Source organism: Arthrobacter sp. lap29 (assembly GCF_032458965.1).
In the GTDB taxonomy this organism is placed as follows: domain Bacteria; phylum Actinomycetota; class Actinomycetes; order Actinomycetales; family Micrococcaceae; genus Specibacter; species Specibacter psychrochitiniphilus.
Genome location: NZ_JAUCEK010000010.1, coordinates 1 through 56,990 on the forward strand (window position 1 = coordinate 1; position 56,990 = coordinate 56,990).

Here is a 56,990-nt window from a genome sequence, read left to right on the forward strand (position 1 = left end):
CAAGCCGGTCTTTGACCGGGCGCACAAGCTCCTGACCTGCATCATTGTGAAGTTCAGCCCTGCGCCGTCCCGTATGACCCATCCGGCTAAGTGACCGGTAACGGGGCTTTATACGACACACTATTTCTCATATCTAAATACTGATTGGCTACGCGCGCGTCTCAACCGACACCAAGACCTAGCTGCCCTTGGTGCCGAGTTGGAACGCGCCCATGTTGATCGTGGCTTTACCGGCAGAAACAAGAATCGCGCCGGACTACGCGAAGCCGTCGCCGCGTGCCGGGCTGGAGAGACGTTCGTCGTTACCAAACTCGACCGCCTGGCCCGTTTCTTCCGGGACGCCCACGAAATAGCCGACGACCTCGCCAGCCGTGAAATCAAACTCAACATCGGTGGCTCCATCCATGACCCTACCGACCCAACGAGCAAGCTGCTGTTCCACGTGTTGGCAATGATTTCAGAGTTTGAAGCCAGCCTCATCAGTATGCGCACCCGCGAAGGAATGAAGGTTGCCAAGGCCAACGGCCGGCCCCGGGGAAACCAGCCAAAAACTCACCCTGAAACAAGAAGCCCAGCTCCTGGAACTGCGCGATGCGGGGCACAATGACCGAAATGGTCGAACTATTCTCCATCAGCCAATCCACCATCTACCGGGCCGTTGAACGCGGACAACGTAGGGCTGCCGAACCATTAGGATCCTGATAGTTGTGCAGTCGACTTCAGACGGGGTCCACTCAACACGAAGCCAGACTAAACATCGACACACCCTTACCGTGACCCTTCCGTACCGATCCTCCTCGAACCCCATATCTTTCGCGCAATAGTGGGTAACACTTTTGCGATATGAGAAGTAACGTTATCTAGTTGTTTCATGTCTATCAGTAACAGGTCCGAGGAAATCGCTTGCATGTTAAAGCAGCAGGCCGCTTTGATGCGTGCAGGAGATAAACTTCCCTCAGTCAGGGAGCTGTCAAAAACCTACGGCGCAAGCCCGGTAACCATCACACAGGCGATCACCGCGCTCTCCGCACTAGGTGTGGTGCGTGCTGAACCAGGCCGTGGAACCTTCGTGAACGGAAATAACACAGCGGGTGAATCCGACTACGCCTGGCAGTCCACGGCGCTGGGCCGTTCACGGGTTGATGCTGGCCGCGCCGGGAGGCTCAACGCCCAGGGAAGCGCCGATCATGTCCAGCTGTCATGGGGTTATTTGGCACCCGAACTTCAGCCCTTTGATGAATTGCGCACCTTGGGGGCCCGCTGCGCCAAGAGCCACCGGGCCTGGACCATGGCGCCTCCCATGGGCTTGCCGGACTTGCGCCGTGTGTTTGCCGCGGAACTCGGTGCCGATGTGGCAGACATGCTCATCATGCCCGGGGGCCAGCAATCGCTCGTGTTTGCCATGCGAACCCTGGCCGATCCGGGCACCACACTGATCACCGAAAGTCCCAGCTACCCCGGTGCCACCATCGCAGCCCAGGCAGCCGGGCTACACCTAGCCGCGGTACCCTCCGACGCCAACGGCATTCGCACCGATCATCTGGCCGAGACACTGGAACGCACCCGCGCCAAGCTCATCTATCTGCAGCCCTGCTACGCCAATCCCACAGGAGCGGTGCTGAGCCCGGAGCGGAGGGTTGAGGTGCTGGCTCTGGCCAAACAGTACGGTGCCTTCATCATTGAGGACGATTGGGCCAGGAACCTTGCTCTGGAGGGCACCGCCCCGCCACCTCTGTTCACCCAGGATCCTGACGGGCACGTGGTCTCCATCGCCACCCTCAGCAAGCCCGCCGCGCCAGGGCTCCGCGTGGGTGCCATTGCGGCACGGGGCCCTGCCGGTGAACGCCTTCGCACGGCACGGATTGCCGATGACATGTGTGTGCCACCGCTGGCACAGGAAATCGCCTTGGGATTGTTGAGCTCAGGGGCCTGGCCTCGGCACCTGAAACGGCTGCGTGCAGGACTACTCGAACGCCGGGACGCCATAGTGGCCGAGGTCCATGCCTCCATGCCCGGGGCTAGAATCACCAACATTCCCACCGGCGGCATCCATCTGTGGGTACGTCTGCCGGAGGGCAGTGATTCGCTGGTTCTCACGGCAGCAGCCCACGCAGCTGGCGTGATGATTGGTGACGGGCGCCAGTTCTACGTGGATGAGCCCACGGCACCCCACATTCGTCTCTCGTTCAGTGCTGCCTCGATCGCCCAGATTGGCGTGGGTGTGCGGCGCGTGGCATCCCTCTTGTGATCTAGTCATCGGGATACTGATACAGCCCTAAGCTGATAGCCGCAAACCTCCCCATTGAGGCGTTGCTGGGGCATAGTTGGCACAGTGAGCTGTTTCAGAACACAGTGAACACCGATGACAAGGGGAACACCATGAAGTTTCACACCCTGGGCAGCAGCGGCACCGTAGTCTCCAACTACGCGCTGGGCACCATGACCTTCGGAGCCGAGGCCGATGAGGCCACCTCCCACTCCATCCTGGACACTTATGTTGGTGCAGGAGGCAACTTCATCGACACCGCCGATGTTTACACGGCCGGGGCCTCGGAGAGCATCATAGGCCGTTGGTTGGCCCAACGCCCCGAGGCGAGGGACGCCGTCGTACTTGCCAGCAAGGGGAGGTTCCCCACAGGCACTGCCCCGAACGACGTCGGAACCTCCCGCCGGCATTTGACGCGCGCCTTGGATGCCTCCTTGCGCAGGCTCGGTGTGGAACAGATTGACCTGTATCAATTGCACGCCTGGGACCCCATCACGCCCCTGGAGGAGACGCTGCGCTTTCTCAACGATGCTGTCAGTAGCGGGAAGATCGGCCACTACGGGTTCTCGAACTTTCTGGGCTGGCAGCTGACCAAGGCGGTTCATGTGGCTGCTGCGCACGGGTGGAACCCGCCGCTGACATTGCAGCCGCAGTACAGTCTGTTGAGCCGGGAGATTGAGCTGGAGATTGTCCCGGCTGCTCTGGATGCTGGTGTTGGGCTGTTGCCGTGGTCGCCGTTGGCCGGTGGATGGCTAAGTGGAAAGTACCAACGGGATGTGGCTCCGGCCGGTGCTACCCGGTTGGGCGAAAACCCGCAGCGTGGCATGGAAGCGTGGGCGGAACGCAATGCGAACCCGCATACGTGGGAGGTGGTGGGTGCCGTAGCGCAGGTGGCCGCTGCCCACGGTGTCAGCTCATCACAGGTAGCACTGGCCTGGCTCGCGGACCGTCCCGCCGTCACCTCGGTGATCTTGGGTGCGCGGACCCTTACGCAGTTGTCCCAGAATCTGGGTGCGGCGAATCTGGTGCTAAGTGACGAGGACAAGAAAAACCTCACGCTGGCCAGCGAGCTCCAAGTAGGCGTTTACCCGTATGGACCCAAGGCTCAGGAGCAGCGGAGCAGGAAAATTACTGGAGGCCGGTGAGGGTAGACGGTGCTTTGCGGCAGGGTGACAGAAGCGCCAGTTTGTCCATCTGGACGTGCGTGACGAGGCCAGCTGGGATGAGGCCATGACGCAGGTGGTGACAGCATTGGGAGGGCTGGACATACTGGTCAACAATGCAGGCATGGAGGTGACAAGCCTGCTGATTGATTTTGATCCGGAGGACCTGCGCAGAATGCTTGAGGTCAACTGCATCTACCCGGGGCTGATTGGCAACCCCATAGGTATGAAGCTAGCCACCGACATCGTAGAGATTGGACTGTTCCCTCATATGGAAACAGCCGTGGGCTCCGTAGTGAGGCTGACACCGCTGGGACACTTGGGCCAACAAACGGATATGGCCAACGCGGTGGTCTTCCTCGCCGCCTGGACCCGCTACCGTGACACCGCGGAAGAGGCTGCCGTGAGCATGGCACTCGAAGAGCCGAGCTTCAAGATAGTGCGCTCGCGGACATCGCCGGGTGGGGATCGCAGGCATACGGTAACGGTAATTCATGCTCGGTGGTTCCACTACGGGCCAACCCACTGTGAGGGGAACGCGACTAGTCCCGTCAGCCCAACGGTCTGCTGGACTCTTGGGTGAAGCGGCCTGATTGCCGCAGGGCTCGGACTGCAGCCGTGAACTGTTGGCTGTCACCGTTGAGCGCGAAGTGGTCAGGGGTAATGTAGCTAACATGAACAGCAGTTTCGGGCGCATCGCCCTCATCGCCATCGGTCTGCTCGCTGTGATCATCGGTGGAGTATTTGCCGGGCAGGGAATGAACCTGATCCCGGGAAGTTTTATGACCGGTAACCGAATGTGGTTCTCCATCGGGCTGATCGTCGCGGGAGTCGGCATCATCCTTGTGGTGCTCGGCCTACGCCGGCCCAAGGCCGGACGCCCGAACAAATGAGGCCCGTGTCTTGGGCAAACTAGGGGTACAAGGCCGTGTCCAAGCCAAGCCGTGGTGCACGCCTATGAAAAGGGGCTGGTCCAGCCGGCCCGGGGGAGAGAGAATTAGCTATGCGCTACACACTTCTATTGCACTATCCGGAACAAGACCCGGAGGATCTCGATGAGGCGGCCATGGCCGAAGCTCAGCAAGCCATGTCACGGTACGCGGCCGCGCTCCATCAGGCCGGAATCTTGCGGGAAGCCCAAATCCTTCAGCCCTCTGCCAATACCACCACACTGACCCTGGTCAGTGGAATTGCACATGCACAAGACGGTCCGTTGGCTGGGACAACGATGGCTCTGGGCGGACTCGTCGTCATTGAGGTGCCCACCTTGGATGCGGCCCTTGACTGGGCCCGGCGTTCGCCGTCGCTGGCATGGGGCGATGTGGAAGTCCGCCCAGGCGCAGTCCACGTGGCCAGCGGCGCCTGGGTACCCAGCAGCTGACTGCCCCGAAGACCCATGGATGAAGACCCGTGGATCTGAACAAACTTGCTCGGCCTCAGAACGCTCAATCAGCGTGGTTCTGGCAGTCCCAGCAGTGCGTTTTCTACCAGCTCGGACAGTGCCGGATGGATCCAGTATTGCCCGCGGGCCACCTCCTTGGCGGTTTGGCCAAAGTGCATTGCCTGAATTAGTGGCTGAATCACGGTGGCCGCCTCCGGCCCAATCACATGCGCGCCTAGCAGCAGGCCCGTGGAGGGATCAGCCAGCACCTTCAGGAAATGGCCGCTGTCCTCGCGTGCCCAGCCCGCCGCAATGTCCGCATAAGCCTGCACCTTCACCACATAGGGGATGCCAGCCTTCTGCGCGTGCGCCTCGGTGAGTCCCACCGAGGCGATCTGCGGATCTGTGAACACGGCTGCGGGCACAAAACGGTGGTCTGAACTAATCGGCGTGTCAGGATTCGCCAAGTTGTGTTTGACCACCTTGGCCTCATGGTTCGCCACATGCTTAAGCTGGAACTTGGAGGAAATATCACCCAGCGCATAAATACCGTCAACCCCGGTTTGCTGATACTCATCCACCACCACCCGGCCTTGATCATCGAGAACCACCCCGGTTTTCTCCACGTCCAGGTGCGCCCCGTTCGGCTTGCGTCCGGTGGCGATCAGCAGCACATCCGCCGCCACCTTGCCTGGCCCTTCTGGCCCCGTTACCTCAAGCACCACGCCGTCAGCCGATTGCTTAACACCTGTCACCGTGGTCTCCAGAAGAACCGTGTAGCGTGCCGCGGCCTCCTTCGTGAACTGGGCGGAGACCTCATCATCTTGGGACTTCAACAGGCGTTTCCCACGAGCCAGCTGGGTAACGTGAACGCCAAAGGAGGAAAAGACGTGCGCAAATTCCGCAGCAATATAGCCTCCGCCCAGAATCACGATGCTCGCTGGCAACTCCTCCAAACGCATGATGGTGTCCGAGGTATGAACCGTGTTACTCATGGCCAACTCCGCGCCGGTGGGCAGGCCCGCAAGCTGTGGAACCACGGCATGGGAACCTGCGGCCAAAACAAAGCGCTCGCCGGTCACCGCAGCGGTGCCGCCGTGGTGCATGTCAATGTGTAGGGCCTTGTGCCCCGTGAACCGGCCACGTCCGGCAAAAACAGTAATATTGGGGCATTCCGGGCCCTCGCGGTATGCGCGCCCGCCGTCCTCAATGGCATCGATGCGGCCAAAGATCCGGTCCCGGATGCCGGGCCAATCCACGGCATTGAGTTGTGCGTCAACGCCGAGCGCACGTCCGTGCCGTGCGGCGTCGGCCAGTTCAGCGGGGTGGACGAACATTTTCGTGGGGATGCAGCCCACATTCAGGCAGGTTCCGCCGAACAAGCCGTCCTCGACAATGGCAATGTTCAAGTGTTCGAATTCCGGACCGGGAATAGAATTGCCGGATCCGGTACCAATAATTACAAGGTCAAAGTGGGGCATTGTCCAAGGCTACAGTTCCGGTGTGAAAAGTGCGTGCCAGCCAACGGTTTGTCTCGAAGGTTCCCGCGCGGGCTGCCTCACAAAAGAGAAGATTGGCTCCACAGTGGGTCAGTGGCCGGGCTTGGGAGTGTGTGCGGGAGCCCGTCACTGGATGCGTGAAATGTGAGCTGCGCAACTTGATGCGATCAGAAATTGACTCTAAGCTCATAAAAAGTGAACGGAAGTTCACTTTGATTCACGCAGGCACACTCACACACTCAACACACGTTCACTAGGACGGCGATGAATCCACCAGAACTCACCTAGCGAACGCGTCCGGGCGCGCCCATCCGTGATCGACGGTCTGTTCTACCGCTTTGCCACCACCACAGCTGCCACGGTTGCTAGAGCCGCCCCTTCACTATCTCTTCCGAAACCCCTAAGAGGCACCATGAGCAACAACACCGAACCAGCCGGAACCACCCGCACCGGTACAGACAGCGCCCAACTCTCGGACGTCCTGAACCTCGATGCGCTGCTCAGTGAGGAGGAACTGAACTTACGGCGCACAGTGCGCCGTTTTGTCGATGAACGCATCCGGCCCAACATTGCCACGTGGTACGAGGACGCCGTGTTCCCTACGGAAATTGTGCAGGAAATGGGGGCTCTGGGCCTGTTGGGCATGCATTTGCAGGGGTATGGATGTCCTGGCCGCTCCGCCGTCGAATATGGCATTGCCGCCATGGAGTTGGAGGCCGGCGATTCTGGGTTGCGAACCTTTGTCAGCGTGCAGGGATCTCTGGCCATGAGCGCCATCCATAAGTGGGGTTCCGAAGAGCAAAAGAAGCACTATCTGCCCGGCATGGCCAAAGGTGAGATCATCGGCTGCTTTGGTTTGACCGAGCCCACTGCCGGATCCGATCCCTCCTCCATGGCAACCTTTGCCCGGCGGGACGGCGATGAGTGGATTTTGAACGGCGCCAAACGCTGGATCGGGTTGGCCTCGATAGCCCAGATCGCGGTAATCTGGGCCCAGACGGACGACGGCGTACGCGGCTTCTTGGTGCCCACTGACACCCCGGGTTTCACAGCGACTCCCATACAAGGCAAACTCTCCATGAGGGCCTCGATTCAATGTGAACTTAGCTTCGAGGACCTCAGGCTGCCCGGCGAGGCCCCACTCCCGGGTGCCAAGGGCCTGCGCGCACCCTTCGCCTGCCTCAACGAGGCCCGCTACGGGATTATTTGGGGCACCATGGGTGCCGCCCGGGACAGTTATGAAGCGGCGCTGGCCTATTCACTGCAACGCCAGCAGTTCAACAAGCCACTGGCCGCCTACCAAATCACGCAGCAAAAGCTCGTTGACATGCTCCTGGAAATCCAAAAGGGCACACTGCTGGCCATCCACACGGGACGTATGAAGGACGCCGGAACTTTGGAACCTGTGCAGATCTCGGTCGGCAAATTGAACAATTGCCGCGAGGCCATCAAGATCTGCCGCGATGCCCGGGCCATTCTGGGCGGCAACGGAATCACCCTGGACTACTCGCCGCTGCGCCACGCTAACAACCTTGAATCTGTGCGCACCTATGAGGGCACCGACGAGGTTCACACCTTGATTCTGGGGAACCATATCACCGGCATACCCGCCTTCCGCTAGCGGCACGAAAAACTTCGAAATCATCTCCACCCAAGTGACTCATGCCGTGGGCATCGTTAGAATCAACCGGCCCGGGGGAGTTGAGCCGATGAGCCGAGCCTCCGAAGTCATGGGGATCGGCCCCGTCTTTTCATCCGCCAGGTCCTGTGCCTTCATGATGGGAACAGATAGAGGGGCCGGAACAGGAGAATGTGCAGCGCGGAATGGCAACATTGTAGGGGCGCCGGGCAAAGTATGGCCGAAGCGCACGCCTACACGTCGCAGCTCCTAATCGAGACCGGGCGCCATGGTGTGCATGAATTTCTCGATGTGCACCTGCAGTGCGGCCATGCGTTCTGCCTTCGCCGCCTCCACATCGAAGCCAAGGTAGGCCGGCGGCGCCGGGCGGCGGACGTTGGTGGAGCACTCAAAGTTGGCGCACATCAGGGTAGCAAGGGTGTTTCCGTTTCGTCCAGCGGCGCCGGGACGCTTGGCAGTGAAGTACACAACGTCGTTGGGAAGGGTTACGTCTTCGCACCAGGCGCATTGGGCGCGCGAACGAATCCTGCCCTCGACGTGGCGGAAGAGGATGCCCCGCGGGGTGCCGTCAACCCACGCGATCACATAGCCAAGAGCGGGGTATTTGCGGTCGCGCCAACCGATGAAATCTTGTCCGTCCCACTTGAGAGATTCAAAGTTTTCTGGGAGGTTGAGGTTGTTGCGCTCTCGTTGGGAAGCGTTCATGAATGAAGCGCGAATCTGGGTTTCTGTCAGGGCAAGCATGGGTGTTGGGCCTATTCTGTCCGGCTGGTGCACTGCCTACAGCAGTGGCTGGCACAAGAGTTGAGGAGATCCCGCAGGGGCGCACATAGAAGTACAGGCGGGGAACTGTGCGCACAGCGCAGCAGTTGAATACGGGGAAGGGAAGGCTATCTGCCGCCGGCGCAAGAACAGCCGGCGACCTCCAAACGACCCACGGGGCCAAAACTCACTGATGAAAACAACACAAGAACGATCCTATACCCGCGCCGAGAATGTGGGCCCCATTCAGTGTGCCGTATCAGCTGTCCGGGTGGGCAACGGGTGAGCGTTGCGCCGGTGGGCTTTCCTGTTCCAACCACGTCTTGATGATGGTCCAGCCAACAGCGGTGAGTGGAACTGCCAGCAAGGCTCCCACCAGCCCGGCCAGGGTGGAACCCGCCGCCAAGGCCAGAAGGATGACCAGACCATGAATGCTCAACACCTTGCCCATCAACAGTGGCTGGAGCAGATGGTGTTCAAGCTGGTTGACGCCGACGATGATCGCAAGAACAACCAGTGCCGCGATGGGGCCGTTGAAGATTAAGGCAACGAGAACTGCCAAGGAGCCGGCGACTGTGGCGCCGATGATGGGGATAAAGCCCCCAATGAAGACAAACACGCCCAGCGGCACGGCCAGGGGAATCTGCATGATGGCCACGGCAATGCCCACAATAAGACCGTCAATAAGGGCAATCAGAGAGGTTCCCCGCAGATACCCTCCCAGCACCACGGTACTGCGTTCGGCAGCCGTATGAGCTTTTCTGCGCTGGCGCGGAGGGAGGAAACCGAAGAGGAAATCACGGATCTTCTGCCCGTCCTTGAGGAAGAAGAACAAAATGACGGCCATCAGGACCGCACCAACACCTATTTCTCCGGCAACACGCAGTCCCGTCAGCGCTTCTGTTCCGAAGGCGCTGCTGGTGATGAACTTCTGCACGGATTCCCGGATGGAGTTTATCTGTGCGTCGGAAATGGGGTAGGGACCGTTGTTCAAGAAGCTGTGGAGCTGATCGATGCCATCATCTGCCCTCGAGACCAAGTCTTGGGCCTGTGATCGGATCAGGAAGACAACGCCGGTGACCACCCCGCCGAAGACGGCCAGGATCCCAACGAATGCGGAAAGAACTGCCAGCGCCCTAGGCCAGTGGCGCTTGGTCAGCCAATGCACCAGCGGGCTGATCGCCGAGGCAAGAATCAGGGCGATGAGGACCGGAATGATAACCACCGGAACCCTCGTGGCTGCCCAGAGGACAACCGAGGCGAAGGCCAGAATGAGTAATGCCTGCGCCGAGCGGATCGCGGTCCGCCCGAATCCATCCCGCCAGATCCCCACCCGGTCCTGCGGCAGTGAGCCTCGGGTTGGCGGGGTGGGTGTAGTAGGCATGAGTCACTCTCGTGGTCGTCGGTGTTCGTTGAAGTTGGAATCAGCGCGAAAGCGGTGATCGGGCTGTGTCTACCCGTCAACTTTTTTCACATCGCTCTGCTGATACTCTCCGGGACTCACGCTGGCCCGAAAACAACCGAGCGTTAACGAATATACCCCCGAAACTAAACGAGCGTTGGCTAATTTTGCCCCGAAACTAACCGACCGTCAGTTTTCCTTTCTCCGTCGTCCGCAGATCAGCAGCACTATACCCAACAGCGCCACCGCTGCCAGCACCGCCGGGCCGAACCGCTTGGCCAGCACTGGAAATACCGCCTGGCCCAAGTCCAGTTCCGGCGCCGAGGCCCTGGTTGGTGGCGGGGCGAGTGTTTTGCTTTCGGCAGGCTCGGCCAGTGCTTCAGCTTCCACCACCGGAACGGGCTCTACCGCATCTTCGGGCGGGCCTTCTGCCTTGCTGATGACGCACTGCACAAATTGCTCCAGCAGCTTGTCCGAGATGTCCTGGATGACGCCACGGCCAAATTGTGCCGGTTTGCCTGTGACATTCATGGTGGTGGAGACATCCACCGTGGTCCCGTCCCCGTCCGCTCTCAGCACAGCCGTCACGGTGGCGCCGGCGGTACCATTACCGCGTTTGTCCTTCCCCGTGGCCGCGATGATAACAGTGTGTGTGGCCTCGTCGCGCGATAAATACTCTCCCGTCCCGGCGTACAGCATGGCGATGGGCCCCAGTTTAATCTTGACCGTGCCGGTGAACGTGTCCCCGTCCACCCCGGTCAGTGTGGCCCCGGGAAAGCATGGGGCAATCTCCTCCAGCTGGTTGAAGGAGCGCCACGTGGCTTCCAGTGACGACGGCACAGCGAAGTGATGGTTGAGTTCCATGCCCTTACCCCCTTGTCCCTTGAAGCCCGACGGCGGCCAGCACTGCGCGCCGTGCCACCACGGTTGCGAGGTGGCGTCGGTAGGCGGCATCCCCGTTGAGGTCGCTAGCCGGATCAGTTCCTTCTGCGGCGTGTGCACAGGCTGCGGCAATTGCCTCCGCATCCACGGCGCACCCTGCAAGCGCGGCCTCGGTGGCAGAAGCCCGCAGGGGAGTGCTGGCCATGTTGGTCAACCCCAGGCGGGCCTCGGCGATCACGCCGCCCTCCACTCGGACCAGTGCAGCGACGGCCACAATGGACCATTGCTGGGCCACGCGTGTGAACTTTTCGTAGTAGGATCCCCAACCATCGAACTTTGGCACGGTGATGCTGGTGAGGATCTCGCCTTCCTCCACGGCCGTGGTGAAGTAGCCCTGGAAGAAGCCAGCCGCCTCTACGGAGCGGGGGCCAGCGGGGCCGGTGATATTGAAAACAGCATCCATGGCTAACGCGGGTGCTGGCATGTCACCGGCCGGATCGGCGTGTACCAAGGCGCCGCCGAAGGTGCCGCGATGCCTCACCTGCGGATCCGCCACCGTGGCCGCCGCTTGGGAAAGTAGCGGCACGTGGGCGGCAATCAGGGGGTCGGTGGCCATCACATGGTGCGGGGTCATAGCACCAATCGTCAGGGAACTACCGTTATCCGTAATGCCAGACAGGCCCGGGATACGCCCCAAGTCAACCACCAGGGAAGGGTCTGCCAAGCGCAGCTTCATGACGGGAATCAAGCTTTGGCCCCCGGCGAGCAGCTTGACATCGTCCCCGGAAGCGTCGGCTCCTGCGAGCAGGGCCAGGGCCTCCTCAACGGTGGTGGGCGCGGCGTAATCAAATGCGCTGGGGATCATTGCACACCTCCGGTGGACTTGGCTTCCTGCAGGGCATGCCATACACGCGAGGGTGTGCACGGCATTTTGATGTCGGTGACGCCGAGGTGGCGGATGGCGTCCAGCACCCCGTTGACAATGGCGGGGGTGGAGGCAATGGTGCCGGCCTCGCCCACGCCCTTGGCGCCGAGTTGGTTACTCGTGGCCGGGGTCTCTGTCCTGGCCGTGATGTAGTGCGGCAGATCGGGGGCACCGGGGACCAGGTAGTCCACAAAGGAACCCGAAACCAGGGTACCGGCGTCGTCGTAGACGGCCTCCTCATACAGTGCCTGGGAGATGCCTTGTGCCAGGCCGCCGTGCACCTGCCCCTCCACGATCATAGGGTTCACCACCACACCGATGTCATCCACGCACACATATTTGAGTACCTTGACCTGTCCGGTTTCAGTGTCCACCTCCATGGCCGCCAAGTGGGTGCCATGGGGGTAGGAGAAGTTGACAGGATCAAAGGTGGCTTCGGAGTCCAGATTGGGTTCCACACCGTCCGGCATGTTGTGGGCGGAGAACACCGCGAAGGCGATCTCGCTAAAGGACGTTGAGGTATCCGTGCCGCGGACGGTGAAGGCGCCATTGGTGAAGTCGAGGTCTTCCTCATTGGCCTCCATCAGGTGTGCGGCAATGACCTTGGCTTTTTCAATGACCTTGTCCGCCGCCGCCAGCACGGCCATGCCGCCCACCGTCAGGGAGCGGGAACCGTACGTGTCCAGTCCGCGCTGGGAGACCTGGGTGTCACCGTGGAGCACCTCGACGTTTTCAAAGGGCACGCCCAAGCGGTCGGCAACCAGCTGGCTCCAGGCGGTTTCATGTCCCTGCCCGTGGGCCGAGGAACCCGTCACAACCTCCACGTTCCCGGTAGGCAGCACCCGTACCTGGGCATGTTCCCAGCCGCCGGCTGCATAGTTCAAGGCACCCAGGACTCGGGAAGGGGCCAGACCGCACATCTCCGTGAACGTGGAGACACCGATGCCTAGTTGGATGGTTGCGCCGGCGTCGCGGCGGCGCTTTTGCTCGGCGCGCAGCCCGTCATAGTCGAACAGAGCCACTGCTTTGGCTGTGGCAGCCTCATAGTTGCCGGTGTCGTACTCCAGCCCGGCCACCGTGGCGAACGGGAATTCGGTGTGCTTGATCCAGTTCTTTTCACGCAGCACCAGCGGGTCCATGTTCAACTCGGTGGCGAGCTCGTCCATCATCCGCTCAATCGCGAAGGTGGCCTCGGGCCGGCCAGCTCCGCGGTAGGCGTCGGTCCACGGCTTGTTGGTGAAGATGTTGTTGCACTCAAAACGGTAGGCCGGGAACTTGTAGATGGAGTTGTACATAAAAGCGCCCAGGATGGGGATACCGGAGGTGATCAAGCCCAGATAGGCGCCCATGTCCGCCAGCAGGTTCACGGAAAGACCGGTGACAATGCCCTCCTTCGTGGCGCCGATCTTCATCCTCTGTACCTGCGCCCGCCCGTGGTGGCCCACCTGCAGGGATTCACTGCGGGTCTCGGTGAACTTGCACGGTTTGCCCATGCGCCGGGCCGCCAACAAGGTGATGATCTCTTCCGGGGTGACCTGCAGCTTCCCACCAAAACCGCCGCCCACATCCGGTGCGATGACTCTGAGCTTGCTTTCCGGGATGCCCAGTGTCAACGCCAGCATCACACGGAGGATATGCGGGATCTGGGTGGCTGAGTACATGGTGATCTGCTCACCCGTGGGGTCAACCACGGTGGAGCGAGGTTCCATGAAGGCCGGAATAAGACGCTGCTGGTACAGGGTCCGCTCCACCACCACATCAGAGGCTGCCAAAGCATCCTCAATAGATGTGCCCGTGCCAGCTTCCGCCGAATCAAAAACCCAGGTGGCCGACTTATTGGATTCCAGTGAAGTGTGCGCCAGAACCGCATCCGTGAATGCTTCCTCCAAGTCCATGACCACAGGCAGCTCGTCATAGTCGACATCAACAAGTTCAGCTGCGTCCCGTGCGGCGGCCGAGCTGCGGGCGATCACTACTGCCACAATCTCCCCGGCAAACGCGACTTCCTCAATGGCGACGGCAGGGTGTGCCGGCGCCTTTTGATCAGGGGTCACGGGCCAGGCGTTGGGTAATGAACCCTGCTCAGCAGCCAGATCGTCGCCGGTCAGGACCGCGAAAACGCCGGGGGCGGCCTTTGCTTCGGTGAGCTCAATGTTGGTGATTCTGGCGTGCGCGTAGGGGCTGCGGACCATGGCCAGGTGCAACATTCCCGGCAGCACCATGTTGTCTGTGTACCGGGAGCGGCCGGTGATCAGGCGGGCGTCCTCCTTGCGCAGGCGCGACTTGCCAATTTCGGGGCTGGGCCCGCTGGAGTGAGCGCTTTCTGTTGTGGTACTCATGACACACCTGCCGTTTCGCTATCATCGTCGGTGAGTTCCTTAGCCACCTCGTGGGTCAGGGATTCGGACACGCAGACTCCTGAATCCCCGTACTCCACACCGTCAGCCACAGATTTCACGGCAGCCACGATGTTCTGGTAGCCGGTGCACCGGCACAGATTCCCCTCCAGACCCTCCCGGATCTCGGTCTCGGTGGGATGCGGGTTTTCCTTGAGCAGTGACGCCGATTGCATGATCATCCCCGGAGTGCAGAAGCCACATTGCAGGGCGTGGCACTGGTGGAATGCCTCCTGCAGTGGTGCCAGCTTGCCGTTCTGCGACATCCCCTCAATGGTGGTGACCTTGTGTCCGTCGGCCTGGACGGCAAACATGGTGCACGATTTCACGCTGACCCCGTCAAGATGGACGGTGCAGGCCCCACAGTTGGTGGTGTCGCAGCCAATCAACGTGCCGGTTTTGCCCAGCCGCTCACGGAGATACTGTACGAGCAAGAGCCGGGGTTCGACGTTATCGGTGTAACTAACGCCGTCAACTTCAACGCTGATGGATGTGGAACTCGCCATTGAGATCTCCTAATCGCTGTGGAGACCCAGCCCAATAGCCAGCCTCCAGCCCATGATGGCTCTTACGTTACATGACGGCATCGCAGAACGTTAGGGCGAAAAATCGGCTCCCTTGTGCTATTCTTCCGCGGGTTCAAGCTGAAGGTTCGGGTTCTCGGCGCCCTCATGGTCGGCATCGGCGAGGGGCACGTGATGAATGCGCACGTCCATGTGGCTCAGCCGTCCGCCCTTCCCGCCCCAGCGCAGCGAAATGATCTCTGCCGCAATGGACACGGCGGTTTCCTCCGGTGTGCGCGAGCCCAGATCCAGTCCGATAGGGCTTGAGAGCTTGTCAAGCTCGGCTGCGCTGAGCCCCGCCTCACGCAGCCGGTCCATCCGGTCATCGTGGGTTTTGCGTGAGCCCATGGCCCCCACATAGGCAACCTCGTGGCGCAGCGCCACCTCCAACAGGGGAACGTCGAACTTGGGGTCGTGGGTGAGCACGCAAATTACTGTCCGCGGGTCAATCAGTCCTGCATCAATTTGGCCTTGCAGGTACCGATGCGGCCACTCCACCACCACCTCATCCGCCACGGGGAAGCGGGCCTTCGTGGCGAAGACGGCACGGGCATCACACACGGTGACTCGGTAGCCTAAGAAGCTACCCTGTTTGGCCACGGCCGCGGCAAAATCAATGGCACCGAACACCAGCATGCGCGGCTGCGGGGCAAAACTGGCCACAAAAACCCGCATGCCGTCCCCGCGCCGTTCCCCGTCAGGACCGTACATCAGGGTTGTGTTGCGCCCGGCGGCCAGCAGGCCCATAACGTCATCGCTGACGGCGTGGTTGGCGCGGTCACTGCCCAGGCTCCCTTCAAATCCGTCAGGTCGTACCACCAGGTGCCGCCCCAGCCAGGCCGGGTTTGGGTGTTCTATCACGCTCACCACGGCAACGGGAACATCGGCGTCCACATCAGCGCCCACGCCGGGCAGTTCCGGGAAGGTCTTCAGTGAAACGGCCTCCACGAACACATCAATGATGCCCCCACAGGTCAGCCCCACCTCGAAGGCGTCATTGTCGGTGATACCGTACCGCTGCAGTTTGGGGGTGCCACTCTCAATCACCCCCGTGGCCAACTCGTAGAGAGCGCCCTCCACGCAGCCGCCCGAGACCGAACCCACCGCCCGGCCATCGGCGTCGACCATCATGGACGCCCCCGCGGGACGGGGCGCCGAGCGGAAAGTGCGCACCACAGTCCCCAGCCCCACGGTGTGCCCGGCCTCAACGGCGTCGATCAAATCCTTCAACACTTCACGCATTGCCCATCACAACCAACAACTCCTCGAAGCTTTTCAGCGAATGGCCCCCAATAAAATAATCAACGTGCTCCAGGATGGCCTTAACTCCCTGCTGCACGGGTTCATAACCGGTTTTGCCCCGGTGCGGGTTGGCCCAGATAATGCACCGGGCCACATGGTGCAGACGTTCCACTTGGTGAGCCAGCAGTGTGGGGTCCCCGCGCTCCCACCCATCACTTGCCACAATTACGACGGCGGACCGGGCCACCGCGCGTTGGCCCCACCTATCGTTGAACGCACGCAAAGCCTCTCCCAGCCGGGTGCCTCCGGACCAGTCGGGGACGGTGCGCCCGGCCATCGCCAGCGCGTCGTCGGGATCGGGGATCCGTAGGGCAGCGGTCACCCGTGTCAGCCGGGTGCCTAGGGTAAATACCTCCACTTGGCGCGGACCGGCCTGGAGGACGAGGTGTGCCAGTCGCAACAGGCTGTCCGCGTAGGGGGCCATGGAACCGGAAACATCCACCAACCACACCACGTTGCGTGGTTTGGGCGGTGCCTTGGACCGGCGCAGCGGACCCGGTTCTCCAGCGCGGCGCAGCTGGTCCCGCAGGGTCCGCACCCTATCGATGCGCCCATGCCGGTCCGGGTGAAGGCGCCGGGAGCGCCGCGCTGGCAACGTCACGGCCAGTTCGGTGAACATCCGCTGCAGCAGGGCACGTTCGGCCGGATCAAGCGTTGGAATATCCCGGTGCCGCAGCAGTTCCCGCCGGCTGGCCACTGCCCGCAATGCCTCCTCGGCGGTTTCTTCGCCGCCGCTTACGCCCTCGTCCGTCAGAGAGGGCGCCCTCACGGTGGTGGGAGCGCCCGCTTGGTGGGTGGCGGGTGCATGGCCCGGGGCAAACCAGGCCTCAAAAGTGCGCTGGTAGCGCTCCAGATCCTCCGGTGCGGCGCACAGTGTGGCCCGGCCAGCCCAAAAAACCTCCGCCCGGTTCTCTAACGAGAGTCTGGACACGGCCTCGAGAAAGCTGCGTGAGCGGTCAGCGGTGACTTTCACCCCGGCAGCGCGCAGGGCCGCGGCGAAGGCCAGCAGGATTTCCTCGGCCGAATGCGCGGTGGCGTTGAGCCCCGCACCGCTTTGCTGCCGCTTTGACCGCGGTTCCGCCTGCGCCATGGTTCAACCCAGCATCCGGGCCAGGGCGGCGGAGACCCGTTCGGTGTCCTCACGGTACTTGCACAAGGCGCCGATACTGGCTGCGGCGGAGGCCAGGTCCAGTTCGGGGCTGCCTAGAAGGTGAAGGGCACGCGCCCAATCGAGTGTTTCGGCCACGCCCGGAGGCTTCATGATGTTCTCGGTGACCCGAATTTGCTGCACGGCACGGACCACTTGTTCGGCCAGCGGTGGCGGAACCTGTGGGAGTCTGGTGCGCACAATCTCCACCTCGCGGGCCAGCCCCGGGTGATCGATCCAGTGGTACAGGCAGCGGCGTTTGAGCGCATCATGGAGGTCCCGGGTCCGGTTGGAGGTCAGCACCACGATGGGCGGTGTTGCGGCCTTGACCGTGCCAAATTCGGGAATGGAAACCTGGTAGGTGGAGAGGACTTCGAGAAGGAACGCCTCAAATTCGTCGTCGGCACGGTCAATTTCATCGATCAGCAGCACGGCCGGGCTTTGCTGCAGCGCTTTCAATACTGGCCGGGCCAGTAGGAAGCGTTCATCGTAGAGCGAGTTTTCCAGTTCCGCTGTGCGCAGGCTGTTGGCGCCGGGGGCCTTGTCACTTCCTGCCTCCACGCTGCGCAGGTGCAGGATCTGGGCGGTAAAATCCCAGTCATAGAGCGCCTGGGAGGCGTCGATGCCTTCATAGCATTGGAGCCGGATCAGTGGGAGTTTTAGTGCCTGGGCGAGGGCCTCCGCTAGCGCGGTTTTGCCAGTGCCGGGTTCGCCCTCCAGCAGCAGGGGCCGTTCCATGGCCAAGGCCAGGTAGCCGATGGTGGCCAGGCCCTCATCGGCCAGGTACCCGGTTTCGGCTAAGAGTGCGGCCAGCGCGGCGGCCGAGGTGATGGACGTGGAAGTCATGGCACCAGCATAGAACCCCAAGTCAACGCTCCCGCAGAAACGGTGGGTTTTTGGCCAACGCTCCCGCAGGCCCGAGCACTCCAGCAGACCAGCGGGAGGCCGCCCGTAAAAGGAAGGCGACCTCCCGGCGTCGGGCTTCCCGGAGCCGAGCCTCATGGACCGGGCTCAGGAACGAACCTCAAGAACTAGATTTGAAGTGCGGAACCTTAGGGCCTCGCTAGTTCGCCCAGAACGGGTAGTCGGTGTACCCGGCCGCGCCCTCGGTGTAGAAGGTGCGCGCATCGGGCTCGTTCAGCGGCAGACCCTCGGACCAGCGGCGGATCAGGTCAGGATTGGCCAGCGCCGGGCGCCCTACCACCACGGCGTCCGCAATAGAAGCCATGGCCTGGGCGTCGTCCAAGGTGGTGATGGTGGAAAAGCCGGTGTTCAGCAGGACAGGCCCGCCAAACCGGGTGCGCAATGTCTGGACCAGGTGTCCAGAGGGTTCCTTGTGCAAAATGCTCAGTCCGGCCAGGCCCAGGGGCGCAATACCGTCCACCAGGGCCGTGTACGTTGCCAGGGTTTCTGCCGCGTCGGTTTCCAAGGCGTCCTGAATATTGTGCTCGGGGGAGATACGCAACCAGGTATTCTCGGCACCAATGGCCTCGGCGACCGCAGTCACTGCCTCGATGACAAAGCGGGCACGGTTCTCTGCGCTGCCGCCATAACCGTCGCTTCGTTGATTGGACGCGGGGGACAGGAACTCGTGTAGCAGGTACCCATTGGCGCCGTGAAGTTCGGCGCCGTCAAAGCCTGCGGTCATGGCGTTGCGGGAGGCCTGCACAAACTCCTCGATCACGCCGGCGAGTTCATCGCCTGCTAAACCGTGGGGTACCGGGAAGGGTGACTTGCCATTCTTGGTCCGGGCCACGCCGTCGATCGCAATGGCGCTGGGGGCAACCACCTGATGCCCGCCGTTGATGTCCGGATGGGTGACGCGCCCGGAGTGCATGACCTGGGCGATGATCCGCCCGCCGTCGGCATGCACGGCATCAGTTACCCGCTGCCAGCCCTCAATGTGCGCCTCGGTGACCAGCCCGGGCTGGCGCGCAAACGCCTGTCCGGCGAAGCTGGGGTAGACGCCCTCGCTGGTCAGCAGCCCCATGGTCGCTCGTTGACGGTAATACTCAACCACAATGTCCCCGGGCACGCCGTCCTCGCCGGAGCGGGAGCGCGTGAGCGGGGCCATGACCACTCGGTTGGGGAGTTCAAGGTTGCCGAGGGTGACGGGTGAAAACAGGTTCAAGGACATCTCCAAAAATTTCGTTGACAAGCTGCCCCTGCCACAACACAGGCACCGCACCGGCTATTCCCGGACGGCTGTGCAGTTGCGGCGTCAGGGTGTGGGCCGCTCCAACAGATGAAGTTGTTCGGGAGTATCCAGATCGGCGCCGTCACTGAGATCTGAGCAGTCCACGAGGTCTGTGGCGTCGGCATGAATACGCAGATAGTGCCGGGCCCCGGCATCGCCGCTTGCCGAGCGTGCGGCCAGCCCGGCGTGCCGGGGAGAGAAAAGGACAGGGTTGCCGCGGCGCAGTGCGCTGGGTTCGTCACTACTGCCGGGGCGAGCCCCGTACTCGGAGCGGTATCCAGCTGCAGTGATCCGTCCAGGGAGGTGGGCCGCAATGAGCCGGGCCACGAGCCGGGCAGTCATGCCGGGCTGATCCACAAGCGCCACCAGCACCTGCTCAGGAGCCCGTTCTTCCGCAGGATCTACCTCTTGGCCGGCCGCCGGTCCGGGAACACCATGTTCAGGCTCGATGCCGGCACTGGTGTCCGGCGCGACGTCAAGATCCAGCGCGAAGCCAGGGTCCAACGCGCAGCGGACGCCCACGGCAAAGGAGGTGCCCATGCCTTCGGCCCAGCGAGGATTCACCACTACTGTGCACCCCGATGGTAGCGATGTTTGCCGGACTGTATCCGCACCGGCCCCAATGACCACGATCACCTGTGAGCAGCCACCGCGCAACAATTCGCCAGCGGCATGCGCCACCAAGGTGGTGCCGCAAAAGGGCAGCAGCGCCTTCGGGCCCAGCCCTAGGCGGGTTCCGGCGCCTGCCGCTAGCAGCACCGCCGTGGTGCCTCCTCTGGGAGAAATCTCAGCCATGGGCCAACTCTAGCTGTGCTCAATCCGAGGGCGGGCGCTTGCGCAATTGTTTCGTTGTAGAGCGCTGCTGCTTTGCTGCCTGGTGCCGCCGCTTTGAGCCACGGCTGGGCTTGGTGGGCCGGCGTGACGCGGGCGGAGGAGCCAGCGCCGCGGCAACAAGTACACCCAGCTTTTCCAGCGCAACTTCCCGGTTCCGAAGCTGCGAACGTTGCTCGTGCGCGGTTACGGTGACCACCCCGCTCACCAGCCGGCGTTCCAGCCGGGCCAGCAGAACCATTCGCTGTTCCTGGGAGATCGCCAATGATTCATCAATATTCCACAGCAGCTCCACCCGGGAGTCGGAGGTATTCACATGCTGGCCACCGGGTCCCGAGGAGCGTGAAAAACGCCAGCCAAGCTCCACCGCGGGAATGGTGAGCGTGGGCGAAACCATCAAGTCCATGGATCAAGTCTTACACGGGCCGCTTTGCGCAGAACGCCCGCCTGATGGCTCCTTACTTCCGGTGGCACTAGAGACATTGGGGGAGTGGGTGCATGATGGAAGCAGGCGAACAATGATTTGTGCCTTGAACATTCGCCACCTAGCCGCCGTCGAACCGAGGAGCTGAGCTAAATGAGCATGTGGGGACTAGCCATTGTCATCGGATGCATCGTCATCATCACTGTCATCATGGGATTGATCGCCACCCATGGTGCGTACAAAAATTCCCATCACTAGCGGCGGCACCTCAAGCACACCTTGATCATGGCGTACCGTCTTCTTGTTGCCAACAATGAGCCCTACTTGCGTGTGAGTCATCTTCTCTAGGTGGCTGTCATGTCATCACAGGAACATCCGGCAGTCATGGCACCAAAGGCGAAGTGGGCTATTTGGTGTCTTTGCGCGGAACATCACCGTATTTTGTAGGGCCTGGCGGTAAAGTCCAGCAAGTGGAAATTGCCTCCCGCCCATGGATACCGAACTAGTGGTGGAATTCAAGAAGTGCGGCGGCATTGCTGGCATCCATCAGGAACTCATGCTCAGCGAGCACACTGGCACGCTCACCGCCGAGGACGCCGCCACGCTAAAGCACTGGCTCAGTAAAGTCGATTTCTTTGGGCTCACGGAGGACAAATCCGGTCCAATGTACTATGACGGGTTTAGCTATTCCATGACGGCCGCTTACGGCTGCCGGCATCGCGTCATCCATGCCGACGAAGGTATAGACAACGCAACCTTGGCCAAACTCGTGCAGCTGATCAACTGGCTGGAATCTAGACCTCCTGACCCGCGCCCACAAATGGTTATTGACTGAAAGGGCCAAAGCGGGAGCCTCATCTGGCCGGCGCTAGCGTAGCCGCCTAGGCTGTCCTGCATCTCCTAAAAGTAAATGCTGAGCAACAGCAATGCTTATGAATGACGGTAATCCTGTGGCGATGGCCCATAAATTCGGCCGATCACAGTGACGTAGAGCACTCATTCTTCGATTATGGCGGTTCACCGTCATAATGGATTGTTGTCGGCTTTATCGAGAACAGCAGGGAATTTCCAGCATACTGCCGACCTTGGGCTCATATTCACTCATTTGGCGTGGCCTCGACTCGTTGGGGGCCACGAAGCAGGAAGTTGCAGATGCATCAGAAGTACTGTTCCTCAGCCTCTACGAGGACCCGATTTTTTAGCCACTTGTCCGGTGCTGGGGTGACGAGCAACTCATGAGTAAACTCTCGCTCGATCCGAGGCTCGAAACACAAGGGCAGAGTGGTCCCCGGCTGGGTAAGCAGACACGTTATGTGCCAGATGACAACGAGCTCAAGCGTGGGCTCAGCAGCCGCCATCTGCAGATGATCGCCATTGGCGGCGCCATTGGCACCGGGCTCTTCGTCGCTTCCGGTGGGACCATCGCGCAGGCTGGCCCTGGTGGAGCGTTGCTTGCCTATGCCCTAGTGGGTTTGATGGTGTTTTTGCTCATGCAGTCATTGGGGGAAATGTCCGCCAAGATTCCCGTAGCTGGCTCGTTTCAAACCTATGCCACCCGTTTTGTCTCGCCTTCGTTTGGCTTCGCCATCGGGTGGAACTATTGGTTCAACTGGGCCATTACGGTGGCTGCGGAACTGGTTGCCGCCGGGATTATCATGGATTTTTGGTTTCCTGAAGTACCCGGCTGGGTCTGGGCTGGTGGATTTCTTCTGCTATTGACTGGCATCAACGCGCTCTCAGCCAAAGCCTTCGGTGAGAGCGAATTCTGGCTCTCCCTGATCAAGGTAGTTGCCGTCATCTTATTCCTCGTGGCCGGTGTGCTCATGATTATTGGTGTTCTGGGAGATAGTGCACCAGGACTGAGCAATTGGCAAAACCGGGAAGACGTCTTCCACGGTGGATGGGTTTCCATTCTGTCCGTCTTCATGATTGCTGGGTTCTCCTTCCAAGGCACAGAACTTGTGGGCGTGGCCGCCGGTGAAGCGAAAAACCCACGGCGTGAAGTTCCGCGCGCCATACGTTCAGTCTTCTGGCGCATCATGATTTTCTACATTGGAGCCATCTTCGTGATTGGCTGCCTGATTCCGCTGACTGACCCGAGTCTGCTCTCCTCAGGGGAGGCTGATATTGGGGCCTCACCCTTCACTCTGGTCTTTGAACGTGCCGGTATTGCCTTTGCTGCGGCCTTGATGAACGCCGTCATTTTGACGGCAATTCTCTCGGCAGGAAACTCCGGACTCTACGCCTCAACACGGATGCTTTATGCCATGGCCAAGGATGGCAAGGCTCCCAAAATCTTTGGGACGACCAATTCACGCGGAGTGCCCATCGCCGCCTTGCTGGCCACGGCCGCCGTCGGGCTGTTTGGCTTCCTAAGTGCCCTTGTGGGTCAGGGAGCTGCTTACGCATGGCTGATTAACGTCTCCGGCCTGTGCGGATTCATCGTGTGGGCGGGAATTGCCCTCTCGCATTATCGCTTCAGGCGAGCCTTCCTCGCACAAGGAAACGCGGTTGCGGACCTGCCGTATCGGGCAGCCTTCTTCCCCATTGGCCCGCTCCTGGCTTTCGCCGTGCTGATCTTGGTCATTGCCGGGCAGAACTACGAGGCTGTCCTAGCCGGCCGCGGCATGGAGGTCCTCTCCTCCTATATTGGCATTCCGATGTTCCTTGGCTTGTGGCTGATTCACCGATTCGTCAGCAAATCCCAGTTGGTTCCCCTCATGGAGGTGGACCTGAGCGGCCCTGAGGACATCGAGGACAGTGTGGACCTGGAAGGCGGCGCTGAGTACTCGGGGTCGGCCGTCCGGCGCTGACCGGGCTCTATAAAAATTCACGAGCCAGCACTTACCCTGAAGCCGCGACATACGCCCGTTTGAGGTGCCGAAGGTGAGCGACCCTCGAGCCAAGAGGATCTAGTCCACTTGGCCTAGACAATTGGAACGGACCATCCGTGCCCTTGGGAGCGGCACTGGAAATCCTTCGCTAGTGCCTGCTGTGGGCGCCGACGTCCCCGGCCAAGGTGCCCGCCTGGTGCTCAACAACAGCTGCGTGACGGAGGGACTCGCGCCAGCATCTCATTCAGGACCGGGCCTGTCCTGCCGCTACAGTGTAATCCGCTGTGCACCAACCACTTGGACCACAAAAATATGAAATTCCTGCAACCAATTCCGCAGAAAATCGGTGGTTTTCTCGGTGGCGACATTACCGTCGTCGTCGATCATGCCCTGGGTGAACCGTACGTATGCCTCCGGCTGCGCCATCTCCGGGGAATTCACAAAGGAGAGAATGCTGCGCAAATGCTGTTGCGCCACAGCCGTGCCAACCTGGCCTGTCGATGCTCCGATGACCGCAGAAGGCTTCTTTGCAAAAGAGTTGGTGCCCCAGGGGCGGGAACCCCAATCGATGGCGTTCTTCAGTGCGCCCGGGATACTGCGGTTATATTCCGGGGTGATGAAAATTAGGGCGTCTACGGCGGCCACGGCGTTCTTGAATGCACGCCCCTCCGGTGGGTAGTCGGAGTCGTAATCGCGGCTGTACAGTGGCAACTTACCGATCGGGATCTCGATCAGGCTCAGTTCTGACGGAGCCAACTTCAACAGCGCCCTTGCAAGTTTTCGGTTGATGGAATCGGAGGCCAGGCTGCCCACGAAAACGCCCACTTTGTAGCTCATCGGAACAACCTTTCGGCAGACGATACGGAGAGCGATCGCTCACCCGTTCAATCTATCCCCGTGGCTGGCACTTGCCCACCCTTTTTTCGTCGGTGCTGTGACCTTCGAAGGCAGCTGAAGCGTCACAGTTGAGGCATCCGCTGCCGTGGGGGAGAATCGGGGGTTTGCCGCTCATCCCCAGCGAATCGCCGGTGGATGCGCCGCCCGGTCATGCGGTGGGCAACCGCTACAGCGGGCAGAGAATTGGAGCTACGAGTAGTTTCCATGCCGTTGGTAGCGCGGTCCGTTCCCTGCAATTGTTGTTGGGGTGCGTTGGGACTTCTCATGGAGAAAATGGCCGGGTTGCGGTGCAGGAATAAGTGCGGACGTGCAACGATGGAGACATGAAGCCAGCCACACTCAATGCTTGGGCACTTGCGGCACTGCTTGCCGCTAGTTCAATGAATCACCTTAGATCTCCGGAGTTTTACTACCCGGTGGTTCCCCCATCCCTGTGCAGTGACAAGGGCGGGAAACTGGGACTCATGACCCGCCACCAATGGGTGATCGTCTCCTCCGCGCCCGAGGCGCTGGCTGCCATTGGCTTGTTGATCCCAGCCACACGAAAATTTGCGGCCACCACCACGGCGATCATGTTCATGGGCTTTACCGCCGGTCACGTTTCAGCGCTCCGGCGAGCGTATGGTCCGGGTGGGACGGCCTCGGCCAAACGCATACACAGCGTGCGGCTGCCTTTGCAGGTACCACTTGTCGCGTGGGCATGGAGTGCTCGCCGCAGCTAGTGGCACTGACCATTACGTGCCATGCAAGAACCCAAAAGTCTCAAGTACCGCCTGTAGGAGCGATCCTGTTTTGAGGTAGCTTCTGCTTCAGAATTGCCCATGAACGTGGCAACCACCACGATCCTTAGCGAAACTCAGGCCACGACATGAATGCCACCGGTCCGGCTCAGGGCATGCGATCCGAGATGTGCCTCATCGCAAGCCCGAAGACAGTCTGGACCGAGGGATGCGAAATTCAACGATCAGCTTAGGCAGAGCCACTTTCATGATGGTTTCAGTTATTGGCACCACAAAAGTCGAAACGAGCAGCCGCACCCAAACACAAAGGGGCCGGTGTTTCAGACGGAAGGCTGTCTGAAACACCGGCCCCTTTGTGGGGATGTAACTTAGTGCTGGCTGGAGCGCCTGCGTGATCCGGCCATGATGACCAGACCTGCGAGCAGCGCCAAGACTGCACCACCCATCAGCAGTGTTGAGCTGGCGCCAGTGCTGGCCAGTTCATCTGCGCTGGTTCCCGTGGGCGACGCCGTGGGCGACGTCGTCACGCGGGTGGGAACGGTACCGGTATCGCCCGTGGCCGGGCTGGTGAGCGTGGCATCCGTGGTGGCCGGAGCAGTGGTTGCCTCATCGGTTGGATCCGTGGTGGCTTCCTCGGTTGCCTCATTAGTGGGTGCCGTGGTTGCCGGCGCTGTGGTGGCTTCCTGGGTTGCCTCATCGGTAGGATCCGTGGTGGCGGGTGCCGTGGTTGCCGGAGCCGATGTTGCTGGGGCTGACGTTTCCGGCACTGCTTCTTCTGCGAGGGCTAGAGCTGCGAACCCTACGGCTTCACCGTCTGCATTCTGAACGGTCACTACGTAGCTGCCGCCTTCAAGGCCTGTGGGAACCTTCAGGGGTGCTTCACCGGCCTCGTTGGAGCGGACCCACTGGCCCTTTGGAGCCGTGGGTTCAGTGGCGGAAGTGTTCTGGATAGCGGTACGCAACCAAGCATTGACGGGCAAGTTCTTCAAGGTGAGGTACTCGCCGCCGTCGAACTCGGTGGAGGGCACGCCTAAATCAACGGGGGATACCTCTGGCAGTGCTGCCGGATCCACCACAGCTGGTGCGGTTTCAGGGGCTGCAGGTGCGGTGCTCCAGTTGATACCAGGGGTCTTGAAGTGATTCAACCCTTCCAAGGCCATGCGGCCACCGAGGGTTGCCGCACGCTTGGTGAAGTCGGTGTAGTTGCGGTTGGCTTGCGGGGACCAGCCAACCTCGGCCGTGGCCAGGGTACGCGGGTATTGGTAGCTTTCAGTCTGGTTCATGCCGCGGATCCATTCGCCCCACTGGACGGTTTCCACACCTAGGATGCGGTCATCGCCAATTCCGGGCAGGTATTTTGCTGGGTCCCAGTCATAGTGGGTCTGCAAGGTGCAAGGTCCACCACAGGCCCAGGTTCCGCCAAACTGCTCGGAGTTATCCTGCTTCTGCGGGATGTACGTTTTGGGAGCGGGGGAGAGGATGACCTTGGCATTATTCTTGATGATCTTGTCTGATTCGCCCTGGCCACCGCCAACCCATAGCTGAATCACGGAGTTTGGCGGCAAGTTAGCGGAACCGTATTCGTTCCAGCCAATAACACGCTTGTTCACGTCGACGACCTGCTTGGTGAACGCGTCGATCATCTTGTTGTAGTCGGCAGGAGATGTCACATGGGACTCGTCTCCGCCGATGTGGATGTACGGGCCAGGAGTCAGGGCAGCAAGCTGTTTCAGGACTTCCTTGGTGAATTCGTAGGTAGCGTCGTTATCCGAATCGAAGGAACTGACCCCTACATCACCTGTGCCCTGTGAGTTAGGTGTGGAGTTGCCGGGCGCCGGTTTGGGGGCGGACTTGGCTGAGTTCAGTTGCGGGATGGCGTGCAGGGCCGCGGTGGTGTGACCTGGCATGTCAATTTCCGGGATAACCATCATGCCGTTATCCCCGGCGTACTTCACAATCTCCTTGTAGTCGGCCTTAGTGTAGAAGCCTGTGTGCCCTGGTTCGCTCTGACTCGGGTTGGTGGTCATGGCGGTTTTGCCGGAAATATCCGTCAGGTCCGTGTACTTGATCCCTGAAGGATTCACCGCCGGCTGATCCATGGCAATGCGCCAGCCCTGATCATCGGTGAGGTGGAGGTGAAGGGCGTTCATTTTGAATTGTGCTGCGTTATCTATGTGCTCCTTCATTTCATCCACGGTGTAGAAGGAACGGGCCACATCAATACCCACACCGCGGTGTTCGTAGCGGGGGTAGTCACTAATAACTACGGCCTCCACAGTCCAAGGGGTGTTGACGGCAGTGCCGGATTCAATCCACTGCGGGAAGAGCTGGCGCAGGGTCTGAACACCATTCAACGCACCGGCTGAAGTGTTCGCAGCGATCTTTACCCCGTTGCTGTCAGCCTGGAGCGTGTAGCTTTCAGGTTTAGCGTCGGAGAGGTCCGCGCCCACCGTGAACTGAACATCACTTGCCGTGGCAGAACCACTGACCACGGGCAAGGCGAAACCGGTGCTCTTGCGGGCCTTCTGGGCGAAGTAAGTGGCAGCGTCCACAGCATCCCCTGAAGCCACAATGCGGCTAGAAGGTAGCAGCCGGAACGTGCCATCAGCGGTAGTAGCCGATTCTGCGGGCAACGGTACCAGTGCTAGGTTCTTCGGCAGCACGGGCTGTGCTTTGTCATAGATCTCAAATTCGGAGATCGAGTAGCCGTACGTGGACCAACGGCTCACGCCTTGCATGCGCAGGAACTTGGCGTTGGCCACACCTAATTTGATCTCATCGGTACGGCCGGGACCCACAGCGGAGGTGATGGTTTCTATATCGGTCCAGGCCACGCCGTCGAGGGAAGTCTGGAGGATGAACTTCTTCGCGGCTGCGTTGGGCCAGACAATCTTGACGTGATCTATGGGGCCGGCCTCGGCGAGTTCTACTTGCAACCAGGAAGCGTCTACATAGTTTGAGGACCACCGGGTGCCAGTATTGCCGTCGATGGCCATGGCCGCCGTGTTGCCCAGCAGGGCCGATTCAACACTTGATGCCGTGGCCGTGCCCGTCAAGGCAAGGTTGGACGGGTACTCCACCGGGACGCTGGGAGGCACCACAATCGGAGCCGCTTGGGCCGGGGGAGCGGTAAAAGCTGTGGGTAGGACCGCAGCAAACAAACCGAGGGCGGCAGCGCAGGCGAGCCCGGCCGTCGTCGTTCTTTTCAATGCTTTCAATCGATATACTCGCTTTACTTCTCTTGGACCGCAAGAGGCATCCGTTAGTGGGTGAGACTACACAGTGATGAATCGTTCGACGGCGGTGGCCGGGCGCACACGTTCATGGGCCGGGATATCGCCTGCAAAAGCTAGCCACTGGGCAAATTTGTCGCCGCGCTCAACGAGTTGGCGGTACATTGCCCGGCGCATGGTGCTAACCCGATCTTTGTAGATCGGGACGTTGATGACATTGGTGAGCTCGTCAGGGTCGGCGATCATGTCGTAAAACTCGTCGATGCCTTCAGGGTTAGCAATATATTTCACTTCCTTGTTGCGGATCATGCGCTGGGCGTAGGGGAAGTGGTGGCCGTGGAATTCGCACAGGATATTCTCGCGCCAGCCCTCCACATCTTCTCCGTGAGCCAGTGGCAGCAGGCTCCGTCCACGGACACCGGAGGTGTCCGCCCCGGCAATCTCATGGAAGGTGGCAGTGAAGTCCAGCAAACTGATGAAGCGGTCTTCCCGGCGTTCGGCTTCTCCGGGAAGTGCCAGAATTGCCGGTATGCGGTAAATGTCCTCATACATGGCAGGGCCCTTGTCATTGAGCCTGTGAGCACCTGTGAATTCACCGTGGTCAGCGGTGAACATGACGGCCGTGTTGTCCGTCAAGCCCAGCTCGTCAAGGACGTCCAGGATCCGCCCAATTTCATGGTCGATCATGGCAACGTAGCCCCAGTACACAGCGGTGAGCTTCTTCCACTCATCCACGGTGAAGCAGTCCGTGGACCAGTATTCGGCGTAGGCCTGCTGTACCATCGGCTTGCCGTGGAACGTTTCGGCAAAGGAACCGGGCAGCTCAATGGTGGAGGGGTCAACCATGTCATACCACTGTTGCGGAATCAGGTAGGGCAGGTGCGGTCCAAAGATATGGCAGGACAAGAAGAACGGTGTGCCGTCCTGAGCACCTGACTCTTCCTGCAAAGCCCCTGCAGCAAATTCACGCAGCTTAGCGATGGTCTCATCCGCCAGGAACGCCTCAAAGGTGGCTTCCGTGGGCTGATCCGTCACGCCGGCAATCAAGTGACCTTGGCTGCCGTCCGCCCGGGTGGTGTAGACAGGGTTGGAGATGTGGAAGTCCGGATATCCGTTGGCTTTAAGCCAGCCTTCGTATCCCGGATCGTCAAAGACGTTCAGAGCACCCGGCAGGTGAATTCCTTCAAAACCGTAGTAATCGGGTCCACGATCCTTGCCAACATGCCATTTGCCCACGTGACCGAGCCGGTACCCCTGCTCAGTCAACGCCGCAGAGAAAGTAGGCAGCCCGTCAGGGAGCTCCTCCCTGTGGCCTGAATTCCACTCGTAGTTGGCCAACAACCCGTGTTCGAACGGTTGCAGGCCTGTGAGCAGGCTGGCACGCGCAGGAGTGCAAATGGCTGTAGGCGTGTAGGCCCGGTCAAAAGTTGTTCCACGCGCAGCCAGCCTGTCCAGGTTGGGAGTGTGCTGTGAGGTGTTGCCGTAGCATCCCAGGGTGTCGATGCGTTGCTGATCCGTCATGAGGAACAGCATGTTTTGGCGCTTAGTGGTGTTCACAGAAGTCACTGAGGCTTAGACCGCTGAGGTGCTGACGAACAGTTCAGAGTTGTAGAAGGACTTGGGATCGGAGATTTCGGTGATCTTCTCATCCTTCTTGAACTGCTGCTGGAGACCATCCAACCAGGTGTAGATGGTGCCGTCCGAGGACAACTTGTCCAGTTCCTGGGAGGTGAACAGCTTAGCCACACTGGCCTGAGCTGCCATGTCTTCCTCCTTAAGCTTGAGGAACTTAGCTGTCAGGGCAATGGTGTTTTCCTGGTTGCCGTGACGGTAATCATTGGCACTCTTGATAACGGAGATGAACCCGGTGGCAAGGTCCTTATCCTTTGCTGCGCGGCCCGGAGCGGCTACGAACGTGGAGGGGAACGTGAGCGTGTCGATGAAGTCCTCGTTAGAGAACAGCTCAACCATGTCCGGCTGACCCTTCTTGGCACTGTCAATGAGCGGGTACCACAAGGCGGCACCGTCAACCTGGCCGGCAGCGAATGCTGCAACAATGGCCGGCGGTTCCATGGCCGTGACCTTGAAGTCTTCGCGGCTCAGGCCTTCCTTGGCCAAGGCCAGGCTGAACAGCTGGTCACCGGAAGTACCGGTAGGCACTGCAACCTTCTTGCCCTTGAGCTCAGCCAGAGTCTTGATGCCGGGCTGTGCAATGATGCGGTCCGCGTTGGAGACAGAGTTAACGGACCAGATTTCAGCCTTTCCTGATGCGGGCAGCCACAGTGCGCCGGAGCCAATGTAGACCACGTCCACGTTGTTGGTGCCCAGTGCCTGGATGGCCAGCGGGCCGTTGGTGAACGGCAAGTACTTGGGCTTCAGGCCAGCCTTGGCCCAGTAACCTTCCTGATCGGCAACTGCCATCAGTGCTGCACCGTTGTAGTCGGCAATGTAGCCAACCTTGATCTCCACGGGCTCCTTGGCTGCATTCGAAGAACTGGCATCATCGGCCTTAGCGCCGCAGGCTGCTAGTAGGGAGATTGCTGCGGCACCCAGAGAGAGTTGCAGGACATTGCGGCGTGTGACGTGGTTGTTCATGGTTTCTCCTGAAGAGTTTTGCCCAAGTCTGGGCAGGGGGTATGAGGGGATCTAGGCGGGAAGCGAGTTTTTATTGGTGGGCTTCTGCCACACCGGGCTGGTGGTAGACAGCTTCCCAAACCTGGGTGCGTAGGCGAGCGAACTCGTCTGAGAGGCGCATTTCCTCGGTCCGCGGGTAGGGAAGGTCAATCTTGATTTCCTTGAAGATGCGACCCGGCCGGGCAGCCATGACGATCACTCGCGATGCTAGGAAAACTGATTCGTCAACATCATGCGTAACGAACATGACTGTGCGGCGTTCTTGGGTCCAGGTCTTGAGTAGCTGTTCTTGCATGTGCACACGGGTCAAGGCGTCCAACGCACCGAAGGGCTCATCCATCAAGAGGATCTCTGGGTTCACGGCATAGGCGCGTGCAATGGCGCACCGCTGTTTCATACCACCGGAGAGCTCCTTCGGCAGTGCTTCAGCGAAGCGGGTCAAACCCACGAGTTCAAGGTAGTGATCCACTATGACGCGGCGTTCCTTGGCGGGAACCTTCTTGAGCTCCAGCCCGAACTCAACGTTTTTGCGTACGGTTAGCCACGGGAAAAGCGCGTATTGCTGGAAGATGACACCGGTTCGGGTGCTCGGTCCGTCAACTTCTCTGTCATCAACCATGACCCGGCCACTGGTGGGGTCAAGGAGTCCTGCTGCGGCATTGAGCATGGTGGATTTTCCGCAACCGGACGGGCCCACTACGGTGACAAATTCGCCGTCGGCGATGTCTAGGCTCACGCCGTCAAGAGCGGTGAAGGTGTTGCCGGTGAGTGTGAATTCCTGGCGTAGATCCTCGAAGCGGATCATGGCTTTTGATGTGGTGGTTGTCATGGTTATTCCTTAGCGACGTTCTTGCCAGCGGGTCAGGTGGGCCTCGATCATCAAGAGCAAGCGGTCCATGAGTAGACCGAGAATGCCGATGACAATTACGTTCACGAGAATTGTGGGCATGTCGTAAAACTGCTGGGCCTGCTGCATGCGCATACCCAAACCGTTGGGGGCGGCGATCAGTTCAGCGGCCACAACGGTGGCCCAGCCTGCTCCGAGGCCAATACGCATACCTACCAGGATGAACGGTGAGGATGCGGGAACTACCACTCGGCGGAAGATGATCATTGAGTCAGCGCCCAGAACCCGGGCGGCATTGATGAGTGTCTTATCTACGCTGACCACGCCTTGGTAGGTGGAGATCACGCAGGAGAGGAATGCGGCCAAGAAGATGACGAAGATCTTCGGTGTTTCACCGATACCCATGGTGACCATAACAAGTGGAAGTAGGGCCAGTGGAGGAATGGTTCTAAAGAACTGTACCCAGGGTTCAATGATGGCTCGGCCTACCTGGTACCAACCCATCAAGAAGCCAACAGGAACGGCAAGCAGACTGCCAAGGAGGAAGCCGCTGAGAACGCGGGCAAGGGATGCTCCGGTATCTTCAGCGAGAGTACCGTCAGCGAATACCTCTCCGGCCCGGATCAGCACTTCCACGGGGCCAGGCAGGCCAACAACTCCTGCAGCTGACAGAGCAGTCCATGCTCCGAGCCCGGCTGCTACAGAGCCAAAGTTGATAGCCAGCAATGCCTTGCGGCCAAGTTTGCGCCCGCTTGTTGCAGGGCTCTTCCTGGATGCTGGTTTGGGTTTTTGCTGCGAGTTTTCAGGTGCTGGACTGCCGCTAGCGAGGGGTGGTGTTTCAACCGCGATGTAGGTATCTTTTGCTGCCATGGATCAAACCTATGGCATGGATCACATGATGTCAACACTCCTTACATAACTATCAGTTATGCGGTGGTGTGCGGCTGAACGGGTTCGAAACTTAGCTTTTGGTATTCAGTGAAACGGCGCTACTAAGCGCCCTGCGCATCGCTAATTGAGGATGGCCTGGGTCCAGTGCAAAAGGGCCATTTGAGCTGCACCGTCGCTTCCTGCGCTGGGCGCAAAAGGTGCTGTGCTGATCTCTGTGCTCTGCGGTCCAAGGTCAAGGTTTTGCTCACTGAAGGCGCGCCGTGCGGGCTCAAGAAGGAGTTCACCAAATTGCGAAAGCTCACCTGCAATGACAACGCGGCTGGGATCGAGCAAAACACACGCGCTCATCAGGGCGCGAGCCAGAAGCTCACCAGCCCACGAGGCCACATTGATGGCGATTCCATTGCCTTGTGCAGCGGCCAATGCCATAGCTTCGATGGTTGAAAAGGCTTGCCCCCGGTGTGCGGCCTCCAGTAGAACGTTTGCTTCGTTAATATAGCTCTCCAGGCAGCCATGACGGCCACACCAACAGGGAGGTCCAGCGAAGTCAACGCTGATATGGCCTAGCTCTCCGGCGATGCCGTTGCCTCCACGCATCAGCGATCCATTGGAGATGACGGCGGAGCTAAGGCCCGCTGAGAGGACCACATAGAGCAGGTCCTGACTGTTATTGCGGTAAGCCATGGCCGCCAGCCTAATATTGTTGTCCCACAGGAGGGGGGCGGGGAGTAGCTCTCGCAGAGGGGCCAGCGAAGCGCCTTGCGGGTCGCTTTGCAATTCAAGATCGTCAGAAAGTGACGCGGGATTTGGGTGGCGGCTAGCAATGCCAACGGCTGTGCCAATATTGGTTTCGGCGTTGATGCGGCCTGCGCTAATGAGTTCTTGCAACATATCCGCAGCCGCTAAGACTTTGCCTTCGAGCGGCAGGAGCGAGGAAATGTCCTTACGGACGCGTGCGGTGGTGGACCCGTCAAACCCCATGACCGAGATACTGATGCGCCGCCGGCCCAGCTCGATGCCAACGGCAGCGCCCGCATTAGGGTTCAGAGTGAGGGCTTTGGTGGGCCGCCCGCTGCGGCCAGGCCCATGGAACTCCTGATCACTTTCGGTGATGACTCCTCTGGCGCGCAACTCGCCCACAATGGCCGAAAGCGTTGTTCGGGAGAGCTTTGTGTCAGTCTCAAGTTCGCGCCGTGTGCGGTTGCCGTGTGTGGCAAGCGATTCCAGGACGCGCAACTCATGGCGGCGCCGGACTGCCTGCAGGGCGCTGTCGTCAGGTGTAAGCACGTCCCCTCTTTCCCATTCATCTCAACGGGGCAAGATGCAATCCGTGCCCCTTAATCATCATTATGCACCAGGGCGAGCTATTTATGTAAAGTCTATTGTCTTTAATCCTCAGGTAATCCTTGGGTCATCCCTGAGGCAGCTGCTGTTGTAATTTCTAAGCGTGCCGCAGTGATGAAATCAGGGATCAGGTGGACACTCTTAACGCCCCGGCTCGATTCCACCCCGCTAGAGACATCCACTCCAGAGGGCTGCATGGCCTTGGCAGCCGCAGCAACATTGTGTGGATTGAGACCGCCAGCCAATAGCCAGAATCCATGTGGCTTTCCTGCAGACAACACGGCTGCATCAAAAGTGACCCCGGCACCCGGTTCAACTGCGTCCAGCAGGAGACGTTCACCATCCCACGCGATCTTTTCATCAGGGCTAAGGCTGTTGTACAACGGTGCTGAGAAGGCCCGTAGGGATTGGAATCCGGCGTTGTGGATCCGGGCCATGTCTTGGAGCGTCTCTTCGCCATGTAACTGGATGGTGCCTACTTGGGCCCGAGCCGCAATTTTTATAACCTGGTCAATGGGCTGGTTCCGGAACACGCCAACAATCTCAATACCCGCCGGTACTTCGCGGCCCAGCTCTGCCACCAATTCTGCGCTCACGGTCCGTGGACTGCCCGGGGCAAAGACAAAACCAAGGGCGTCGGCACCGGCAGCTACGGCCGCAGCAATGGTTTCAGCCGTTTGCAGACCACAAATTTTGACATACATCCGTGCACGCTTCCTTCTTCGTTGATGCTGACTTCGTTGATGGTGCCCGGACCTATCCATAGCGACGCTGGCTCAGCTGCCATGTTAACAGTGTTAAGTTCCACCGAGTATCTTGACGGTGCATATTCTCGGTGTGCTGAAGTTGCGGGTGTGGCCGAAGCGTAGCCTGTGCCTTCACGCTTAGGAGGATGCTTAGGAGAATACGGTGGCGGCGATACTCCAAAGAACATAGGCGCTGATGGGGATCAGGAGCAGCCATTCCCGAACGGAACCGGCGTTACCTAAAAGCGGGATCGCAATATTGCCGTTGGGCCGCCAAATGTTCTTCACTAACGGCACCTTGCGCAGGAATCGCGGCGGCTTGATCCGCAGCGGCCAAATAAGATTGCACCCTCCTGTGGTCAGCATGTCGCCCAGGATGTGGATGATGACGCCCAAGCCCATAGCCAGCGGAAACCAATAGGCGTGTTGCGGCGCAAAGAGGGTAGCGAAGATTCCGACGGCGATCCCCACCACCCAGGGAAACTTGCGCATGGTGTCGGGAATGAACTTCAGGGCCTTCGCGGCAAAGGAGGCTAGGAGAACAGCCAGCAGACCGGCCCCCGGATAGATGATGCCGTGGCCCGGCAGCTCCATGGTCCACATGCCAGCCAGTGCAGCAATGGCAACGAAGACGGCCAGTCCCAAGAGGGAGTGTGTGCCGTGCCGGTGGCCACCGGAGAACTTTCCCACCTGGATACACAAGATGTTAGACAGCGGTGGAAGGGAGTGGGCTATGGTTGCGTGCCGGTGGTCAGCATCCGGCACTAGGGCCGCACCGGCGGTCACCAGGGCCCCGGCAATGACAGAGGCTGGAGTCAAATCCATCATGCCCATGCCAATGGTGACTGTCTCCGGTAATGCCGGAGCTACCTGCCTTAGGTGCCCTAGTCCTACCTCGAACGAGGTGGTCAGGGCCAGCCAGGCGGCAGCTCCACTGGCGGCGTGGTGGGCTCCCATCATGAGGGCACGTCCTTGCATTTTCGGGTCTTCGTTCTGAACCCGCATTACGTGGACAAAACCTGCTGCACCAAGGGTATGTGTAGGGGCTGACATTCACACTCAGTGCGCCCGCAGAAAACATGCGGTGCCGCTCACATGCGTTTCTCAAGGCTTTATCCCAGTCTCATCGCAGTAGTATTCCCCCATGAGAAGCGCACTGTTTGAATCGATCACCCTGCGCGGTGTATCCGTCCGCAACCGGCTCTGGGTTACCCCCATGTGCCAGTACTCGGCGGAACAACAGGACGGGATGGCTGGGGATTGGCATCTGGTGCATCTGGGATCCTTCGCAAAAGGCGGTGCCGGTGCCGTGTTTACCGAGGCCACGGCCGTGCTTCCTGAAGGACGCATCTCTCCGCAAGACTTGGGCCTGTGGAATGACGCCCAACGTGATGCCTTCGCCAGGATCGTGGCCTTCATCCGCAGCCAGGGCGCGGTGGCGGGCATCCAGCTGGCACATGCCGGCCGCAAAGCGTCCACCTTCCGCACGTGGGATGAGCGTCAAGGGACCGTCCACGAAGACGACGGCGGATGGGTCACCGTAGCGCCCAGTGCCCTCTCCTTTCCCGGCTATGACACACCAACCGCCCTTAGCGCGGAAGGTATTGCCCAGATAGTCGCAGCCTTTGGTGCCGCTGCCGCACGGGCTGTTGAGGCCGGGTTTGAACTGATCGAAATTCATGCCGCCCACGGCTACCTTCTGCACCAGTTCCTCTCACCCTTGACCAACATGCGCAGCGATGACTATGGTGGCTCGCTGCGTAACCGAGCCCGTGCCTTACTGGAAACCATCGACGCCGTCCGGGCCGCCGTCGGCCCCTCCATACCCGTGATGGTGCGCTTCTCGGCGACTGACTGGGTGGACGGTGGTTGGAGCCTTCAGGACACCTCGAGAGTTGCGCGCTGGGCTGCCGAGCACGGTGCGGACCTAGCGGACATTTCCTCCGGCGGAAACGTTCCCGCACGCATCCCTGTGGGCCCCGGCTACCAGGTACCCTTGGCCACGGCTATCCGAACAGCAGCGCAAATACCGGTGGCCGCCGTGGGGCTCATTACAAGTGCCCAGCAAGCAGAGCAGATTGTGGCCACAGAGCTGGCCGATGTGGTCATGGTGGGGCGTGAATTGTTGCGTGATCCCAACTTTCCGCTGCGGGCGGCTGCCGCGCTGGGCGTGGAGGTTCACTATCAGCTGGCACCGTATCACCGCGCACCCATCAAATGAGGGCCGCGCACTCATCAAGAGAGGGGCGCGAACACCTCACACAGCGTCATTCCCTGAATCCGCCCGGTGCTCCCCAGCCCGGCACCGTCCAAGAGGCCCGGCCTCTACCAGCCATGACTTGCCCCGGTGTTGGGGCCCGCTCGCACTTCCGCGTTCAGGCTAGGTTCGGAACCCATGGGCCGGCGCAGAGTGGAATAATGGAAAGCGGTGGCCGCAGAGCGGCAGCCTGACAAATTTAGGGGAGAGAATGTCCACGCTGAAGCAGCAACTCAAGAATGACGTGATCACGCACATGAAAGCCGGCAACAAGATTGCCCTGACTACTGTCCGGAACGTTTTGGGTGAGATTGAAACGCGTGAAAAGGGTGGCAAGACCCCCATCGAGTTTGATGACGCTCAGGTCATCACCTTGTTGCAGAAGGAAGCAGCCAAACGTCACGATACGGCCAAGATTTATACTGAGGCCGGGGAATCTGACCGGGCCGCAGCCGAGCTGGCTGAAGCCGGCGTCATCGAGGCTTATCTGCCCCAGGTTCTCAGCGCTGGCGAAGCACAGGAAATCGTGGACCGGATCATCAGCGGTCTTGAAGCTGAACAGGGCGAGCTGTCCATGCGTCAAATGGGTGTGGCTATGAAGCCCATTACGGCCGAAATCGCGGGCCGCTTTGACGGCAAGGCCATCTCGGATATGGTGCGCACGCGCCTCCAGTAGTTCGCGCCAGCAGTAGTGCGAGCCAGCAGGATTTGCCCACAGCGCCCGCAACAAACGAAACAAAAGCAACAAACACCACACTCGCCACGCCCTCTCAGCCCATGGAACGGAACTCCTTGATTCAGCTCACACAAGACACCGACGGATATGTACGGATGAGCAGGCACTTTCCTGCGCAGACCATGATTTCCATCAGCTTCACCGACGGCACCACAGGGGAATACTCGGGCCGGCGAATGAATGAAATCTATGATCAGGCGCTTGCCGATTTCCGCTTGGCTAACAACATGGATGTCAAGGGTTTCAACCGCAATGCCAAGAACATCCACCGGCGCAACGCAGTAGAGCACGTGCCCGTGGCGGCCGGTATGAAATAGCAATACGGGGGCATGTTACTCCACTAAGTGGAGAAATCTTCTGGTGTCCGTAGGATTGGAGGAACCAGGCGGGACGTCAGTGTCTTAGCAGCGCCCGCCGCGAGATTTGAAAGGTGTCATGTCCTCAGTATTGACGCTCATTCCATTGTTCATTGGGCTCGGCGTTCTGGTGGTGCTCGCTATTATTGCAGCCATCATTTCGCGGATGGCCCTGCATATTGCCAGCCCGGACCAGGCCCTGGTTATTTCTTCCAAGGATAATAAGGCCCAGCCGGATCCGAACAGCCAGCGTGTGGTTTTTGGCCGGATCTTCATCAACCCCTTCACCCAGCGCGCCTACCCGTTGTCCTTGGCCTCCCGGCAGGTTTCGTTGAAGATCGAGGCTATTTCCAAGAACGGCATCAAGCTGCATCTGACGGGTGTGGCCCAGGTGAAGGTCGGTGGCGACGCAGATTCCGTGCGCAAAGCTGCCCAGCGGTTCCTGAATCAGCAGGATGCCATTGACCACTACACCCAAGAGACCCTCTCGGGTTCGCTGCGTTCCATTGTGGGCACCTTGACGGTGGAATCCATCATCAAGGACCGTGCCACCTTCGCCAAGAGCGTGAAGGAAGAGGCGGAGCATTCCATGCACAACCAGGGCCTGGAGATTGATACCTTCCAGATCCAGTCGGTAGATGACGAGACCGGCTACCTGCGCAATCTGGGCCGCCCCGAGGCGGCCCTGGCCGAGAAGAATGCCAAGATCGCAGAGGCCCAGTTCCTCCAAGAAGCCGAGCAGGCCAAGGCCATTGCTGATGAACAAGTGGCCCTGGCACAGCAGCAGCTGATCATCAAGCGTGCCGAACTCAAGGAAGTTGCAGATGCCCGCCAGGCACGAGCCGACGCCGCCGGTCCGCTAGCTGCAGCCGAGCAGCAGGAGCAGGTTATCATTCGGGACCAGCAGGTTGCCCTGCGCCGTGCCGAGTTGCGCGAGAGGGAGCTGGACACTGAGGTGCGCAAGCCCGCAGATGCCGAGAAGTACCGTCTGATCCAACAAGCTGATGCCAAGTTGGAGGAACGGCGCCGCGCCTCTGAAGCCGCTGAAATTGAGGCCACGGTTGAACTTGCCAAGCGTAAACTGACCGCTGAGGGTGACAGGGTGGCTGCCGAGGCTGACGCTGCAGCCAACACGGCGCGAGGCAACGCTGACGCAGCAGTCATCGAGGCTCGCGGACGCGCAGATGCCGCCGTCATCAAATCTAGGGGACAGGCTGAGGCCGAGTCCACCGAGGCCAAGGGTGTGGCAGAGGCCGCCGGCATCGCCGCGCAGGCTGAAGCTTACGAGAAGTTCAACGAGGCAGCCATCCTCAGCAAGGTTCTGGAAGTGCTCCCTGCCATGGCCCGCGAGGTGGCCGCTCCCATGGCTGCCATCAAGGACATGACAGTTATTTCCAACGACGGTGCGAGCCAGCTGAGCAAGAATGTCTCCAGCGGTGTCCAAGAAACCACCCAGCTGATCAAGGACTCCACGGGTCTGGACATCATTGGGCTCATTCAGGGCATGGTTGGCAAGAACGCTCAGAACGGCAAGAGTCATGAGGGCGGCGGCATTGCCACGGACCTGAACTCGGAACGGAACTAGCCGCCGCGCACGTTCCACTGCGCCGCGGTCTACAGCCCTGCAGGATCGGTGTTTGCACCGCACAGTATGACGGCAACACGTTCGTCACTGCGCGGTACATAGGCTCCGGATTGCAGGGCAGCGTAGGCCGCGGCGGCACCATTTTCAAGCACTATGCGGTAGTTTTCCCACAGGAAAATGCGTGCCGCAGCGATCTGCTCATCACTGACCAGAACACTTTCAACGCCGCCGCCCACAGCAACAAGGACAGTGTCCACGCCGTCGAGCTGTTCTTCAAGTTCCAAACTAATGGTTCCGGCACCAGCGGCAATCTCAGGCTGATCGTAGGCGTGGCAATAGAGTGCACCGCTGGCGGCCACAAAGTCCATGGCCCGCTGGTAGGCGTCCACATACTCTGTGCCTTCCTGTACGACGGCGGCCCCCACCTTGCCCAGCGCGGCCACCTTCACTGCCGGAGCAGTGAGCGGGACAAAGACAGTTGATGGCACGCCCAGGGCTGCTGCAGCACTGGCATTGGCCAGGCCCGCGTTTCCGCCCCAGGTAGGACTCCACCACAGGTTAGGTCCAGTGAGTGCATGGCGTCGAGTTGGCCCAGCGTTCAACCGCAACCGCGGATGCCCGGCTAAGCTGGTGCGCATGACTGAAGCTGCCTCTATTCTTTACGATCTGCCGTCCCACACAGTGCGCCGCACCGTGGTGTCCGGGATGGCCAACAACGTCTACCTGATTACGGCAAAGGCTACGGGTGCACAAATTCTCATTGACGCCGCGGATGACCTCCCCGCCATCAATAGTCTTATTGCGGACGCTGCACACGATTCCCCGGGCGGGGTAGTGCCACACCTGGCCATGATCGCCACCACGCACCAGCACTGGGATCATGTCCGGGCGCTGGGGGCGCTCGTGTCCCAAACAGGGGTGCCAACGGCAGCTGGATTTGAAGATGTTGAGGGAATCGCCGCAGAATGCGGGGTTTCTACCGATCGCCCCCTGCACCATGGTGACATCCTTTCCGTGGACGGCATCACCCTGGAAGCAGTTCATCTGCGCGGCCATACACCGGGTTCTATAGCCTTTGTCCTGACGGCCGAGAAGGGCGGTGCCCCCATCATCTTTAGCGGTGATTCCTTGTTCCCTGGCGGCGTGGGGAATACGGGAGCGGATCCGGTGCGCTTCACACAATTGCTTGACGACGTCAAGGACCGCCTCTTCGCCCCCTATCCTGACTCCGCACAGGTGCTTCCCGGACACGGGGATGGCACCACTCTGGGTGCCGAACGGTCTTCCTTGCCGCAGTGGCGAGAGCGCGGCTGGTGAACAGAACGTAGCCAGCTAGCTCGCAACGGGGCTACAACGCCAGCAAGGGGCAGGGTGTGGCTCCGTCACTGGCCTAGACTTGTCAGCATGTACTTCATTGTTGTGAAATTTCAGGTCAAGCCCGAGTCCGCCGCCACGTTCATGGAGCGTGTGGGGCCCTTCACGGAGGCAACCCGCGCCGAACCGGGCAATCTCTGGTTTGATTGGTCACGCAGCGTCGCTGACCCCCATGAATTCATCCTGATTGAGGCGTTCCTGGACGATGACGCCGCCGGAGCCCACGTCAACAGCGACCACTTCAAGGCAGGGCTAGAGACCATGCGCCCGGCGCTAATCTCTACCCCAAAGATTGTTTCGCGCAAGGTTGAGGGCGATTCCTGGGGCGAGATGGGCGAACTTCAGATCAGTTGAGTTCCCTGTCTACGCCCGCTGTGGGGCATCTCCCGCAGGGGCCCTTCAACCTTGCTGCGATTGGGCAGGGGCTGGTCTTTGCCCAATCACTGCCCGAGCTGGCCAACGTCCTTGCCTCCGACGCAGACGGGGGCGCTGCTGCCGTGGTTCAGGCACCTCCGGGCACGGGTAAAACCACCCTGGTGCCACCCCTGGCCGCCAACGTTTTCGCTGCGAGTTCCGCACAGCGGATCCTGGTGACCCAGCCTCGCCGGGTAGCCGTCCGCTCCGCCGCCCGCCGCTTGGCGAGCCTGGATGGGAGCGCTCTCGGAAGCAAGGTTGGCTACACCGTGCGCGGGGAAAGCCGGGTGAGCGCCGAGACCATCATTGAATTCCTCACCCCTGGGATCCTGCTACGCCGCCTGCTGCACAACCCGGGGCTGGAAGGCGTCAGCACTGTGGTCCTTGACGAAGTCCACGAGCGCGGTCTGGACACCGATCTCCTGCTGGGCCTGCTGGGCGAAGTCCGGCAACTACGCGGCGATCTGAGCCTTGTGGCCATGTCAGCCACGCTGGATGCGGCCCGTTTTGCCCGGCTCTTGGGCCCGGACGACGCCGGGTCCCCGGCTCCCGTGGTTGACTGCCCCTCGGCGCTGTTCCCCCTCGAGGTTAAATGGGCGCCTCCTGCCCAGCCCCGCCTTGACCAGCGCGGCATCACCCGCGCTTTCCTTGACCATGTTGCTGACACTGCCGCCACCTTCCATGCACGCGCCCTCGCCGAGAACCACGAGATTGACGCGCTCGTGTTCGCTCCCGGCGCCTGGGAAGTCTCCCACATTGCCTCCCGCCTGCGCTCATCCGCTCACGGAACCGAGGTGCTGGAGTTGCACGGCCAGGTCTCGGCCCGGGAGCAGGACCGTGCCGTTTCGGCACGGGAACCTGGCGGAGCCCCGCGCATCATTGTTTCGACCTCCTTGGCGGAGTCCTCGCTGACGGTACCGGGGGTGCGCCTGGTGATTGATTCCGGTCTCTCACGCGAGCCCCGCCGTGACGCGGTGCGGGGGATGACGGGGCTCGTTACGGTTTCCACCTCACGAGCCTCGGCCGAACAGCGTGCGGGCCGCGCAGCCCGGCTGGGCCCTGGCACCGTGGTGCGCTGCTACGACCAAAAGACTTTTGCCGCGGCACCGGCCCACCCCATGCCTGAGATTGCTGTTGCCGATCTCAGTGCCGCAGCCCTGCTGTTGGCATGCTGGGGTGCCCCCGGGGGAGTGGGCCTGCGGCTGCCCGATGCCCCCAGCGCTCAGTCCATGGCTACGGCCGTGGACACCCTGACGGGCCTGGGTGCCCTTGATGCCACAGGGCACGCCACGGCGCTTGGCAAGACACTCGCGGAGATTCCCGCAGATCCCCGCCTGGCCCGTGCGCTACTCAACGGAGCCTCCGTGGTAGGCGCCACGGCGGCCGCCGAAATTGTGGCTCTGGTATCCGGTGACGGGAGGGCTCCCGGCGCCGATCTGCAGGCACTACTTTCCACCATGCGCTCCGGCCTGCGTGCATCAGGGGACCCCGCTGCGCGCCGCTGGAACCAGGAGGTGCGCCGGCTCGAACAACTCGTGCAGACGGATGCCCGCAAGCCGGAGAAGGACACGGCCGCCGGCACAAGTACTGCTGGTTCCATCCCCGCCGATCCAATCCTCCCTGGCTCCATGCCCGCTGGGCCTCTTTCCGCCGGTTCAATTCCACCGGTGGGGCGGGCTGATGTGGTGGGGTTCGTCGTCGGGCTGGCCTTTCCTGATAAGGTGGCGCGGCTGGTCCCCAACGCCGCCGGTGCGCAATATTTGCTTTCCTCCGGCACCCGGGCCGGTCTGCCGGCGGGCAGTGCACTGACGGGGCACGAGTGGTTAGCTGTGGCTGATGTTGCCCGTGCGCAGGGCCGTGATGCTGCTGGCACGGGCGCCATCATCCGTTCTGCGGCGCCGCTGGATCAGGGGCTCGTGGAAATCGTGGCAGCACATCTGCTCCAGGACTCCGTGGTGGCAACGTTTAACAGCGGTAGGGTCTCGGCCCGGCGGGAGCGCCGGCTTGGGGCGATCATCCTCGCCTCTACCCCCGTGAAGGCGACCGCCGCGCAAGGACGTGAGGCGGTGGCGGCAGCGCTGGCCAAGGAGGGCCTAGGATTGCTGAACTGGCAGGTCAGCGCGGATATGTTGCGCCGCCGCATGGCGCTGCTGCACCGTGTGGTGGGATCCCCGTGGCCGGACGTTGGCGATAAGGCGCTACTGGCCCGCCTGCCGGACTGGCTCGGGCCGGAACTTGAGGCTGTTGCCGGGGGACGTGCGTTGTCCGCGCTTTCACTGACAGATCCGCTGCGCAGGCTCCTACCGTGGCCCGAGGCATCGCGTCTGGCCGAGCTGGCCCCTGAATCGCTGGCCGTGCCGAGCGGTTCCCAGATCCGGATCGACTACCCCGCAGTATCCGAGGAGGGCCCTCCCGTGGTGGCCGTTAAGCTACAGGAATGCTTTGGGCTGGCAGAGACTCCCCATCTGGTCAACGGCAGGGTGCGGGTGCTGTTCCATCTGCTCTCACCCGCGCGCAGGCCGCTGGCCGTGACGGATGATTTAGCCTCTTTCTGGAGTGGTCCTTACGCACAGGTCCGGGCCGAGATGCGTGGGCGCTATCCCAAACATCCCTGGCCCGAAGATCCATGGAGCGCTCCGGCAACCGCCAAGGTCAAGAAGCGCATGTCCTGAATCAGCCTGTTCCGGTTAGCACTGTTTGGATTCACACTGTTCTGATTCATTCCTCGGAAGCTTGGCTGGTGCCACTTCTTGTGGCCTCCCGCCAATCGTTGTTGGTCAAGTGCGAGCTGGCTTGGGCGCCCACTTCGGCCATGCCGCCGTCTACCTCCCAGCTGGCCCCCGTGACGTAACTTGCAGCGGGGGAGGCCAAGAAGGTGATGACGGCAGCCACCTCCTCGGCTGTACCGCCATAGCCCAAAGGGATTCCCGGGCGCGGGATCTCATGCGGATGCCGGCTCTCAGTCACAGGCAAGTGCGTGGCAATCTCACCCGGTGCCACGGCGTTGACGTTGATGCCATGGCCGGAAAGTTCCAAGGCGAGCGTCTTGGTCAAGCCGTCCAGACCGTATTTAGAGGCGCAATACGCACCAAAGCCAAACCGTGGCTGATGGCCATGAATGCTTGTGACCACCACCATTCGGCCCCCTTTTTCGCCGGCGACTAGTATCTTCGCGGCTGCCTGCATACACAAGAAAGCGCCGTTGAGGTTGGTGTCCAGAATCCGTTGCCACTCCTGGAGTTCAGTGTCTATGACGGACTTGTTCAAACCAATGCCCACATTGTTCACGAACACGCCCAACGAGCCCAGCGCAGTAGCCAGATCCGTGATCACGGGGGCACAGCTTGCGAAGTTCCTCGTGTCCAACCACGCGGCATGAGAACGCTGACCCAGGGCTTCAATGCTCCTGGCGGTATCGGCGGCTCCGGCCTCGTCGTCATGCCAAGTAAACCCAACATCATGCCCCGCACCGGCCAAGGCAATGGCCGTGGCCTTGCCTATGCCAGAGTCGGCGCCCGTAACAATGGCGGTGCGTGGATAATCGGTACGGGCACCTGCGGCAGTGTGTTGAATCGGCACTATTTTGGCGCCTTGGCCGCCGCCGAACGTTCGGTCTTGCTCCCGGCACTGGCGAGGTCCCCGTCGTCGTCCTCCAAGTGTGCGCGCATGAACCACTGGAACAACTCCAATTGTGCGCACTGCTGGATGAGCATATCCTCGGTGATCGGATCCAGGGCGCCCACCTTCGCCAGAGTCTCGCGGTGGCTCTTGAGGAAGCCGGTGTACACCAGATCCAGTGCGGCAAGGTGGGCTGAGGTGTGCGCCCTCCCAATCGAGTAGTCGTCCCAGGACCGTGCGGACACGAGAGCGCCGGGCAGGCCGTTGGGGGAGACACCCAAGGTGGCAATCCGTTCTGCCGTCTGATCCACCATGGCCCGCACCAGATCAATCTGGGGGTCAAGCATCTCGTGGACGCTGATGAAGTCCCTGCCCACCACATTCCAATGCGCATGCTTGAGCGTTAACTGCAGATCGTTCAGGGCGTGGAGACGGGGCTGAAGCAAGGTGGCCATCTTATGGCCGTCTTGCAACGTAAGGCCCGGAACCGTGTATCCCGCATGGGCTGTTCTCTTGGTGACCATGGCAACTCCCTTGTTCTTTGATGCTCGTGTGGACTCTTTGAGGCCGGAGCAGCATTCATTCCAACCACTCCCACGCTAACCACAACGGAGCCGAAGATCTAGAGCCACGCAATAGCGGGCTCCAATGTGTCAGCCCTGTCTCAGCAGTCTGGGCAGCGCGGTGTTGATCAGCACCTGGGGATCTGGGCGGCGCGGGAAGAACCGTGCACTCACCAGCACCGCCGGAATAGGGTCTAGTTGCCCACGTCACAATTGCACCTTCCTGATCGCAAGACCGTAGTTTTACTATGAATGTTTCATATCTGATCATCTAGTGCCACATTTTTAGTCGTTGGCTTTCAGGAGTTGCCCGCATGCCCTCATTGAATCGAAAGCTGGCCATCATGGCCGCAGCATCTGTCCTGGCCTGCTCGAGCATTCCGGTGGGACTGGCATTTGCTGCGGAGCAGACCCTGCCCGCTCCGGCGGCGCTGGTTCCCAATGTGCAGACCTTTGAACCCGGCGTCACGGCGTGGAGCCCGCTGCCTGGCACACGGATTGTGGTGGACCCGGCCTTCGCCACAGAGCTTGGCCAAGAAGCCACCACGCTGGCTCATGAGTTGGCTTCTGAGGGACACCTGGGTGCACCTGCCCAGACAGTACTGGGCGGGCCCGTCGATGCGGATGACATCCACCTCACCCTGGCGAAAGTCCACAACAACACGGCGGAAGCCTATGAGATCACCGTCAATGACGGTCTCCAGATCCGCGCAAGTGATGCCGCCGGGGCCTTTTACGCGAGCAGGACGCTGCTGCAGGTGCTCCGAACTGAGGATAATTACTCGGGCACCGTCACCGACTGGCCGGCCTATGTTCAGCGCGGTGTCATGGTGGACATGGCCCGCAAGTATTACTCACCGGAGTGGGCTGAGCAGCTCATGCGCAGCATGTCCTACCGCAAGCTGAACACCTTGCAGTTCCACATGAACGACGGCGTGGGGTTCCGGATTGAATCCAAAACTCACCCTGAGATTGTCTCCCCTGAACATTGGAGCCAGGACGATGTGCGGGACCTGCTGGCAACGGCTGCCAGGTACCACATCGAGGTGGTACCGGACATTGACTCGCCGGCCCATTTGGATCACGTTTTGAAGGTGCACCCCGAGTGGCGGCTGACGTTGAGGAACGGCCAGACCCTGAATAGCCACCTTGACTACTCCATCCCTGAAGCCCGGGCTTTTATGAAGGAATTGGTGGGCGAAATGGCTGATCTTTTCCCCGGTAAGTACTTCCATCTAGGGGGCGACGAATTCTTCCCCGCACCCTGGCAGGGCAATGGCCCTGACACCGTGACGGCAAGTTCCGCGCCACAGCTGCTCAGTTTCGCTGCCGAAAAGGTGGGTCCTGGCGCTACTATTCTTGATGGTTATGAGTGGTACATGAATGATCTGATCGCCCTGCTCAAGACTAAGAACAAGACCGCCAAGGTATGGAATGATGATGTTTATCCCGGTGAAGGAATCCTAGACTTGGATAAGTCAGCTGAGGTTGAGGGCTGGATTCGTTGGAACAACTCCAAACCAAACGCAGGCCAGATCTCCGATGCCGGCTATGACATGGTCAACGCCAATGGCGACTACCTGTACTTCATCCTGACGGGCGACGGCGTGGGCACAGGCCCCAATAAGAACCCCGAAGGTATCTACGAGCGCTGGAATCCGCGGCGTTTCATGGGAGTTGCCGGCAATGGTGGAGACTATGACCTCCCTGCGGACAAGCCGCTGATGGGTGCCCACCTCTCCATCTGGTCGGACAACCCTGCCGCGCTGACAGAACAGCAAGTTGAAACGGCGTTCCTTGCCTGGCAGGATTCCTTCGCGCAGCAAATGTGGGGCTCACCAAAATTGGTGGCCAGCTATGCCGCGTTTGAACCACTTGCTAGGAGCCTGGGGGCTGCCCCTGCAGCAGTGAACGCGGAGGTATCCCTCGTTGACCCGGCGCCGGAGACGGCGGCACCAACAACTGGTGCGCCAACAACTGCAGCGCCCACAACTGGAGCACCGACAACTGGTGCGACCATGGTGCCTGCCAACAGTCCAACGGCCGGGACGGGCCTGGCCATGACAGGTAGCTCCAGCAACATGCTCCTCGGCACCGCGGCGCTATTCATGCTCGGTGGGGCCGCTCTCTTCGGGCTGACGCGCAGGAATCGACGCTCAGGGGCACGCGCTCACTAGGATGCTGCCTGCAATACCCGGCTGAGAACCAGGGTTAATCGCACAAGGTAAGAGCCGCCGTCGGACGTTCTTGAGGGAACACGACGGCGGCCCTTGCCTTTGTGCCAGCAAGGCACGCTGGCCTAAACGCTCTGCCTGAGGAACGTCCTGCTGAGAGACCTCCTATTCGAAGCGGCTGGGGTCCCCCATGCCGCGGCGGACTACTTCGGCATATCCGCTGGAGAAATCCACCACGGTGGTGGGTTCGGCGCCAACGTCACCCGAATCGATGACAGCGTCTACCACGTGGTCCAGCGCTTCCTTGATTTCCCAGCCCTGCGTCAACGGTTCTTCCTCGTCAGGCAGCAGCAGGGTGCTTGAAAGCATGGGTTCGCCAAGTTCTTCGAGGATGTCGTGGATCAGGCGGCTATCCGGAATGCGGACCCCGACAGTTTTCTTCTTCGGGTGCGCCAGCCGCTTCGGGACTTCCTTAGTGGCCGGCAGGATGAAGGTATAGGGACCGGGAGTCACAGCCTTAATGGTCCGGAAAATATCGTTGTCAACCATGACGAACTGGCCCAGTTGTGCAAAATCTTTACAGACCAGCGTGAAGTGGTGCTTGCTGTCGAGGCGTCGGATGGTGCGGATGCGTTCCAAGGCCTCACGGTTGCCCAGCTGTGCACCCAGTGCATAGCAAGAATCCGTGGGGTAGGCAATGAGACCGCCAGATTGCAAGATGGCCACAATCTGGCTGACAGAACGCGCCTGCGGATCGTGGGGGTGGATATCGAAAAATTTAGCCATGCCCCGAGCATACGACCCCGCGGCCCGCACCGCCGCCATTACCCACATTCCAAGAGCGTTTTTCCTGCCCCGCGGGGCACCGTCACTACGTTTGCCGCCAGAAGCCCCCAGGCGGGCTCGAATCTCCTCCCGAAGGTGGTGTGAGCCGAGGAGAAGGACCATTGCTGTCTGCAGGACGCATTTCTGTAAGTGAAGGATGGCCCTATTCCAGTTCTGCCCAGACCCCAGCTTTTGGCTATTGCGGTTTAGGGCCTGGCCCAGGATGCGGGCGCCTTGTGCATAGGCCCCGGGATTCGGTCCTGAGTAGTTGAGGCGAACGAAGGGGCCGGCGGGCTCGGCGGGGAACCACTCGTCGCCGGGCGCACTAATGACTCCGGCTCTCTCACAATCGCTGGCAAGCCGTTCGAGGCTGGTTCCGTCTGGCAGGCGTAGCCATAGGTGTAGCCCACTGGACGCGTTGTGCCAACGTGGAACTATTCAACCGTTCACCTACACAGCAACCTTGTGATCTACGAGGATCAAGTCTGGCTTGGCAACCACATCCGCACACTGACCGCCGTCAATGAAGCCGAATCAGAGCATCCTTGGAACGTTGAGGATGCGCCCAAGAAATTCATCACAACTCAGCTGAGAGCCATTGTTGGCATCGAATTGATTATCACAAGAATCGATGCGAAGAAGAAGCTCAGCCAAAACCGCGCCGAGGCGGACATTCCCGGAGTCATAGCCGGGCTTAAAGGCTGCGGTCACGCCCACATGGCCACCCAAATTGGGCAATCCAGGGCTCGAATAACGAAATAGCCGGACTACCCCAAATTAGCGCCATAAGCCTGTTTCTCGGGAGTGCCAGGTATTTGCGGACAGGGGGCTTTCAGCTAATTCCCATTTTTAAGGTGCACTCTGAAAAGTGCCTATGCCGTCGGTTGCCAACCATGGTCCGGCAGAGGAAACGGCACGAGCCACCGCAGCTAACGAGGGGAAAGCCCATGGCCCAGGACGCACAATCGAAACCAGGCCCCGCTAGGAAACCATCCGGAGTGCCCTCCGGGCAGCTGGGTGCCGGGAGGTCCTTGGCCCAGTTGGGGCGTTTCTTCGCCATCTGCGCTCTAGCAGGAACATTGGTCGCGGTTATGTTCGTACCGGGCGCAGCCATTGCCACAACGGCCATGCGCGGGGCAGAGGATTTCATTACAAATGCTCCAGCAGCACTGGATATGGCGGCCCCGCCCCAAGCAACCACCATTCTTGCTTCCGACGGCTCAACCATCGCCACGTTGTATGCACAAGATCGCCAGATCGTTGATTTGAAGGCCATGTCACCCTTTATCAGAGACGGCATTGTCTCTATCGAGGATGCCCGATTCTACGAACATGGCGGAGTGGACCCCACGGGCATCCTGCGTGCGCTTGTAGCCACTGTCAACGGCGGCCGTCAGGGTGCTTCCACCATCACCCAGCAGTACGTGAATAACATGCTGATTGAACAGCTCGTGGCTGATGGTAAAACCGACGAAGCCAAGTTCGGTCTGGAAAAGACGATGGCCGACAAGGTCAATGAAATGCGTCTGGCAATCAGCTTGGAAAAGACCATGTCAAAAGACCAGATCCTTGCCGGCTACCTGAATATCATTTATTTTGGCAATGGAGCCTACGGCATTGAAGCCGCCGCCAAGCTGTACTTCAATTCCACAGCGGCTAACCTGACTCTTCCCCAAGCTGCTGCACTCGCGGGAGTTGTGAACAACCCCAGCTATTACGATCCCATCACCGAGCCGGAGCATCTGGTTGACCGCCGTAACGATGTGCTGGGAAAGATGCTCGTGCAGGGAAAAATCAGCCAAAAAGACCACGATGCGGCTGTCAAGACTCCATTGACCCTGCACGTAACACGATCTGCCCAAGGCTGTACAGCCGCCACTATGGCACCCTACTTCTGTGACTATGTGCAACAGCTCATCCTCAATGACAAGACGTTTGGTGCCACGGAAGAGGCTCGCACCAAGCTTCTCTATCAAGGCGGTTTGAGCATCAAGACCACGCTGGAACCGGCACTGCAAAAGGTGGCGCAGGAACAAGTTAACAACACCATCTCCGCAGCCGATCCGTTGCAGCGCGGTGCCGCCGTAGTCAGTGTTCAGCCAGGCACCGGCAAGGTGCTCACCATGGCCCAAAACACCGTCTACAACCCGGCCGCCGCTCCGGGTAACTACATGGGCAATTTTGCCTTACCCGTCAATGACGCCAGTGGCCAACCGCTCCACGGTGCCGGTGGCTTCGCCATTGGTTCCACGTTCAAGCCCTTTGTGTTTGCTGAGTGGCTCAACAGCGGCCATTCCATGATGACCTCCATCAACGGTGCCGTGCAGGAATACCCTGTGGGCTATCCGTGGAAGAACTCCTGCGGCACCACCACGGGTTCTTACGATCCTTCCGTGCCTGGTCAGAGCCTGCTCCCTAATGACGGGCCCAACGATTACCATTCGATGACGGCGTACCTTGGGCTGGCCATTTCCATCAACACGGTCACCTTCCAGACCGCCACGGCCCTAGACTTTTGCAACATTCAGAAAATGGCCACGGCCGCAGGGGTTAAGGACGGGCACACCAACAAGCCGTACGACCTCTCCGAGATCTCGGCACTGATTGGCACCCACGATGTGGCCCCCATTGACATGGCGACGGCGTTTGCCACCTTTGCCAACGACGGCGTGCGCTGCAGTCCTGTCGCACTGATCTCGGTCACAGATGCGGCCGGCACAAAGTATCCGGTTCCGGGCGCCGACTGCAAGCGAGCCATGACCTCGGAGGTGGCAGCCGGTGTCACACACGCATTGAACTATATGCTCACCAACGGTTCCGGCTACGCCATCCCGCTCAACAACAAGGACTCCTCTTTCGCCAAGACGGGCACAACGGATGGCAATATCCAGACGTGGACCGTGGGCGGGAACTCCGGAGTTTCCACAGCGGCCTGGTTTGGCAGCTACCAGGGCAATGACGATAAGTACATCAACCAGAACATCACCATCAACGGCATCTACTACCCCAACATTGACGGCAATCAACTCGCTGGCAGTAACTGGGCCGCCGTCATGAATGCCGCGGCTGCTACGCAAGGCTATGGGCCAAAGCCTCTCACCCCGCCTCCCTTCAGCATGATTGCACCTACTGCGCCCTACGTTGCAGGGGTCAACGACCCCAAGCCAGGGGATGTGCAGTTGCCTGTTCCTGGCACCGAGCAGGCTCCACTACAACCTGCCAATCCTCTGCAAGGGTCCGTCCCGAGCGAACCAACGACGCCGGAGAAACCCACAGTCCCAGCAGCGCCTTCTTCCCCGGCAGCGCCGGCTGAACCCAGCAAACCGGCTGCACAGCCTTGATCCACCCTGCACAGCTGGGAGGGACAAGTCTGTTCCTTCTCGAGATTCTTGACGATGGGGCGCTGCCGCAGAAGACGGGAAAACTACGCTGAGGTCGGCTACCACGCTGCAATGGCCTGCATCTGCCCATGCCGTTCCTAGCGGCGTTGACCCGTGGGCGCGTCTTTGGCTGATGAGTCCAAAAGTGGATTCGTTGAATGATGGGGCATGGGCGCTCCTCTCCAGAACTAAGGAACTGGAGAACCAGGGGGAGTGAGGCCTGATGTCATAGACTCCTTCCGGCCCAATCACCGCCGGATCAGCGTGTGCGGCGGCGCCACCCCCAGCAGAGCTGGAAACTGTCTACCCTGATCACCATCAGAGTCATGCACCCGTCAGGCTAACCGTTTGAGTAACTTTCCGGACGCGCCGGGGCGGTACACACGGCGACGAGCGAGGGAATTGTGCACAGTCACAACCAAGTGACCGCTGATAGGGCCGAGGATCAGATCCTTGGTGATGGGTAGAAATCCCACAATCAGGATCTCAAACGATCGTCTTAGCAAAGGACTGCTGCTGCCCAAAAAGCGTTCCTGTCCCTGACCCGCGGGAGGTTCTTCAGGTGGCCGCCGTATTGCCGCTACTCCTCGTGGCCCTCTTACTCATGCTCTGGGACGAGCACCAGGGCCAATGCGGGATCAATGAAGGACGCCAGGAAAAGCGGCAGAAACCTCTTGCCCGTGCACCGGTAAGCGACCGTATCGCCCGCAACTGCGGCGAAGGCCACGGGGCGACTCGAGTCACGCCCACTGTGAATGCGCACAGTGTGATCGCCAGCTGCGATCGGTATCTCGATCGACTCATTCATCGCGACCGCCCCGGCTGCGTCGCCGTCGAGTTCAACCTCATATGGCGCGCGCCGAACCTCGACCCCGATTGCCTTGTGCGTCAACCTCAGTGTTGCCATGATCGCTGGTCCTTAGCCACCCAATACTTCTGGTATCCAGTCTACGCGCCCGGCCCTTAGCTGCGATATGCACTCTTTACCCTTCGCTGGTTGCTTGGCGGTTTAGGAAACAACCCTTGAGTTCCAGGGTTCCCCGCCGGAATCTAGAGTGTGTTCCGCCCGGGACTGTCATGGGCAACTCTTCAGCTCCAGCCCGCCGATGAATCCGCAGGTCAGTCTCGGACCGGCTTGCGGGACGGTCCGAGATGCCTATCCGGATGGACCCTTGCGGGTGTTTGCGAGGATAGGACGGCGGGCGATCGCTGCCGGTTGCCCAGCTCTGAGCAACCGGTCACCCTTGCGTAAGCGCCGCCATTACCCGCGTTTGTGCACTGTCTCGATCCACACCCGCAGCGACCAGCGCCCGATCCAGGCGGTCGCTATGGACACTTAACACCCCGAACAATAGGTGCTTGGTCCCGACGTGATCGGAGTGAAGCTCCCGCGCGGTGCGCTGCGCGGTCTTGAGTGCCTCCAGAGACTTGCGGGTGAACGGCAACTCTTCTGAGGTGTCCTCCGGACCAGGGGAGGCGAAACTCACTATCGCATCGCGCATCTCGTCCGGCCAGACGCCCAGCGCCGTCTGCACCGTGTCCGGAAAAGCGTGCAAAAGCCCCAATAGTAGATGCTCAGGACCGATGTACGAGTCATGCATCATCCACCTTGACTCTTCCTGAGCCATGAACACCGCCCGCCGGGCACCGTCGGTGTAGTTCTGAGACATCTTCGAACCGGTCATGCCCCAAAGCGTAGTCTTCGCGGAGCGCCGACACCACGGGCGCACCTCCCCGGAGGAGGATGACCTGTGACCCGGCCGCTAATCGAGCTGCGGCCGTATCAGGCGTTCCCGCTGAGGGTTCCGCCTCCGGGCAGCGTCGCGGACACTCAGTAGAGGTGTCGTTTGGGAAATGTGAAATTGTACAGAAGTATCTTTCGTCAGCAGCATTGCTCGGGTAGGCAAGAGCAGGAGCACTGTTAGTCAATGTAAACATCGTTTACAATGTTTATATGAGCACTGTAACACCTCTTGGCCGGCCCATCTCGGTACGGCTTCCTGAAGATCTGCGTGAGCGTCTTGAAGCGCTCGCCAAAGCAACTCGGCGCAGCCTAGGCGACGTTGTACGCGAGGTATTGGAGCGAGACCTTTCGGAATTGGAATGGGAACAGCGCATCATTGCTCGTTCTGCGGATCTTCGATCGGGCCGTGTCCAATCTGTGCCTCTTGCCGTGATAGAGGGCGAGCTTGGGCTAAAAGATGCCTTGGTTGATGCCAGCATTTTGGATGAGATCGAGTGAGCTGGGAGGTCGAGCTAGCGCCCGACGCAGCGAAGTGGTTTCGGAAAGCTGACCTCCAGAATGCCCGGCGTATTCGTGCCGCGCTCCGAGCGATCACCACGCTCGAAAACCCCCGGGACCGAGGCAAGGCCCTCACTGGAGGGATGTCCGGCCTGTGGAGGTATCGCGTCGGCGATTTTCGAATTGTCTGCGATCTACAAGATGCACGCCTGGTCATTTTGGTGATTGATGTTGATCATCGCAGCAGTATCTATGGATGAACACGGGATTCCCGATTTACGGGGCGCTCAGTAGCCAAAGTTGGGCTGAATCGGCGGGGATCGAAGCCGCTGCAGATGCCCGGCACTATCTTGTCCCGCTCAAGGTTCCCCTCCTGACAGGCGAGGGCTGTGCTGAGGGGTATTGAGAATGACAGCAATATTAGACTCAGTTCATGCCAATTGATAAAAATGCCAGCGGGACGCAGCTTCGTGAATATCTGAACGATGCCCGCGAAGCGATCTTGTGGAAATGTGAGGGCTTGAGTGATGCCCAAGCACGTACTGCCTTGACTCCAACCGGCACCCATGTCATGGGCCTGCTGCTCCATCTGGCCGTCACCGAATCCGAATATTTCATTGCATGTCTTGGACGGGAAATTGAGGACCCCGTTATCCGGGGCGTCATCGAAGCCGAGGACGCTCAGGCAGACTTCCTCCCTCCGCCTAATATGACGCTTGTCGATGTGGTTAAGATCTATCGGGAGACAACCACCGCAGCCGATGCAGTACTCGACGAATTGGAACTGGATTCCCCGGCCGTTGTGCCGTGGTGGATGAAGCATCGGCACACTACGGTGGAACGCCTCCTGGTGCACATGATCGCCGAGTCTCACCGTCATGCCGGACATTTGGATATCGTGCGCGAACAGTTAGACGGCTTCATCGGATTGCGCCCATCCGCGCCGAACATTCCAGACCTCACGCCCGATCAGTGGAAAGAGCAGCGTCTGCGGATGAAAGAGCTAGCCGACAGAGCATAGCCAAAGCATCAGCCATCCCGGTGAAGGGTCCCGTTACGAGCGTGGCATGTTCACACCAAGGATGATCCGACCCGGACATAACCCACTTAGCGTGACCCTTCTATGGGTTCTGTCAAGGGACCAGCACGCGTAGCTGACGAAAAGCCTTCCGAAGGATATACCGCTTCAGCAACCGCTTGATTTCCCGGTAGCTTAGGCCCTCAGCCTTGCGTTTCTCCACGTAGTCTTTGGTCTGAGGATCGAACTGCATCCGCACCTTGGCAATGACGTCCACCGCCTGGTTCAGCATCCTATCGCCATGCCGGTTAAGCCGGTGCCGTACCGTATTTCCTGAGGATGCCTGCAACGGGGCCACCCCGGCCATGGACGCGAACGCCGCTTCGGAATGCACCCTGCCAGGGTGTGAGTACGCGATCAGGATCCACGCGACGGTCACCGGCCCATACCCGAACTGGGAGGCCAAACCAGGGGCTATCTGCTCATCCAGCTCGGCCATTTGCGCCTTGTTCGAGGCCAGTAACTTGTCAGCGGCAAGCACGGCTGTGGCTAGGCGAATCGCTTCGGCCCGGGCGTAGCGTTGTGCTACCGAATCGGTGGGGTGTTCACGCCAGGCGCTGATCTGCCTGACCTGCTTGTCAGTCAGGGCTTTACGGGCATCAACGCTAAGGTCGATTTCCCGGGCCAGGGCGGTCAGAGCATTGCGGTTCCGGGTGCGTTCAGCATCGATGCGTTCGCGGCTGGCGACAAGCACGTTCAACGCTGAGCGGGTGCCTTCGGTGCGGGGTGTGAGCAGGCGCTCGGTGTCCTGATTCAGGATGCCCAGAGCCGCTGCGGTGGCGTCGATTTCGTCGGTCTTGCCCACCCCAGCACGGGCCTGTTTGCGTGGTGGTTTGACCTCGACCACGGTGATTCCGGCCTCTGTCAGGGCGTGGGTGATCGTGGCCCCGTAGGAGCGGGTTCCCTCCACTGCGGCCAGCAGGGTGCCGGTGGTGCGTTTGGTGATCCAAGCCAGGGCCCGGTTCATGCCGGCAGTGCTGGTGGGGAATGCCTGGCAGGCCTCTCTCGTGCCGGTGTGGGTGTTGATGATGGCGTAGGTGTGGGTGCGTGCGTGGGTGTCGATTCCGATGACGTAATCGTATTTTTCTGCAACGATGGTCATGACGGCTTCGCCTCCTTCTTCGGTTCGATGCCGTAAGGGTTGGCACCCGTCCGGGAAAGGATTCTTGGCAGGCAGTTCTCTAATGAGTCACGCACCTGTAAGGGTGTGGACGGCCTTCTATTAAGCCATGTCAAGGGGCCGGATTGGTGCCACCCACCATGACGGACAAGTCACGCTGAAGTCACTCAGATTGCTCTGAGGACAGAATTTCCGTGAGTCACATCGTAGTAGGTGGCATCAATCTTGCCAGCGGGTCCCAGACCTGCCAATAACCATTAGAGAATTTCCGTACCACTCATCCTCAGACCCCGATTATTCACCGGTGGGGGCAGGGAACTCGG

At 60.3% G+C, this 56,990-nt stretch carries 53 protein-coding genes and 3 pseudogenes (1 of these 56 running past the window's edge); 25 read left to right on the forward strand and 31 right to left on the reverse strand.

Going from position 1 to position 56,990, the window contains the following annotated elements:
• Positions 1-90: 90 nt before the first annotated feature.
• The 6 genes and pseudogenes from RY113_RS15690 (at position 91) to RY113_RS15715 (ending at position 4,810) form a co-directional block, all read left to right on the forward strand.
• Positions 91-702 (forward strand): annotated as a pseudogene (locus RY113_RS15690) (recombinase family protein).
• A 169-nt stretch (positions 703-871) separates the two neighbouring features.
• The gene (locus RY113_RS15695; protein WP_315915315.1) at positions 872-2,248 is read left to right on the forward strand and encodes a PLP-dependent aminotransferase family protein; all 1,377 of its coding nucleotides are present in this window, start codon (positions 872-874) and stop codon (positions 2,246-2,248) included.
• A gap of 131 nt (positions 2,249-2,379) precedes the next feature.
• Positions 2,380-3,411, forward strand: a complete 1,032-nt coding sequence (locus tag RY113_RS15700; RefSeq protein WP_315915316.1) for an aldo/keto reductase — start codon at positions 2,380-2,382, stop codon at positions 3,409-3,411.
• Positions 3,412-3,457: 46 nt separating this feature from the next.
• A pseudogene (locus RY113_RS15705) lies at positions 3,458-4,012 on the forward strand (SDR family oxidoreductase); the annotation flags it as partial.
• A gap of 91 nt (positions 4,013-4,103) precedes the next feature.
• Positions 4,104-4,322, forward strand: coding sequence for a hypothetical protein (locus RY113_RS15710; RefSeq protein ID WP_146213056.1), 219 nt, complete (start codon positions 4,104-4,106; stop codon positions 4,320-4,322).
• Between the two features lie 110 nt (positions 4,323-4,432).
• The gene (locus tag RY113_RS15715) at positions 4,433-4,810 is read left to right on the forward strand and encodes a YciI family protein (RefSeq protein WP_110106849.1); all 378 of its coding nucleotides are present in this window, start codon (positions 4,433-4,435) and stop codon (positions 4,808-4,810) included.
• A gap of 68 nt (positions 4,811-4,878) precedes the next feature.
• Here the strand turns inward: RY113_RS15715 and RY113_RS15720 are convergent, their stop codons facing one another.
• Complete coding sequence (locus tag RY113_RS15720) at positions 4,879-6,291, reverse strand: mycothione reductase (protein ID WP_315915317.1); 1,413 nt, start codon at positions 6,289-6,291, stop codon at positions 4,879-4,881.
• Between the two features lie 430 nt (positions 6,292-6,721).
• On the opposite strand from RY113_RS15720, the gene RY113_RS15725 reads away from it, so the two are divergent.
• On the forward strand, positions 6,722-7,930 hold the full coding sequence (locus RY113_RS15725; RefSeq protein WP_315915318.1) for an acyl-CoA dehydrogenase family protein: 1,209 nt from the start codon (positions 6,722-6,724) through the stop codon (positions 7,928-7,930).
• Between the two features lie 267 nt (positions 7,931-8,197).
• Here the strand turns inward: RY113_RS15725 and RY113_RS15730 are convergent, their stop codons facing one another.
• The 13 genes from RY113_RS15730 to RY113_RS15790 form a co-directional block, all read right to left on the reverse strand.
• Positions 8,198-8,692, reverse strand: a complete 495-nt coding sequence (locus tag RY113_RS15730; protein WP_315915319.1) for an FBP domain-containing protein — start codon at positions 8,690-8,692, stop codon at positions 8,198-8,200.
• Between the two features lie 277 nt (positions 8,693-8,969).
• A complete protein-coding gene (locus tag RY113_RS15735) occupies positions 8,970-10,094 on the reverse strand; it encodes an AI-2E family transporter (RefSeq protein WP_315915320.1) in 1,125 nt (374 codons plus the stop codon).
• 207 nt (positions 10,095-10,301) lie between these two features.
• Positions 10,302-10,976: an SRPBCC family protein gene (locus tag RY113_RS15740; RefSeq protein WP_315915321.1), complete on the reverse strand. Its 675-nt coding sequence runs from the start codon at positions 10,974-10,976 to the stop codon at positions 10,302-10,304.
• 4 nt (positions 10,977-10,980) lie between these two features.
• Positions 10,981-11,859, reverse strand: a complete 879-nt coding sequence (locus RY113_RS15745) for a xanthine dehydrogenase family protein subunit M (protein ID WP_315915322.1) — start codon at positions 11,857-11,859, stop codon at positions 10,981-10,983.
• Positions 11,856-14,258 (reverse strand): xanthine dehydrogenase family protein molybdopterin-binding subunit, encoded by a 2,403-nt coding sequence (locus tag RY113_RS15750; RefSeq protein WP_315915323.1) that lies wholly within the window; start codon positions 14,256-14,258, stop codon positions 11,856-11,858. The genes RY113_RS15745 and RY113_RS15750 overlap by 4 nt, the downstream gene beginning before the upstream one ends.
• Positions 14,255-14,821 (reverse strand): 2Fe-2S iron-sulfur cluster-binding protein, encoded by a 567-nt coding sequence (locus RY113_RS15755; RefSeq protein ID WP_315915324.1) that lies wholly within the window; start codon positions 14,819-14,821, stop codon positions 14,255-14,257. The genes RY113_RS15750 and RY113_RS15755 overlap by 4 nt, the downstream gene beginning before the upstream one ends.
• 117 nt (positions 14,822-14,938) lie before the next feature.
• Positions 14,939-16,120 carry an XdhC/CoxI family protein gene (locus tag RY113_RS15760; RefSeq protein WP_315915325.1) on the reverse strand — a complete coding sequence of 394 codons (1,182 nt, stop codon included), beginning with the start codon at positions 16,118-16,120 and terminating at the stop codon, positions 14,939-14,941.
• Positions 16,113-17,270 (reverse strand): VWA domain-containing protein, encoded by a 1,158-nt coding sequence (locus tag RY113_RS15765; protein WP_315915326.1) that lies wholly within the window; start codon positions 17,268-17,270, stop codon positions 16,113-16,115. Before RY113_RS15765 ends, RY113_RS15760 begins: the two co-directional genes overlap by 8 nt.
• A 3-nt stretch (positions 17,271-17,273) precedes the next feature.
• On the reverse strand, positions 17,274-18,173 hold the full coding sequence (locus RY113_RS15770; RefSeq protein WP_315915327.1) for a MoxR family ATPase: 900 nt from the start codon (positions 18,171-18,173) through the stop codon (positions 17,274-17,276).
• Between the two features lie 217 nt (positions 18,174-18,390).
• Positions 18,391-19,464, reverse strand: a complete 1,074-nt coding sequence (locus RY113_RS15775) for an alkene reductase (RefSeq protein WP_315915423.1) — start codon at positions 19,462-19,464, stop codon at positions 18,391-18,393.
• 84 nt (positions 19,465-19,548) lie between these two features.
• Entirely contained in the window at positions 19,549-20,319 is a 771-nt protein-coding gene (locus RY113_RS15780; RefSeq protein WP_315915328.1) for a nucleotidyltransferase family protein, read from the reverse strand.
• Positions 20,320-20,338: 19 nt separating this feature from the next.
• Positions 20,339-20,761 carry an alternative ribosome rescue aminoacyl-tRNA hydrolase ArfB gene (gene arfB / locus RY113_RS15785; protein ID WP_315915329.1) on the reverse strand — a complete coding sequence of 141 codons (423 nt, stop codon included), beginning with the start codon at positions 20,759-20,761 and terminating at the stop codon, positions 20,339-20,341.
• A gap of 186 nt (positions 20,762-20,947) precedes the next feature.
• Positions 20,948-21,118: a hypothetical protein gene (locus tag RY113_RS15790; RefSeq protein ID WP_315915330.1), complete on the reverse strand. Its 171-nt coding sequence runs from the start codon at positions 21,116-21,118 to the stop codon at positions 20,948-20,950.
• Between the two features lie 151 nt (positions 21,119-21,269).
• On the opposite strand from RY113_RS15790, the gene RY113_RS15795 reads away from it, so the two are divergent.
• Both RY113_RS15795 and RY113_RS15800 read left to right on the forward strand, forming a co-directional pair.
• Entirely contained in the window at positions 21,270-21,614 is a 345-nt protein-coding gene (locus tag RY113_RS15795) for a protealysin inhibitor emfourin (protein ID WP_315915331.1), read from the forward strand.
• A 400-nt stretch (positions 21,615-22,014) separates the two neighbouring features.
• Positions 22,015-23,592, forward strand: coding sequence for an amino acid permease (locus RY113_RS15800; protein ID WP_315915332.1), 1,578 nt, complete (start codon positions 22,015-22,017; stop codon positions 23,590-23,592).
• A 288-nt stretch (positions 23,593-23,880) separates the two neighbouring features.
• Here RY113_RS15800 and RY113_RS15805 read toward each other — a convergent pair whose 3' ends face one another.
• Entirely contained in the window at positions 23,881-24,450 is a 570-nt protein-coding gene (locus tag RY113_RS15805; protein WP_315915333.1) for an NADPH-dependent FMN reductase, read from the reverse strand.
• Positions 24,451-24,833: 383 nt separating this feature from the next.
• Between RY113_RS15805 and RY113_RS15810 the strand changes: the two genes are divergently transcribed.
• Positions 24,834-25,232 (forward strand): hypothetical protein, encoded by a 399-nt coding sequence (locus RY113_RS15810; protein ID WP_315915335.1) that lies wholly within the window; start codon positions 24,834-24,836, stop codon positions 25,230-25,232.
• A gap of 386 nt (positions 25,233-25,618) precedes the next feature.
• Here RY113_RS15810 and RY113_RS15815 read toward each other — a convergent pair whose 3' ends face one another.
• The 8 genes from RY113_RS15815 to RY113_RS15850 all read right to left on the reverse strand — a co-directional run bounded on the left by RY113_RS15815 (position 25,619) and on the right by RY113_RS15850 (position 35,998).
• Positions 25,619-28,459, reverse strand: coding sequence for a family 20 glycosylhydrolase (locus tag RY113_RS15815; RefSeq protein ID WP_315915337.1), 2,841 nt, complete (start codon positions 28,457-28,459; stop codon positions 25,619-25,621).
• A 66-nt stretch (positions 28,460-28,525) separates the two neighbouring features.
• On the reverse strand, positions 28,526-30,040 hold the full coding sequence (locus tag RY113_RS15820; protein ID WP_315915339.1) for a sulfatase-like hydrolase/transferase: 1,515 nt from the start codon (positions 30,038-30,040) through the stop codon (positions 28,526-28,528).
• A 15-nt stretch (positions 30,041-30,055) separates the two neighbouring features.
• Entirely contained in the window at positions 30,056-31,078 is a 1,023-nt protein-coding gene (locus tag RY113_RS15825; protein WP_315915340.1) for an aliphatic sulfonate ABC transporter substrate-binding protein, read from the reverse strand.
• Between the two features lie 70 nt (positions 31,079-31,148).
• The gene (locus RY113_RS15830; protein WP_110106830.1) at positions 31,149-31,946 is read right to left on the reverse strand and encodes an ABC transporter ATP-binding protein; all 798 of its coding nucleotides are present in this window, start codon (positions 31,944-31,946) and stop codon (positions 31,149-31,151) included.
• 9 nt (positions 31,947-31,955) lie between these two features.
• A complete protein-coding gene (locus RY113_RS15835; RefSeq protein WP_110106829.1) occupies positions 31,956-32,834 on the reverse strand; it encodes an ABC transporter permease in 879 nt (292 codons plus the stop codon).
• 141 nt (positions 32,835-32,975) lie between these two features.
• Positions 32,976-34,142, reverse strand: a complete 1,167-nt coding sequence (locus RY113_RS15840; RefSeq protein WP_110106828.1) for an ROK family transcriptional regulator — start codon at positions 34,140-34,142, stop codon at positions 32,976-32,978.
• 101 nt (positions 34,143-34,243) lie between these two features.
• The gene (locus RY113_RS15845; RefSeq protein WP_315915343.1) at positions 34,244-34,903 is read right to left on the reverse strand and encodes a phosphoribosylanthranilate isomerase; all 660 of its coding nucleotides are present in this window, start codon (positions 34,901-34,903) and stop codon (positions 34,244-34,246) included.
• Positions 34,904-35,095: 192 nt separating this feature from the next.
• The gene (locus RY113_RS15850) at positions 35,096-35,998 is read right to left on the reverse strand and encodes a metal-dependent hydrolase (RefSeq protein ID WP_315915345.1); all 903 of its coding nucleotides are present in this window, start codon (positions 35,996-35,998) and stop codon (positions 35,096-35,098) included.
• A gap of 91 nt (positions 35,999-36,089) precedes the next feature.
• Here RY113_RS15850 and RY113_RS15855 point away from each other — a divergent pair, with 91 nt between their 5' ends.
• The 4 genes from RY113_RS15855 (at position 36,090) to RY113_RS15870 (ending at position 39,879) form a co-directional block, all read left to right on the forward strand.
• Positions 36,090-37,166, forward strand: a complete 1,077-nt coding sequence (locus RY113_RS15855) for an NADH:flavin oxidoreductase/NADH oxidase (protein WP_315915347.1) — start codon at positions 36,090-36,092, stop codon at positions 37,164-37,166.
• Positions 37,167-37,413: 247 nt separating this feature from the next.
• The gene (locus RY113_RS15860; RefSeq protein ID WP_110106824.1) at positions 37,414-37,878 is read left to right on the forward strand and encodes a GatB/YqeY domain-containing protein; all 465 of its coding nucleotides are present in this window, start codon (positions 37,414-37,416) and stop codon (positions 37,876-37,878) included.
• Between the two features lie 101 nt (positions 37,879-37,979).
• Positions 37,980-38,255: a hypothetical protein gene (locus tag RY113_RS15865; RefSeq protein WP_315915348.1), complete on the forward strand. Its 276-nt coding sequence runs from the start codon at positions 37,980-37,982 to the stop codon at positions 38,253-38,255.
• Positions 38,256-38,373: 118 nt separating this feature from the next.
• Positions 38,374-39,879 (forward strand): flotillin family protein, encoded by a 1,506-nt coding sequence (locus tag RY113_RS15870; RefSeq protein WP_110106823.1) that lies wholly within the window; start codon positions 38,374-38,376, stop codon positions 39,877-39,879.
• 29 nt (positions 39,880-39,908) lie between these two features.
• Here RY113_RS15870 and RY113_RS15875 read toward each other — a convergent pair whose 3' ends face one another.
• Positions 39,909-40,517, reverse strand: coding sequence for a pyridoxal-phosphate dependent enzyme (locus tag RY113_RS15875; protein WP_315915350.1), 609 nt, complete (start codon positions 40,515-40,517; stop codon positions 39,909-39,911).
• Between RY113_RS15875 and RY113_RS15880 the strand changes: the two genes are divergently transcribed.
• From RY113_RS15880 to RY113_RS15890, 3 genes are all read left to right on the forward strand, one after another.
• A complete protein-coding gene (locus RY113_RS15880) occupies positions 40,516-41,196 on the forward strand; it encodes an MBL fold metallo-hydrolase (protein WP_315915351.1) in 681 nt (226 codons plus the stop codon). The genes RY113_RS15875 and RY113_RS15880 overlap by 2 nt on opposite strands.
• A gap of 87 nt (positions 41,197-41,283) precedes the next feature.
• Positions 41,284-41,607, forward strand: coding sequence for a putative quinol monooxygenase (locus RY113_RS15885; protein ID WP_315915352.1), 324 nt, complete (start codon positions 41,284-41,286; stop codon positions 41,605-41,607).
• Complete coding sequence (locus tag RY113_RS15890; protein WP_396334252.1) at positions 41,604-44,339, forward strand: ATP-dependent RNA helicase; 2,736 nt, start codon at positions 41,604-41,606, stop codon at positions 44,337-44,339. Before RY113_RS15885 ends, RY113_RS15890 begins: the two co-directional genes overlap by 4 nt.
• 46 nt (positions 44,340-44,385) lie before the next feature.
• Here the strand turns inward: RY113_RS15890 and RY113_RS15895 are convergent, their stop codons facing one another.
• Complete coding sequence (locus RY113_RS15895) at positions 44,386-45,246, reverse strand: SDR family oxidoreductase (RefSeq protein WP_308467726.1); 861 nt, start codon at positions 45,244-45,246, stop codon at positions 44,386-44,388.
• Positions 45,246-45,809, reverse strand: a complete 564-nt coding sequence (locus RY113_RS15900; protein ID WP_110106818.1) for a Dps family protein — start codon at positions 45,807-45,809, stop codon at positions 45,246-45,248. The genes RY113_RS15895 and RY113_RS15900 overlap by 1 nt, the downstream gene beginning before the upstream one ends.
• 353 nt (positions 45,810-46,162) lie before the next feature.
• On the opposite strand from RY113_RS15900, the gene RY113_RS15905 reads away from it, so the two are divergent.
• On the forward strand, positions 46,163-48,025 hold the full coding sequence (locus RY113_RS15905) for a family 20 glycosylhydrolase (RefSeq protein WP_315915353.1): 1,863 nt from the start codon (positions 46,163-46,165) through the stop codon (positions 48,023-48,025).
• Between the two features lie 162 nt (positions 48,026-48,187).
• On the opposite strand, the gene RY113_RS15910 is transcribed toward RY113_RS15905, so the two are convergent.
• Both RY113_RS15910 and RY113_RS15915 read right to left on the reverse strand, forming a co-directional pair.
• Positions 48,188-48,808: an L-threonylcarbamoyladenylate synthase gene (locus tag RY113_RS15910; protein WP_110106883.1), complete on the reverse strand. Its 621-nt coding sequence runs from the start codon at positions 48,806-48,808 to the stop codon at positions 48,188-48,190.
• Positions 48,809-49,048: 240 nt separating this feature from the next.
• A pseudogene (locus RY113_RS15915) lies at positions 49,049-49,255 on the reverse strand (PLP-dependent aminotransferase family protein); the annotation flags it as partial.
• 57 nt (positions 49,256-49,312) lie between these two features.
• Here RY113_RS15915 and RY113_RS15920 point away from each other — a divergent pair.
• Together RY113_RS15920 and RY113_RS15925 are read left to right on the forward strand one after the other, a co-directional pair.
• Positions 49,313-49,609 (forward strand): FMN-binding negative transcriptional regulator, encoded by a 297-nt coding sequence (locus tag RY113_RS15920; RefSeq protein ID WP_315915355.1) that lies wholly within the window; start codon positions 49,313-49,315, stop codon positions 49,607-49,609.
• Positions 49,610-49,794: 185 nt separating this feature from the next.
• Positions 49,795-52,188 (forward strand): transglycosylase domain-containing protein, encoded by a 2,394-nt coding sequence (locus RY113_RS15925; protein ID WP_315915356.1) that lies wholly within the window; start codon positions 49,795-49,797, stop codon positions 52,186-52,188.
• A gap of 637 nt (positions 52,189-52,825) precedes the next feature.
• Here RY113_RS15925 and RY113_RS15930 read toward each other — a convergent pair.
• Positions 52,826-53,134: a hypothetical protein gene (locus RY113_RS15930; RefSeq protein WP_110106814.1), complete on the reverse strand. Its 309-nt coding sequence runs from the start codon at positions 53,132-53,134 to the stop codon at positions 52,826-52,828.
• A gap of 331 nt (positions 53,135-53,465) precedes the next feature.
• A complete protein-coding gene (locus RY113_RS15935; protein ID WP_315915358.1) occupies positions 53,466-53,912 on the reverse strand; it encodes a Clp protease N-terminal domain-containing protein in 447 nt (148 codons plus the stop codon).
• A gap of 269 nt (positions 53,913-54,181) precedes the next feature.
• Between RY113_RS15935 and RY113_RS15940 the strand changes: the two genes are divergently transcribed.
• Genes RY113_RS15940 through RY113_RS15955 form a run of 4 tightly spaced genes read left to right on the forward strand, consistent with a single transcriptional unit; the run spans position 54,182 to position 55,490 of the window.
• Positions 54,182-54,469, forward strand: coding sequence for a ribbon-helix-helix domain-containing protein (locus tag RY113_RS15940; RefSeq protein WP_315915359.1), 288 nt, complete (start codon positions 54,182-54,184; stop codon positions 54,467-54,469).
• Positions 54,466-54,729 carry a type II toxin-antitoxin system RelE/ParE family toxin gene (locus RY113_RS15945; RefSeq protein WP_315915360.1) on the forward strand — a complete coding sequence of 88 codons (264 nt, stop codon included), beginning with the start codon at positions 54,466-54,468 and terminating at the stop codon, positions 54,727-54,729. Before RY113_RS15940 ends, RY113_RS15945 begins: the two co-directional genes overlap by 4 nt.
• Positions 54,726-54,875 carry a hypothetical protein gene (locus RY113_RS15950; protein WP_315915361.1) on the forward strand — a complete coding sequence of 50 codons (150 nt, stop codon included), beginning with the start codon at positions 54,726-54,728 and terminating at the stop codon, positions 54,873-54,875. Before RY113_RS15945 ends, RY113_RS15950 begins: the two co-directional genes overlap by 4 nt.
• A gap of 27 nt (positions 54,876-54,902) precedes the next feature.
• Positions 54,903-55,490, forward strand: coding sequence for a DinB family protein (locus RY113_RS15955; RefSeq protein WP_315915362.1), 588 nt, complete (start codon positions 54,903-54,905; stop codon positions 55,488-55,490).
• 112 nt (positions 55,491-55,602) lie between these two features.
• On the opposite strand, the gene RY113_RS15960 is transcribed toward RY113_RS15955, so the two are convergent.
• On the reverse strand, positions 55,603-56,649 hold the full coding sequence (locus RY113_RS15960) for an IS110 family transposase (RefSeq protein ID WP_154606175.1): 1,047 nt from the start codon (positions 56,647-56,649) through the stop codon (positions 55,603-55,605).
• A 322-nt stretch (positions 56,650-56,971) separates the two neighbouring features.
• On the opposite strand from RY113_RS15960, the gene RY113_RS18545 reads away from it, so the two are divergent.
• Positions 56,972-56,990, forward strand: partial view of a putative adhesin gene (locus tag RY113_RS18545; RefSeq protein WP_396334253.1) — the 5' end (the start) only. Its footprint extends 383 nt past the window's final position; the window shows 19 of its 402 coding nt (coding positions 1-19); it begins with the start codon at positions 56,972-56,974; its stop codon lies beyond the right edge, outside the window.

Coding starts and splice junctions, on each gene's coding strand:
- RY113_RS15695 (WP_315915315.1), top strand. CDS start 872: ATGTCTATCAGTAACAGGTCCGAGGAAATCGCTTGCATGTTAAAGCAG.
- RY113_RS15700 (WP_315915316.1), top strand. CDS start 2,380: ATGAAGTTTCACACCCTGGGCAGCAGCGGCACCGTAGTCTCCAACTAC.
- RY113_RS15710 (WP_146213056.1), top strand. CDS start 4,104: ATGAACAGCAGTTTCGGGCGCATCGCCCTCATCGCCATCGGTCTGCTC.
- RY113_RS15715 (WP_110106849.1), top strand. CDS start 4,433: ATGCGCTACACACTTCTATTGCACTATCCGGAACAAGACCCGGAGGAT.
- RY113_RS15720 (WP_315915317.1), bottom strand. CDS start 6,291: ATGCCCCACTTTGACCTTGTAATTATTGGTACCGGATCCGGCAATTCT.
- RY113_RS15725 (WP_315915318.1), top strand. CDS start 6,722: ATGAGCAACAACACCGAACCAGCCGGAACCACCCGCACCGGTACAGAC.
- RY113_RS15730 (WP_315915319.1), bottom strand. CDS start 8,692: ATGCTTGCCCTGACAGAAACCCAGATTCGCGCTTCATTCATGAACGCT.
- RY113_RS15735 (WP_315915320.1), bottom strand. CDS start 10,094: ATGCCTACTACACCCACCCCGCCAACCCGAGGCTCACTGCCGCAGGAC.
- RY113_RS15740 (WP_315915321.1), bottom strand. CDS start 10,976: ATGGAACTCAACCATCACTTCGCTGTGCCGTCGTCACTGGAAGCCACG.
- RY113_RS15745 (WP_315915322.1), bottom strand. CDS start 11,859: ATGATCCCCAGCGCATTTGATTACGCCGCGCCCACCACCGTTGAGGAG.
- RY113_RS15750 (WP_315915323.1), bottom strand. CDS start 14,258: ATGAGTACCACAACAGAAAGCGCTCACTCCAGCGGGCCCAGCCCCGAA.
- RY113_RS15755 (WP_315915324.1), bottom strand. CDS start 14,821: ATGGCGAGTTCCACATCCATCAGCGTTGAAGTTGACGGCGTTAGTTAC.
- RY113_RS15760 (WP_315915325.1), bottom strand. CDS start 16,120: ATGCGTGAAGTGTTGAAGGATTTGATCGACGCCGTTGAGGCCGGGCAC.
- RY113_RS15765 (WP_315915326.1), bottom strand. CDS start 17,270: ATGGCGCAGGCGGAACCGCGGTCAAAGCGGCAGCAAAGCGGTGCGGGG.
- RY113_RS15770 (WP_315915327.1), bottom strand. CDS start 18,173: ATGACTTCCACGTCCATCACCTCGGCCGCCGCGCTGGCCGCACTCTTA.
- RY113_RS15775 (WP_315915423.1), bottom strand. CDS start 19,464: ATGTCCTTGAACCTGTTTTCACCCGTCACCCTCGGCAACCTTGAACTC.
- RY113_RS15780 (WP_315915328.1), bottom strand. CDS start 20,319: ATGGCTGAGATTTCTCCCAGAGGAGGCACCACGGCGGTGCTGCTAGCG.
- arfB (WP_315915329.1), bottom strand. CDS start 20,761: ATGGACTTGATGGTTTCGCCCACGCTCACCATTCCCGCGGTGGAGCTT.
- RY113_RS15790 (WP_315915330.1), bottom strand. CDS start 21,118: ATGACTCACACGCAAGTAGGGCTCATTGTTGGCAACAAGAAGACGGTA.
- RY113_RS15795 (WP_315915331.1), top strand. CDS start 21,270: ATGGATACCGAACTAGTGGTGGAATTCAAGAAGTGCGGCGGCATTGCT.
- RY113_RS15800 (WP_315915332.1), top strand. CDS start 22,015: ATGAGTAAACTCTCGCTCGATCCGAGGCTCGAAACACAAGGGCAGAGT.
- RY113_RS15805 (WP_315915333.1), bottom strand. CDS start 24,450: ATGAGCTACAAAGTGGGCGTTTTCGTGGGCAGCCTGGCCTCCGATTCC.
- RY113_RS15810 (WP_315915335.1), top strand. CDS start 24,834: ATGAAGCCAGCCACACTCAATGCTTGGGCACTTGCGGCACTGCTTGCC.
- RY113_RS15825 (WP_315915340.1), bottom strand. CDS start 31,078: ATGAACAACCACGTCACACGCCGCAATGTCCTGCAACTCTCTCTGGGT.
- RY113_RS15830 (WP_110106830.1), bottom strand. CDS start 31,946: ATGACAACCACCACATCAAAAGCCATGATCCGCTTCGAGGATCTACGC.
- RY113_RS15835 (WP_110106829.1), bottom strand. CDS start 32,834: ATGGCAGCAAAAGATACCTACATCGCGGTTGAAACACCACCCCTCGCT.
- RY113_RS15845 (WP_315915343.1), bottom strand. CDS start 34,903: ATGTATGTCAAAATTTGTGGTCTGCAAACGGCTGAAACCATTGCTGCG.
- RY113_RS15850 (WP_315915345.1), bottom strand. CDS start 35,998: ATGTCAGCCCCTACACATACCCTTGGTGCAGCAGGTTTTGTCCACGTA.
- RY113_RS15855 (WP_315915347.1), top strand. CDS start 36,090: ATGAGAAGCGCACTGTTTGAATCGATCACCCTGCGCGGTGTATCCGTC.
- RY113_RS15860 (WP_110106824.1), top strand. CDS start 37,414: ATGTCCACGCTGAAGCAGCAACTCAAGAATGACGTGATCACGCACATG.
- RY113_RS15865 (WP_315915348.1), top strand. CDS start 37,980: ATGGAACGGAACTCCTTGATTCAGCTCACACAAGACACCGACGGATAT.
- RY113_RS15870 (WP_110106823.1), top strand. CDS start 38,374: ATGTCCTCAGTATTGACGCTCATTCCATTGTTCATTGGGCTCGGCGTT.
- RY113_RS15880 (WP_315915351.1), top strand. CDS start 40,516: ATGACTGAAGCTGCCTCTATTCTTTACGATCTGCCGTCCCACACAGTG.
- RY113_RS15875 (WP_315915350.1), bottom strand. CDS start 40,517: ATGCGCACCAGCTTAGCCGGGCATCCGCGGTTGCGGTTGAACGCTGGG.
- RY113_RS15885 (WP_315915352.1), top strand. CDS start 41,284: ATGTACTTCATTGTTGTGAAATTTCAGGTCAAGCCCGAGTCCGCCGCC.
- RY113_RS15900 (WP_110106818.1), bottom strand. CDS start 45,809: ATGGTCACCAAGAGAACAGCCCATGCGGGATACACGGTTCCGGGCCTT.
- RY113_RS15905 (WP_315915353.1), top strand. CDS start 46,163: ATGCCCTCATTGAATCGAAAGCTGGCCATCATGGCCGCAGCATCTGTC.
- RY113_RS15910 (WP_110106883.1), bottom strand. CDS start 48,808: ATGGCTAAATTTTTCGATATCCACCCCCACGATCCGCAGGCGCGTTCT.
- RY113_RS15925 (WP_315915356.1), top strand. CDS start 49,795: ATGGCCCAGGACGCACAATCGAAACCAGGCCCCGCTAGGAAACCATCC.
- RY113_RS15930 (WP_110106814.1), bottom strand. CDS start 53,134: ATGGCAACACTGAGGTTGACGCACAAGGCAATCGGGGTCGAGGTTCGG.
- RY113_RS15935 (WP_315915358.1), bottom strand. CDS start 53,912: ATGACCGGTTCGAAGATGTCTCAGAACTACACCGACGGTGCCCGGCGG.
- RY113_RS15940 (WP_315915359.1), top strand. CDS start 54,182: ATGAGCACTGTAACACCTCTTGGCCGGCCCATCTCGGTACGGCTTCCT.
- RY113_RS15950 (WP_315915361.1), top strand. CDS start 54,726: ATGAACACGGGATTCCCGATTTACGGGGCGCTCAGTAGCCAAAGTTGG.
- RY113_RS15955 (WP_315915362.1), top strand. CDS start 54,903: ATGCCAATTGATAAAAATGCCAGCGGGACGCAGCTTCGTGAATATCTG.
- RY113_RS15960 (WP_154606175.1), bottom strand. CDS start 56,649: ATGACCATCGTTGCAGAAAAATACGATTACGTCATCGGAATCGACACC.